The sequence below is a fragment of the Fusobacterium sp. IOR10 genome (assembly GCF_010367435.1).
Classification (GTDB): Bacteria; Fusobacteriota; Fusobacteriia; order Fusobacteriales; family Fusobacteriaceae; genus Fusobacterium_B.
The window spans coordinates 1-57,671 of sequence record NZ_WJWY01000009.1 but is presented as its reverse complement, the minus strand read 5'-3'; the positions used below and the strand labels follow the sequence as shown (position 1 = coordinate 57,671).

Sequence of the window (57,671 nt, the reverse complement as noted above, 5' to 3'; positions counted from 1 at the left end):
TGAATTGCTATCATCATTTCTGCTCTAGCAGTTCCCCAATATACAGGTGAACCTATAATTAATCCTTCAGCTTTTTTTATTTTTTCTATGATTTCATCAAAACCATCATCATATCCACCTGCTGAGTTCATTGAATCTTTTATATTCATTCCTGCAATTGATATAACCTCTGCTTCAACTCCATTAGCCTTTATAACATTTGCACATTCTTGTAAAACTTGCATAGTATTCCCAGTTTTATTTGGGCTTCCACTTAATAATATTACCTTTGACATAACTTCCTCCTTTAAAATTCATAGTATTTATTATTTAATCAATTTTTGGATTTAAACTAGCTACATATGGTTTTATATCTAAAATTGGTGTTTTATCCAACATATCTAAACCTTTAAATTCAAGGATATTGTCCCTTATACTTTCTATTTTCACAATTGACATTCCTATTCCATTTGGTCTAAATGGAGATCTTATTGAAAATACTCCCTTTTCTTCATTTGTATAACATGGGCTTTGAATTAATTTATAATCTTTAGACTCATGAAAATTAAATAAAACTACAATATACATTCCTTTTTTTAATCCTAAAAGTCCATCTTTAAACTTATCTAATAATTCTATTTTCCCTATCTTTTCACTAGCTAAAACACTTTGAGTTGGTATATCCTTTACATTTTTAAATTCAGAGTGAACATATCCTATTGGTTCAAAAATTATCTTCATATTTTCTCCTTTACTCTAATTCACTTAAAAAGTAAGCTTTTCTATCCAATCAGTGGCTTTTTCCAAAGATTCTTTCATATTTTTACTTGCATTTTTCAAATGTAAACTTCCCTTTATATTTGCATCTTTTAAAGCTTCTTTGAAGTTTATTTCTGTATGACCTTCTCCACCTAAATCTGTATAAAAATATGCAACATTTAAATCTGAAAAATCATAATCTTTAAACAATGTTCTTATTGCAGGGGTGTAAGTTCCTGCCCAAACAGGTGTTCCTATAACTATTAAATCATATGCATGTAAATTAGTTTCTAGTGTTGGTATTTTAGGAGTTGTTTTAGTAAGTACTTTCATTCCCCCCCAAGCATATTTAAAGAGTTTATTCTTATGAACTTTCTCATCTTGAACAACTAGTCTAATTAACTTGCTATCTAATCCTTTTCCCATTTCCCTAGCTATTTTATCTGTAGTTCCTTCGTAGGAATAATATATAAATAATACTTTCATAATCCCCTCCCCTTATATCTTTATTTTTCTTTTATATTACCAATAGGTCCAAAATGCCCAGCTAGGTAATGGGCAAGTAAACTTGTCTTTCTTTTTACCCCTTTAAAGTCTCCTAAAGAATATAAAGTTGTAACCCCACATTCATCTTTATCTGTAAAATATATTTGGTCCCTTCTAAATAATTTTTCTTCTAAAAGATAAAAGTCATAGGTATTAAATACCAATTGAGCATTTTTTTTATTTATTGATAAGTCATGAAATAAACCAATTAAATACTTTACTATTAAATTATGTAATTTATAGTCTAGTTCGTCTATGAACAAAACTTCCCCATTATTTAAAGCATCTAGTATTTGATCCATTATATAATACAACTTTTTAGATCCTACTATTTCATTTTCTTCAAAATCAGAAATTATATTTTCTAATTTCTCTCCCTCTTTCTTTGCTTCAGGGCCATAAACTTTTAAATCTACAGTTTTTAAAGTTTTTAGAATTTGATTTTTGCCTAATTTTTTTTCAACTACCATATCAATTGAAAATACTTTAATTTTATTTGAAATATAATCAAAAATATCCTTTATTTCCCCTGAAACATTGTTTTTTTCCATTGAAGATAAAAATAATTCACTTTCCTTGGTAAATTCCACATATTTTTCATAACACTTGTACTTTGAATTTAATGTTATAGTATTATTTAAAGATCCTTCCCTTTGAAAAATTTTAGTTTCTAAATCATCTTTTTTATAAAGCCATTCTTTTACTACTAAATTTTCAAAAACTTCAAAGCCATAAGTATAAACTATCCCATTTAATATGAAACTAATTTCAAACATTGTAGGTTTATTTTCACTAATACCATCTAATTTATAGTCATCCACTTGAATTAGATAATCAGAATTAATACAATATCTTATTATTGATATCATTTTATGCAGACCTTTAAATAAGTTGGATTTTCCAAAGGAATTATGACCATATATTACTGCAGATTTTAAAATCTTGTTTTCCCCTAAGTTGGCTATATTAAAAGGATCTAAATTTTCTTCCTTTTTATCAACAGGTTTTAAAGAAAGAATCTCTTCATTTTTAAATGATTTAAAATTTCTTATTTTAAATTCTTTTAGCATTTTTATCCCCCTTTAATTTTTATTACTCTATTCTACCACTCTTATTTAATTTTTAAAAATATTTTTATATTTTAAATACAAAATTTCTTCATTTTCTTTTTCTAACTTTTGTTTAGAAACTAAAGGTTCAAAAGCTTTATAACCTAAAGTATTAATTAAAATTTTAGTGTTATCTATAAAATCCAACATTTCATCTTCTTCAGCATAAGAGATAGAAGATCTTGATGGCTCGTTTTTATTTATAACTTTATATTGATTCGATTTTATCGCTAAATTATAAAAAGAATTTTCTAAATATTTTGTATGAGCTTTATTTAAATTTTTAAAAAGTTACTATAATTTTACCACATTTTATTTGAAATTTATTTTTATTTCCTTGTATTCTGATAATTTCTATGACTATTTTTTCAACTCTAATAAATAACGAGTGTTTTGTTATCAATACTTTTTATTTTACCTTGAATTATTTTTTCAAAAGGAATATAATGGTATATAAGTATCAAATTTTATTTGTAGGAGGAAATTGTGATAGATGAAGTAGAGCAACAACTTATAGATAATATTGTCGTTGGAATAGGAATTTTTATCTATGAAAACCAAAAATTAAAACTCCTTGGAGTTAACAAAAAATCAGAAGATTTATTTGGAATAAATAGACTCAAACTAGAAAACACTACTACCATTACTACTACTCCTTTTCTTCATCCTGATGACAAAAAAATAATTGAAAATTCCCTAAAAAGTATAGAAAAAAATAATGAAAATATAAATTTTTCAGCTAGATATTATAACTATATAAAAAATCAATATAGTTATTTTCATATTGAAACTAATATAACTTCTTTAGAAAATAAAACTTTAAAAATATATATGACCTTTCATAATAAGCTATTAAGGAATAGTATCATCTATGAAAAAAATATAATTGATAGTATTTTAAATTTTGTAGTTAAAAATGAATTTGACTATTTAGCTAGAGCTGACTACAAAAAAAATGAATATATTGTTTATTTTAGTAATTCTAAGGCATTTAAATCCTTTGAAAAAAAGCTACCCTAACCCTTGAAGAATTTAGAAAATTAGTTTCATCTGATATAGTTGCTAGTAATAGTTCTTTTAACCCTGAAAAAATAACCTTAAAAACAATCTTTAAAAGTTTAAAGAAAACAGGGAATTTTAGGAAATATTATCAAATAATTGATGAAAATAAAAATAAAAAAACTAAAGAAATAAAAATATCAAACATTGATTTAAAAAAGGGTATATTTTATATTGTAAGAAGAGATGTTACTGATTTATATAAAAAAAATGAAAAGAAAAATACAGCTCTTAGGGAAGCTTTAAAGTTAGCTGAAAATGCCAACAAAAGTAAAACTATGTTTCTATCAACTATGAGTCACGATATTAAAACTCCAATGAATGCAATAATAGGAATGACTGAATTGTCCTATGGATTAATTGATAAAAATAATACACAACTTAAAAAAAATTTGGATATTATAAGGGACTCTTCTAAAACTCTCATGACTATAATAAATGAAGTTTTAGATATGAATAGAATAAGTAGTGGACACATTAAATTTATAGCAGAAAAATTTAAAATGAGTGATTTACAAAAATCTATTTTAGAATCCTTTGAATTTATGATCCAATTAAAAAAACAAAAAGTTTATGTGCATTTAAATATAATCCATGATTTTCTCATTGGAGATGTGAAAAATATAAAAAAAATTTCATGTAGCTTACTGGAAAATGCAATTAAGTATACTCCAACTGAGGGACAAATAGATATTTATATTGATGAAATTACCCATAACAAAAATAAAGATAAATTTGCTTCTTTCTTAGTAAAAGTAAAGGACAATGGAATTGGAATAGGAAAGGAAGATCAGAAGAAAATATTTGAACCATTTCATAGGGGAAGCAATGTTGGAAATGAACAAGGAACAGGGCTAGGCCTTCCTATTGTTAAAGGTATTTTAGATTTAAGAGGGAGCAATTTAAAAGTTGAAAGTGAACTTGGAAAGGGGACTACCTTTACAATTGAAATTTCATTTGAAATAGACACTGATCATATGAATAATTTAAAAAAAATTCATTTATATAACTTAAAAAAGGACTTAAATTTTAAAAATAAAAAAGTTCTTCTAGTGGAAGACAATGAAATAAATAGACTAATTGCTAGAAAAAATCTTGAAAAATATAATTTAATTGTGGAAGAAGCTGTAAATGGAGAAGATGGATACAATAAATTTATAAATAGACCTAAAAATTATTATTCTCTTATTTTCATGGATCTTAGAATGCCATTTTTAGATGGATTCTGTTGTACTAAAAAAATTAGAAATAGTAATCATCCTGATTCTAAAAAAATAAAAATAATAGCCCTAACTGCAAATACTTTTACAAAGGATAGAAGTTTATGTTTTGAGGCAGGAATGGATGACTATATAGCAAAACCTATTAATGTTTTACATTTAAAAGAGATATTAGAAAAACATATAGATATATGAAAACAGAGTAGAAATTTTAAGTTCTACTCTGTTTTTATTATTTCCAATGCATATTCAACTATTTCAGTATCTTCTTTAGCAGTGCCCCCACTAATTCCTATACCACCTAGTAATTCTTTATTTATTTTTATTGGATATCCACCACCAAAAGCAATAATTCTTCCATTATTACTGTTTTCAAGTGTATATAATTCTCCATTTGGTTCCACTAATTTTTTCAATAAATGTGTGGGAATATTAAAGCTTAAAGCTGTATAGGCCTTATTTATAGAAACATCTATACTTCCTAAAAATGAATTATCCATTCTGTTTAGCAAAATTAAATTTCCCCCACTGTCTAGTATAGAAACTACAATTTTTACATTTATTGACTCTGCTTTTTTAATGGCTCTTCTAGCTAGTTTGTTAGCTAGGGATAAATTTAAATTTTGATTATTTTCACAACTTATTTCTAAAATTGATTTTAAAAGTGCTTCTGAAGTTAATTTTTTATTTTCCATACTTATCCCCTATTAATCTATTCTAAAAAATCATTTACCTCTACAGAATCAACTATCCCTATAATGGATAAATCAACTGGAGGAATTTCTTCCTTTTTCACAGCAAGTCTTGCAGAACTTCCACTTGCTACAATTACAATTTCTCCAGTTCCTGCTCCCACAGTATCCAAAGCAATCTCACTTAGTCCAATTGGATTTTTATTTTCATCTAATCTTTTAATAATAAGTAATGTTGAACCTATTAATTTTTCATTTTTACTTGTGGAAACTACATTTCCTATAACTTTAGCTATATACATTATTTCACATCCTTTTTTCTTATCTTATATGAAGGGAATCAGAAATTACACATCTTCTTTTTCTACAAAATGATTTTGCTGAAGTTAAGCCTTCACCTGTGGGACCAGCTATAGTAAAGGTTGCATACCCCATTCCACCTTTTCCTCCTATTCCTGCATATGAAGGAGCATTTTTTACAAATATAGTAGCTTGTATTAGTTTTGCCATCTTACTAAGTTTCACCACATTTGTTGAATGCATAATAGCTGTATGTCTATTTCCGTTTTCTGCTATAACTGCACAATCTATTCCTGCATCCACATCTGGAACTCTTACTATTGGTAAAATTGGCATTAGCATTTCATTTTTTACAAATGAATGACGTTTTGATGTTTCCATTATAATAACTTTTATTGAATCATCAACCTCTATTCCAATTTTAGACAGTATATGTTTTGCACTTTTCCCAACAAATTCTACCTTTGTCCCATTTTTTTCATTGGAAACTAATTTCCATAATTTCTCTATAATAATTGGATTATTTATTTCATAAGCTCCATTTTCTTTCATAGTATTTATTAGTAAATCAGCTACCTTTTCTACTACAAATACCTCTTTTTCAGCTGTACAAGGAACATTATTATCAAAACTACATCCTGCTATTATATCCTTTGCTGCCTTTATTACATCAGCAGTTTCATCCACTACCACTGGTGGATTACCTGCCCCTGCCCCTATTGCTTTTTTCCCTGTGGACATTACAGTTTTTACTATTCCAGGTCCCCCTGTTGCCACTAACATTCTTACCTTTGGATGATTCATCATTTTATTGGTATTTTCTATGGAAGGCTCTTTCACTGTTGTTATTAAATTAGATGGAGCTCCTGCTTCCTTCAAGGCTTCATTTAATAATTTTATAATATAATGGGATGTTTTTGTAGATCTTGGATGGGGACTAAAAATAACAGTATTTCCTCCAGATAACATTCCAATAGCATTACATATAATTGTTTCTGTTGGATTTGTTGTAGGGCAAATTGCTCCTATAACTCCAAAAGGACAATATTCTGTAATCATCATTCCTTGATCTCCTGTTATAGCCTCTGTTGTTAGATCTTCTATTCCAGGACTTTTCGCTGCTGCTAATCTATTTTTTATTACTTTATCTTCATAGTTACCTATTCCAGTTTCTTCAACTGTCATTTTTGACATTAATGACAAGTTTTCTTTTTTTAAAACTACTTCCCTTATAGCATCCACATATTTTTTTCTCTCTTCCATAGAGCACATATGATAAATATTCCAGGCTTTATCTGAAGCTTCAGCAGCTTCATCCATAGTTTCAAATATTCCATAATTATTTTCTTCCACTATATTGGAATTTATATTTATTCCCATTTCTTTTATAACTTGTTTAATTGTTTCTTGTATAAAATCTTCATCATACATATTAGTACCCCTTTTCTTACTTAATTGCAGTTCATTGCTATTCCAAGCGGCGTTACAAATAATGACTCATTTGTTTTTATAGTTTTAATTCCTATAAATTTTTCAAATACTTCTTCAAATCCTTCAAAAGATGCAGCTCCACCTACAACATATATCTCATGTACTTCATAGTCTTTTAAAAAACCTTTTACAATACTTGCCATCTTTTCCACAACTGGTCTGACTATTTCAAAAACTTCACTTTCTCTATTTTTATCTTTTTTTATAGTTTCAGCTTCCTCAATAGAACATCCATAGTACCCAGCAATTACAAGAGACATATGTATTCCCCCTGTAGGTTCATCCCCTGTATAAATAACTTCTCCATTTTTTAATATACTTATTCCTGTTGTTCCACCTCCAACATCTACCACTGCTCCATTTTTTATATTTAAAACAGTGGAAGCTGCAGTTGGTTCGTCAACAATATTTATAACTTCAAATCCAGCTCCTTCAACAACATTTGAAATACATTTTATATTACCCTTAATGATTCCTGGAGGAATTGCTGTAGCTGCATTTATAAGTTTTACTGAAAGAGTATCTTCTAGTTTAGCTTTCATAATTTTTAAAACATTTATAGCTCCAATAAAGTCCACAACTATTCCATCTTTAACAACTTTTGATTCTTTAGTCATTCCTGCTATTGGATTATTATTCTCATCTAAAACTGATATAACTATATTAGAAGTTCCTAAATCAACTCCTACTTTTAAGTTTGATTGAAAATTTTGATTTCTATTTTCCCTTACTAATTTTGAAAAATCTGATAATATCTTTCTTTCTATAAGCATTAAATCACCTGCTTTTTCTTAATAATAGCAATATCATTGTTTTTTAGCTCAAAGGCATTGGCCTCGTCCACATCAATATGCATCTCAGTGGAAGATTTTTCTGAAACTCTCACTAAAACATTTCCCATTATTCCTTTTCTTTCTCCTAGAGTTTGTACTCCAATTGCATCATTGTCCTTTAATTTTAAATTTCTAGCCATAGTAGGAGTCAAATGTATATGTCTTAATGCTACAATTGTACCTTGAGGAATATCCACCTCACCCTTTGGACCAATTATTTTTATTCCTGGAGTATTATTTAAATGTCCTGATTGTTTAACCATTGATTTTACTCCTAATTTAAAACTGTCTGTAATTGAAATTTCCACCTGAGTTTTAGTTCTCACTGGTCCTAAAATTCTAACTTTTTCAAATTGACCTTTTTTTCCTCTAATTGTCACCACTTCATTTGCAGCAAATTGTCCAGGTTGTTTTAATTGAGATTTCTTTGTTAACTTATAGCCATCTCCAAATAGGATATTTAAATCCTTTTCACAAAGATGAACATGCCTGTTTGAAACTCCTATTGGAACTTGATATTTTTCAGATTCTTTTAATTTTTCAATCACATTTTTTGTAATTATTTCTAAAATATTTTCCAATGGTCCACCTCTTTTCTATCCTATTCTATTTTTTATTTTCTAATACTGATGGTAATATCTTTTCTGTATCCAAGTGAGGACGTGCAATTACATGTTTAGAAACAACTTCCCCAACATTTCCAGCTGCTACTGCCCCTGCATCTACAGAAGCCTTTACTGCTCCCACATCTCCTCTTACCATAACAGTTACAAGCCCTGATCCTATTTTTTCATATCCTATAAGAGTTACATTTGCTGCCTTTACCATGGCATCTGCTGCTTCTATTGCTCCTACTAATCCTTTAGTTTCTATCATTCCTAAGGCTTCATTTCCCATAATATTTCTCCTTTTAAATTAATTTATTTTTTTTAAAATCCTTCACAAAGGACAAAAAGGCTATTTTTTTTAATTCTTCTGCTTTATCTGTTTCTTCCCATTTAAATCCTTGGTCTTCCCTTCCAAAATGTCCATATGCTGCTGTTTTTAAAAATTGTGGTTTTCTTAATTGTAAATTTTTCAATATATCTTCCACTGAAAATGAAAAAATTTCATTTACAGCTGCTTTTATATATTCTTTAGGAATTTTTTCTGTTGAAAAAGTATTTACCTCTACCATTTCAGGATCTGTTTTCCCTATGGCATAGGCTATGGAAACTTCACACTTCCTTGCTAAACCAGCTGCAACTATATTTTTAGCAACATATCTTGCCATATAGGCTCCTGATCTATCAACCTTTGTTGAATCTTTCCCAGAAAATGCTCCTCCTCCATGTCTTGCTATTCCCCCATAAGTATCAACCATTATTTTCCTTCCAGTAACACCTACATCTCCTTCAGGTCCACCTATAACAAATCTTCCAGTTGGATTTATATATATTTCTGTATCCCTTGATAAATATTTTGATGGTATTACATCATATATAACCTCATTTAAAATTGTAAAATGTATAGTCTCATAACTTACTCCAGATACATGTTGAGTTGAAACTATAATACTGGATATTTTTTTAGGATTCCCATCTTTATCGTATAGCATAGTTATTTGGGCTTTCCCATCTGGTAGAAGCCAATTATTTTTTTTATTTTTTTTAATTTGATCAAGTTTCTCACATAATTTACTTGATAAATCTGCTGTAATTGGAATAAATCCCTTTGTCTCATCACAAGCAAAGCCATACATGATTCCTTGATCTCCAGCTCCCACTTTATTATTGTGACTTACCCCTAAATCTATGTCAGTGGATTGCTTGTTTATATTTTTAAAAATTAAGCATTTATTACAATTAAATCCCACATTTTCTCTGTCATATCCTGATTCTTTTAAAACTTCTTTTGCTACTTTATCTATATCAACTTTACCTTTAGAGGTAACTTCACCAGCTATAAATAACACATTATTAGATATCATTGTTTCTATTGCAACTCTTGAATACTCATCACATTCTAAATATTTATCTAATATTGCATCAGACACTCTGTCACAAAGTTTATCTGGATGTGCTTTACTCACTGATTCTGATGTTACTAAAAAATCAGTTTCAATCATATGCTCCACCTCATTTACACTATTCTTTATTTTGAATTTTATATCTAGTTCTAAATTGAAAAGGTGTTATTTTTTCATATTTTTTAAAAACTTTTCCAAAATAATTGCTTTCATTATATTCTAGTTCAAAAGCAATTTCTCCTATACTTTTATTTGAAAAAATAAGCTCTCTTTTTGCTATCATTATTTTTCTTAAATGTACATATTCCATTACACTTATGCTAAATGTAGATTTAAATATTCTACTTAAATATCCTTGGCTTATGATACATTTATCTGTAATGTCATTTAAACTTAGATTTTTATAAATATTGTTATCTATAAAATTTAATACATCTTCTAAAATTATATATTTTTTTATACTTATATTTTTTAAAATTTTATCTAGTAAATTAAATAACCAAAATGCAATATCTATTTCACTTGATATTTGTATATTTTTAATCTCTTCCTTAACAATATTTTGTTCTATAGTTAATTCTCTATAGATTTTATCCTTTAGTTTAAATAGAGATTTTTTTAATTCCTCTTCATCATTTGGTAATGTTTTTTTCAAATCCTTTGATAATTGAAAAATATTTGTATATATATTCCTATAATTTCCTTCTTTTAATAGATTAACTAAGTTTTCTATTTTAATATCATTACTTTTACATGTAATTTTATATGTCTCTAAAATTTCCTTTATCTTAGATAAAGATATTGGTTTAAATAGATATTTATTTATCTTAAAAAATATATCTTCTTTTTTTAATTCAAAATCTATATAAGACGTTAAAACACAAACATAAATATCTGGATTCACCTTTAAGATTTGTCTAACTATATCTAGCCCACACATTCTTGGAAATACTAAATCTATAAATATTATATTTACAAAATTTTCGTGGCAATATTTAATAGCTGATTCTCCATTGTCAAAGGAATTTACAACTTGAAAACCATCTATACTAGATATAGCCTTTTTCATTGCTTTTCTCATTAGAAACTCGTTATCAACTATCAATACTTTATACATTTAAAAACACTTCCTCTTTATATGTTTTTGGATATTTTATAGTTATAGTTGTTTCCTTATTAGATCCCTTCTCCCTTTTAATATCATAGTCTTTACCAAAGGCTTCTAAAAATCTTTTTTCAACATTTTCAATTTCAAATTTATAGTCCTTATTTTCCTTATAATAATTATTTAAAACTATTTTATCCTCTTCTGAAATTATAATTCCATTATTTTTTATAACTATAATAATATCTTCTTTTACACCACTAACATTTATTTCTATTGTCCCCTTATCTACTTTAGGTATAATCCCATACACAACTGCATCTTCAACAAAGGGCATAATAGTATAGTAGGGTATCTTCTGATTTTTTAAATTATCATCTAATATAATTTTGTAATCTAATTTATCTCCAAATCTAATTTTTTGTATTTTCAAATAATCGTCCACTGTTTGTAATTCCTCAGACATTTTTATGCTAGTTTTTTTATTTTCAAAAGCTAACCTCAAGTATTCTGAAAACTTAACTACTATTTCATTTGTTTTTTCTGCTTCCTCTATAATAGCCATATTTGAAATAGAATTTAGACAATTATATAAAAAATGACTTTGTAATTGGGATCTTATTATTTTTAATTGAACTTCTTTCAAATTATATTTTATTTCTGTCAATTTTCTTTTTTCTTTCAATGTTTCTAAATTTTCTTTTATTTCTTTATTTTCTTTTATTTTTAACATTTTATTTTTTGCCATTTGAGTTATTATTAAACTAACAAGCTCTGAAATACTTATAAGTTCCTTATAGGAAATCTTGTTCGTTTTAGATATTAATTTTGAAGATTCTCTTAATATTTTCTCATCTTGTTTCATTACATTTTTTAAACTAGGTATAGATATATCATTAGGAACATCTGGACAATTTATCTGTCCTCCTATAAATCCACCTAAATAATGTCCATTTATAACAATTGGTATTGCAATTTCAACAAGTCCACAAGGGCATATATATATGTGAGTCTTTTTTGTTACTGCTGCTTGTATTGATCCATAGGCATCTGATGACATACATATTTTCCTAGCATTTGGATCCTCTCTTACAAATTTACAAAATTCTGAAAAGTCAGTTTTTTCTGTTACTGGTTCACCTTTATAATCCACAGTTACAAAGGCAAGACCTGTAACATTAGCAATTTTTTTTGAATTTCTTCAACTTCATCTTTTGCAAATAACTTTAAAATATCATATTCAACTTCTTTAAATTCGTCTAAAACGCTATTATTCATTTCCCAGTCCTCCATTATTTTTAATAATAAAATATTGTCGATTTATATGGCTTATAATAGCATTCTAACATATAATGTTCTATTTTAAAATGTTTCTAATGATGATTTCAATTCCTAAATCACTTATTTCAACAGGGGTTGTTTTCATACAATTATCTATCATGGCATTTTTTTTCATAATTTCTAAATCATTTGTATTTATTTTTATTTCCTTGTTGAACTCACTTATTTTTTTTGGCATTTCCATAATTGTCATTATTTGATCAATATACTCTTGTAAAATTTTAATAGCTGAATCTTCATCTAAATAATTATCTACCATCTTTGACTTATATACTAAATCAGCATACTTTTTCTTTACATTACTATTTCTACTATTAAACTTTATAATTTCTTTTAATACCATAGCATTTGCTAATCCGTGGGGAATATGGTAGATTGCTCCCAGTTGATGAGCTATACTATGATTTACTCCAAGTCCAGCTATATTAAATGCAATTCCAGCCATATTTGAAGCTTCCATCATCATACTCCTAGCTTCAATATTGTTAGGTTCTATGTAACATTTTAATAAAGATTTAATAACCAATTCAAAAGCTTTTTCAGAAAAAGCATCAGAATAAAATGTTGATCCCTTTGAAACATATGCTTCAATAGCATGGGTTAAAACATCAATTCCTGTATTTGCTGTTATCTTTTTAGGAACTGTTACTGTGAAAATAGGATCTAAAATAGCTATATCAGGCGTTAGTTTGTTATCAAATATTGCATGTTTTATATTTTCTTCTTTATCTGTTATAACTGTAGCTGAAGTTACTTCAGAACCAGTACCACTTGTTGTTGGTATTGCTATTAAGGTCACATTTTTACATAATTTTTTTAATCTAGCAAAATAAATGATTCCTTTACCTGTATCTATTGAAGAGCCACCTCCAAAACAAATTACAATTGTAGGATTTTCTTTGACAAATTTTACCAGTCCATTTCCAACAACTTCCAAATTTGGATCAGGGACCACGTCTGAAAATATGCTTATTTTATTTGTAGTGTTTAACATATTTAAAATCTTTTTGATTATATTACTTTTAACTAAATACTGGTCACATACAATAAAAACCCTTTCATTTTTTAAATTTGATAACACTTCTAAGGAATTTTCTCCACTATAGATTTTTGTTTTTATATTTGTTATCTTCATATTTCACTTCCTATTTTTCTTTTAAATTTACAAAAATTTATCGAATAGAGAAGCCTTCACAAAGGACACATCTTCTAGTTCTAGCAAAATGACGAGCAGTAACAGTTCCTTCCCCTGTTACACTTGCCACTGTCATACTTAATTCCCTGTCATTTCTAAAGCCAATTCCAGAAAAAGCAGGACCATTTTTTACAAATATAGAAGTTTGCATTTCTTTTGCTCCCCTACTTAATCGTTCAATTAATTGAGAATGAATAACAGCAGTATGTCTAAGACCTTGTTCTATTTCCAAAGCTACTTCTAAAGCTTTATCAAAGTTCTCAACTTCCACAATGGGAAGTATTGGCATTAACATTTCATTTACAACTATAGGATGTTCCTTTATACAATCAACTAAAATTATCTTAATTTTTCTTGAACAATTTATTCCTGCTAGTTTCAATATCTTGTTAGCATCCATACCATTTAGTCTTTTGTTTGGTTGCATATTTTGATCTATACATGCTTTTGTTAGTTTTATTAATTCAATAGGTGAAGTAATATGATATGCTCCATTTTTCTTCAAATTTTCTTTTAAATTTTCAGATATTGATTTTACAACTACAATATTTTTTTCAGTAACACACATTAAATTATTATCAAAAGAACTGCTTTCCACTATATCTATTGCTGCTTTTTCTATATTAGCAGTTTCATCAACTATACATACTGGGTTTGCAGAACCTCCTCCAATTACTTTTTTCCCACACACTAAAGCTTCCTTTAAAAGACCATGTCCTCCTGTTGCAATTATTAAGTTTATATCTGGATGTCTCATTGCTTGTCTAACTTTTTTAATGGAAGGATTTTTTACCATAACCACTAAATTATCAATTCCACAAACCTCTCTTATTATGGAAGAAATTTTCTCTATTAAAAGCTCAGAAACTTTTTTAGCCCTAGGATGGGGACAATGTATTATTGCATTTCCTGCTGCTAGGGCACTAAATACATTATTTACCAAGGTTGAACATGGATTTGTAACTGGAGCAACTGAACATACAACTCCATAGGGAGATAATTCATATAATGTCATACCCCCATCATCTGTTCTTGCTAAAGTCACTAAGTCTTCAACTCCTGGAGTTTTTGTAGTTGCCCAAATAAATTTTTCTGCTTTATCTTCTGCATTTCCCATTCCTGTTTCACTAACTGTCATTTCAGCTAAACCATCAGCTTCTAATAAAATTCTATCTTTAATAACTTGAATTATTTCACTTCTTTCCTTTAGGGTTATTTTTAAATATCTTTTAAAAGCTTGTTTTGCTGCTGAAATAGCTTCGTCAACATCTAAAAATATTCCTGATTTTGAAATATCTTCATTTTCTTTTTGTATATCTAATATACTTTGTTTTATTATTTCTTTTATTCTTTCATCATTCATAATTAAATCTCCTATGCTTTAATTATTTTGAAAATATTACTTTTTTACATCTTCCTTATTTTTTATAACTTTATTTTTATTATTAGTTTCTTTATTATTAGTTTCTTTATTATTAGTTTCTTTATTATTAGTTTCTTTGTTTTTTATAACTTTTTTTTCAATTTCCTTACTTGTCTCTTTTTTAGCTTCAGTCACTTCTTTCTTTTCTTGTTTTTCACAATTACAATCATCTTTATAAAAAACCTTTTCAATTAAATCAGATGGTCTAGGAATTACCTTTGATGTTACATATTCATTTTTTTCCATACTAATTTGTTTCCCTGAATTTATCGCTGCATTCACAGCTCCAACATTTCCTAAAATTTTAATTACAATCCATCCAACTCCTCTAGTTCTCTCTAAAGAAAGTAATTTAACATTGGCTGTTTTAACCATTACATCAGCTATATATACTGCTGCAGATAATCCCTTCACCTCTATCAAGCCCAAGGATTCCTTCATCTTTTCACCTCACTTTTTTAAAAATAAGATATAATTTTATATTTATCTTTAAAAATTATTTACAATTTCTAAATTTAATTTTAATGCTAAATCCTTTGCAGATTCAGTTATTATATCCCCTTTATTAATAATTATTTTATTATTAACTTCACTGGTAATTACATCCTTATATGTAATTATTTTTCTATTATTATTTGCACCAGTATTTTTATTTTTAATGTCTTTAAAAACATCTTTCTTGTTGTTAGCTATATTTTCACTTTTAATTTTTATATTATAAGTTAAAACTGTTTTATAATATTCTTTAATTTTTTCAATATATTTTTTAGGTTCCTTTCCTGTAAATATTTCAAAACCAGAAGTTAACATTTCTATTTCTTGACCTTTACGAAAACAATTTTTTATCCACTTTGTTTCAAAAATATCATCTATACACAGTGCAATTTTTGTTATAAGTTCTTGTGAAACAACTGGAAATATAGTCTTATAATTTTTTAAAGCCTTTAGTTCCACTGTATCATCATATAAGATGGTTCCAATTTCCTCTAAATTTTTTAAAGTTTCAAATTTACTAGATCCATTTCTCTGAAAAACTGTAAAAACATTATATTTTTCATTTAATTTATTTCCTTTAAAAAAAATATTGTATTTTTCACTCCATTGTCTTCCTAAAATAATATAAACATCTTTCTTTTTAATTTTAGGTAATTCTTTTTTTTCTAATAAATATTCCTGAAGGATTCTTTGTATTATATTTTTTAAAGTTTTTTCATCTATTTCCATAATTAACCTCAATTACTATCCTAATTACTAAATGGTTTATATAAACATAACAAGAGAACAATTTCCCTTGCTATGCAATTTACTTATTTAGTTACTATTGTTGGTAAAATTTTCTCAGTGTCTGAATGAGGACGAGGAATAACATGTGTTGAAACAACCTCTCCTACATTTCTAGCTGCTGCTACTCCTGCATCAGTTGCTGCTTTCACAGCTCCTACATCTCCTCTTACCATAACAGTTACAAGACCTGAACCTATTTTTTCATATCCTACTAAAGTTACATTTGCTGCTTTAACCATGGCATCTGCTGCTTCTATTGCACCTACCAATCCTTTAGTTTCAATCATTCCCAATGCATCTGAAATCATAATTTTCCTCCTTAATATTTTTTTGTTTTATTAATTTAAATTTTAAATATATGGAACTGTAGTTGATTTAGGTTCATCTCCCAATGTTCCAAGTAATTTTTTACCTAACTCTATGGATGTTTTTATAGATTGTCTAACAGCACCAGAATCACCTGTAATTAATAAAATAACCTCGTTTGAATAACTTGTTCCACCATTTTTAGGAGAACAATATCCTATTACTTCAACATTTGCTGCTTTTACTGCAACATCTGCAAGAACTACAGCTATAGCAGCTGGTCCAGCACATACCATTCCAAAGGCTTTTCCCAAGGGAGCTCCCAAGGCCTTTTCCAAACAATAGCTTGCTCTAGCTGTATATTGGAATTCAAGATGTCCTGCTTCATTTCCATATACATCTCCAAAATATTTTGGTAAAGTTTCAAGGGCTATTTCAACTGCTCTTCTTGCATCAGACACATCATCAGCACCAATTATTATAAGAGATCCATGACCAGCTCCTCCCTTTGTATCTCTAGGTAATTCCACTGATATAACTTCTGTATTTGTAGCTTTTACAGCTTCATCAACTGCCATTATTTGTGGTCCTGCACCTGTTCTTCCCCCTATAATTCCAATTGATCTATATTTTCCTAATTTCATAGTATCCACTAACATTGGATCTACTCCAGCAATAACTAAACCTATAGTATCTCCAATAGCTGTACCAACATATTCAGTTATACCTAAATCTGAAAATTTTTCTTGTGTTGTTGTCTTTTTTTCTTCTTCTTTTTTTGTTTCTTCTTTATTTAATCCCAATTCTGATGAAACTTGTTTCATCATTTTCTCCAATATTTTTTCATCCATTAACGATTCCTCCTTGATTTAGCCGCCTATAATACACCTAAAACCATTTTTTTTAATTATGTCTTCAAAATTATTTATTTCTTCCTGAGTTAAAGTTTCAATTTCTCCCATAGGATACTCTCTTCCTAATAATTTATATTTATTAGCTCCATAAGTATGATATGGTAAAATATGTATTGTCTTTATATTGTTTAAAGTTTTTACAAAATCACATATTTTCTGCATTCCTTCCACTGAAGCATTAACTCCTTTTATTGTTGGTATACGCACTACCATTTTTTTTGCTAATTTGGAAACAGTTAAAGCATTTTTTAATATTAATTCATTTGAGACTCCTGTATATTTTTTATGTATATCATTATCTATAGATTTTATATCAAAAAGAACCAAGTCTAAATATGGTAATATCTCTTCTAAAACATGAAGATCTTCAGTATAGCCTGTTGTTTCTATTGCTGTACTCCACCCTTGAGACTTACAAGCTTTTAATATTTCAATTGAAAATTTATGTTGTAAAAGAGGTTCTCCCCCTGAAAGAGTGATTCCTCCTCCAGATCTTCTATATGTTATAGCATCCTTTTTTAGTTCTTTTATTATTTCTTGAACTGTAAGTTCTTCTCCTTTCATAGTTAAAGCCCCTGTTAAGCAAACATTTGCACATTCACCACAACCATTACATAAATTTCTATCTATAAAATTTAAATTATCTAAACTTATAGCACCTTTTGGGCAAGCTTTGATGCATTCACCGCAATGTATACAATTGTCTTCTTTAAACATTACAACTGGTTGTAATGTTTGAGATTCTGGATTACAACACCATTTGCATTTTAGTGGGCATCCCTTTAAGAATACTATTGTTCTAATACCAGGTCCATCATGAATAGAATATCTTTGTATATCAAAAACATTTCCTGTAGTTTCATATCCTATATCCATATCAACAACTCCCTATTTTATTCTAAAAGCTATGTTCTGTACGAGCTATAATATCATCTTGAACTTCCTTTGCAAGGGTTACAAAATGTGCACTATATCCTGCAACTCTAACAACTAAATCCTTATGTTTTTCAGGTTCTTTTTGTGCTGCAACTAATGTCTTCTTGTCTACAACATTAAATTGAACATGCATTCCTTTATGGTCAAAGAAACTTCTTACATGAGATACAAAATTCTTAAGACCTTGTTCTCCTGCCACAGTTGCTGGTAAGAATTTTTGATTATAAAGAGTTCCATTTGAAGCTATAAAATGATCTAATTTTGATACAGAATTTGCTGCTGCTGTTGGACCATTTACGTCCTTACCTGCTCTTGGAGATACTCCATCAGCTAAAGGAGTCTTTGCAAGTCTACCATCTGGTAATGCTAAAACATCTTTTCCAAATAATACATTTGCTGAAACTGGATATATTCCAGCTTGGAATTGTCCTCCACGTGGATTTTTATATTTTTCAACTTCAAGACAATAAATTCTTGCACATTTACGAGCTATCATATCCACTTCATCAATATCATTCCCAAAACAAGGGGCATCTTCCATTATTAATTTGATTCTGTTATATTTATTAGCTGTTTCAGGTGATGAAATCTCATTATTTTCATTTTCAGATAATTTTTTTTGTATTTCAGATATATCTATTGAACCGCTAGCTGATAATATCTTTTTAACTTGTTCATAAATTTCCATTTCTGTCATATTATTACTTGAATTAGAAGCTTTAGAACTACAATTTGATTCACCTTTATAACCTGACATTCCTGTTCCTACTGGATATCCATAATTATTATCCATAGCTTTTCTCAATTCTTCAAGGGAAACTCTTCCTTCATCAAAAACATTCTTCTTCATTGAATAAACTGAATCTCCTGAATCAGCAATCCCAAATGCTTGTGGTCCTGTGAAATTATATATTGCTCCTCCCTCTTGTGCTGACATTCCTCTGCCTATACAGTCATCCACAAGGGCTGAATGGAAAGGAAGTGGACATCTATCTGCATGAGCCATATCTACACAATTATCAGCCTCAGCAAGGTGATAGATAAAATATTTCATTTGTTTTTTAAATGCCTCAAAGAAGTCATCCATATTTTTAAAGTTTGTCATGTTACCAGTAATAGGTCCTAATTGTTTATCTCCAACTTTCCCATTATTCAAAGTTATTTCTAAAACTTTTGCAACATTAAAGAAAGCTGCGTCATGCCATCCTTCAGTTTTATGTGGACATTGTGGTTCAACACAACCAATAATACAATATTCCCTTGCATCTGCTAAGGACAATCCTCTATTTGTTAAAGCTGGTATAATAACTTCATCATTATACATAGCTGGAACTCCTAACCCTAAACGAGCAAGTTCACAAGCTCTATATAAAAATTCTTCTGGGGAACCTTGCCATACTCTAATTGAAAAAGATGGTGCTGGTAACTTAACACGAGCACATGCTTCCATACACATATATGATATTTCATTAGTAGCATCTAATCCGTCACTAGTTTGACCACCAACTCCTAGATTTTGAAATACTGCATATCCTGCAAAGGCTTGAGCTGAAACTTCATCACGGGTTTTATTTATGTCATTTAATTTAACCCAAATGCAATCAATTAATTCTTGAGCTTCTTCTTTACTTATATTTTCATCATCTCTATAATAAGGATACATATACTGATCAAAACGACCTGGAGATATAGAATGACCACTTGATTCAATTTGCATCATAATTTGTACAAACCAAAAAGATTGGCAAGCTTCATAGAAATTTCTAGCTCCATTCTCTGGAACTCTAGCACAATTTTCAGCTATTTTTAATAATTCCATCTTTCTTGTTTGATTAGTTTCAATTTTTGCTAAATCCAAAGCTTTTTCAGCATATCTATGGGCAAAATTTATAGCAGCTGTATATGTAATAACAACTGCATCATAGAATTGATTTTTTTTAATGTAGTTTGGATCACTTAAGTCCATATTATTTTTAGCTTTTATACTTTGAGCAATTATTCCTTTAAATCCAATTTTTAAAACTTTTCCATAGTCAACAGAAACATGACCAACACCACCATAAAAATAGTTGCCAACAGTGAAAACACCATTTGCAATACAGTCTTTAGTTTCTTGAGTCATAAGGGAATCTGCATATTCACTAGTTGTTTTTCCTGGCCAATATTTAAATATTTCACTAAGTTCTTTTTTTGTTTCATCTTGAATTTCAAAGGGGTCAGCTAATCTTTTCCCCATAGTATCAAATTCTTTTTCTACCCAGTCAAAAGAAAATTCTGGACAAATCTCAGTTGATCTTGGATGTTTTGTTATAGAGCCAACTACAAGTTCATTGTCACGAATTGTAATAGGTAGATTGTTAAATATTTTTTCAGCAACCTTTGCACGTCTTAAAATTGGAACTAACTTTTCTGACTCCTTGTAAGCTTCTGTTGCTAAAACTGCTCTTTCTGATTCCACGTATGGAACCGCATTTACAATTTCTAATTTTAACTTTTCAACTCTTTCATTTGCCTTTGTGAAACCTTTTTCTAACATACATTCTCCTCCTTAATATATTTTATCCTTACATTATTTGTATTTTTTATAATCATATTGAACTTTTATAATCTAATTATACATAATCATTACACAGTATTGTTAATATTATACAGACTAAAACATGTAAATTTTAAACCTATTTTTTTATAGGAATATATATTTAACCTATAATTTCATTAAAATTTATTAAATAAAATTTAAATAGTCTTAAATTAACCTAAAACAGTAAAATATAATACTAGGTTTGTAAATTTTCAAAAAATAAAAAAAGACAAGAATTAATTCTTGTCTTTTTTCTGAGATTTTTTTAGCTAAATATATATTTTTATATAGGAAGTTTATGGATTATAATTGAGAATATTACCATAAACAGTGTTGCTAAAGGTTGAGTTGCTCCGTAAGCTATTGCTGGCTCATCACAACCAACTGCATCTATTGCTGCTCCAAGTCCTGGAGCTGATGTCATTCCACCAGTGATTGCACCTGATAATAACATCCAGTTTATATGGAATATATAGTGTCCTACTAAGAAAGCTATTAGTATTGAAATAATTGCTACTAATATTGAAACTACAACTATTGAGATTCCATCTCCTGATATTGCTTGAACAACACGATAACCGTAGTTAACTCCAGTTCCTGCTAAGAATATTGCTAGGAAATAAGTTCTCATTTTTCCTAAAATATCTGAGTTCATACGGAAATTAATTGGTCCTATTTTCCCAATAGATCCTAATATTAAAGAAACTATAATTGATCCACCAATACTTCCTAATCCTAAAGTTCCTAAAGGTCCAATATGGAATTTAATACTTCCTAAGAAATATCCTAAGAATCCTGCAAGTGAGAATGCAACAAAGTCCATTTTAACCTCTGGCACTTGATTTTCTTCCACTCCAGCTTCTTCTAAATCTTTTTTCTTTTGAGCAAAATATTTTTTCTTTTCTTCTTCTGGACTAAATCCAAAAAGTTTTGGTATAAAGTTAACACCTAAGATTAAGAATAATACTCCAAATGGATATCCTATTGAATGTCCTACTCCTACTCCTGCTTTTGCTTCTAATATAAATGTTTCTGCATCTTTTTGATCTATTGCTTTTGTATTATCTATTGTTAAAGTTTCAGGAATTTCCTTATGTTGTAGTTCAGCATCTCTAATATTAGCTTTATTTATAATTGCTAATATTTTTGTTCTTGACTCTTCTTTTAAATTAGGATACTCAACTGTTAATCTTTTTGATTCTAATTCTGATGATTCAATTGCTGCTGCAAGTCCTGCTGAACTTGTTAGAGCTCCAGTATAAGTTCCTGTAATTTGATATGGACTAACTCCTGCAAATAATTTAGATAATCCATAAGATGAAACTGCTCCTATAAATGGTACTAATATAGCTAACATAACAAATTGTCTTCCAAACTTTCTAATAGCATATCTCATGTCCTTTGCTGCTAAAAGTCCTGTTGCTATGATGAATATTAGTAATGAGAAGAATAATATAGGTCTTCCTATAACTTTTCCTCTAATTACACTTTGTGCTCTTGCATAATAGCTACTTGTTTCTGCAAAAGTTACACCATATTTAGTTAATAAATATCCTACAAAAAGTCCCACAAATAAAGTTCCTGTAATTCCAAAGTTGAACTTACCAAACTTTATTCTCCCAAATAAATTTCCAAGTGTCATAACTAAAAATATTAGTACAAATGGATTAAATATAAACGCCGTCAAATTAAATTCCATAATTTGCCTCCTCAAATTTTATTTAAAATAATACTTTATATAAGTACATATTATTTACTTTAATATCCAAGGAGTGACTTTTATATTACTTCATCAGTCCTTGTTCTTTATAGTATTTTATTGCTCCTGGGTGAAATTTTATTTTCACACCCTTTTGTGAATTTTCCAAAGAAATATTTTGTTGAGATGCTATGTGGGAAGATTTAATACTTTTAATATTTTCAAATATCCCCTTTGTAATTTTATATACAACATCCTCTGGTAAATCTTTTCTAACTAACATAATATTTCTAACTGATGCTGTTTTTATATCTTTATCTGTTCCATAAATTTCAGCTGGAATAATATCTTCAACAAAGAAGGGATATTTTTCCATTAGATTCTTCATCCCTTTTCCTGTAATTGGGACTAAAACCATATCTGCATCTTTTTTTAACTCCATTATAGTTTCATTTGGGATACCACTTGTTACAAATATAGCGTCTACCAAACCATCTCTCATTTTTTCCACAGCATCACCATAATTTAGATACTGCACTACACTATCTTTATAACTCATCCCATGAGCTTCATACATCATTCTAGCATTTAGTTCAACACCTGAGTTAAATGCTCCTATCCCTACTCTCTTACCCTTTAAATCTTCAAATTTATTTATTTTGTTTTTCTTTATTGTAACTAGTTGAACATAGTTTGGGTATAGACCTGTTAAAGCTCTTAATTCATTTGAATTTTTAGACTGATCCACTGAATCTGACATGGCTATGGCTAAATCAGCTGATTTATTAAGTATTAAGTTTATATTTTCAACTGAACCACCTGTTGATTGCACAGAAGTTCTGTACCCTAATTTTTTTAAAACCTTTGCAAAGGATGATCCAATTGGATAATACAACCCACTTGTTGGCCCTGTTGCAATTGTAAGAAAATTACTCACTTCCCTATCCTTACCTTGTAAATTTTCACTTTCTCTTCCACAACCTATAATAAAAATAAGACTAATAGTAACTATGATTAACCTACCTATAGAACTTTTTTCCTTCATTATGTCCCCCTGTTGTCCATATATTTAATTAGCAATTTACATGCCAATTATAAAAAAAAATTAATTCTTGTACTCATGGTACTTTCCACTCACATACAAATTATAAAATAAAAGCTTGGAATAAAAAACGGTAAAAATTACAAATATTTTTTTGTAAAAATTACCGATTTTCTTTCATATTTATAAATCATACTCTGCAATTTTATTTCTAAGACCTTTATCACTTATTCCTAAACTTTCTGCTGTTATTTTTTTCTTTCCATTATTTTCCTCTAATCTTTTTTTTATTATAATTTTTTCTATATCCTTTAGAGTTAAGTTTGATAAACTTTTAATTTCTTTATTTAATTCATCTTCAACTAATTCATTACATTTTAATCTCTTTGGTAATGAATCTACATCTATTATGTCTCCTTGAGAAAATAATATGCTGTGTTCCATTATATTTAATAATTCCCTAACATTTCCTGGATAATCATAACTTAATAAAATTTTCTCAGCTTCCTTGGATATTCCCTTTATCTCTCTATTCATTTCTCCATTACATTTATTTATAAAATAATCAAATAACAAGGGTAGATCTGTTCTTTTTTCCCTTAGAGGAGGTAGATCAATTTCCACAACATTTAATCTAAAATATAAATCCTCTCTAAACTTTCCCTCTTGTATTAATTGTTTTAAATTCTTATTTGTTGCTGCTATTACTCTTACATTTGTTTCAATAGTTTCATTGGAACCAATGGGATTAAACTTTTTTTCCTGTAAAACTCTAAGAAGTTTCCCTTGTAATTTCAAAGTCATATCTCCAATTTCATCTAAAAATATTGTTCCCTTATCTGCAAATTCAAATTTCCCTACTTTATCTGCAATTGCATTTGTAAATGTCCCTTTTTTATGTCCAAAAAATTCCTCTTCTAACAAGCTTTCAGGAATAGCAGCACAATTTATTTCCACAAAATTATTATCTTTTCTTTTTCCTGAATAATGTATTGCTTTGGCTATTAATTCCTTCCCTGTTCCACTTTCCCCAGTTATCATAACACCTAAATCAACATCCTTTAATTTTTCAACTAGAGAAAAAACATTCTTCATGCTTTCACTTTTTCCTATAATCCCTTGATAATTATTTTTATTTTCAAGTTCCTTACTTAAATATTCAACTTTTTTACTTAAATCTCTTATTTCTAAAGTTTGCTCAATACTCACATATAGTTCTTCTAAATTTAAAGGTTTTGTTAAATATGTAAATGCTCCTTTTTTTATTGCATCCACAGAGGACACTATTGATCCATAGGCTGTCATCATTATTACAGAAATACTTTTATCATATTCTTTTATTTTCTCTAAAATATCAACTCCATTAACAGAACCTATTTTTAAATCTAACAGCACAACATCTATATTATTTTCCTTTATTTTTTCTAATCCCTCATATGGATTTGTAGTAAACATAACTTCATATTTATCCTCTAGTGCAAATTCCAATGAATCACAAATTGAAATTTCATCGTCTATAATCATAACTTTTTTATTCATGAACCTCACCACCAAATATCATTTTTATTTTTGTATATTGATTTTTCTTACTTTCAACTAATAATTTCCCACCATTTACTTCAACTAGTTGTCTAGAAGTTGGTAATCCTAAACCAGTTCCCTTAATTTTAGTAGTATAGAAAATTTCAAAAATATTTTCAATTTCTTCCTCTGTCATTCCTATTCCATTGTCTTCAATCTCTAAGGTTATCTTGGAATCTGATTTATAAAGACTTACTTTAATATAAAATTTTTCATCTAATTTAAATTTTTCCATTTTTTCTTCAATAGCTTGAATTGAATTTAATAATATATTTATTAATACTTGCCTAATTTGAGAAGAATCAATATTTAAAATTATACTTTTATCTATAAATTCAAGTAATTCAATGCCTTTTTTCTTAACCATTGGTTCTAACAATCCAATTGAAGAATCTATTAAAATATGCACTTCTGTTTTTGCCTTATGATTTCCCTTTGGTTTAGAATAATCTATTAAAGATTCTATTAATTTACTAACCCTTTCAACCTCTGCTGGCACTATTGTTACTAGCCTATTTTGAAATTTTGCATTATCTTTTTTTAAAGGTAACAATTCTATATAGGTTTTTATTGAAGTTAATGGATTTCTAATTTCATGAGCTATTCCTGCAATCATATTACTTATTGCTGCGTTTTTCTCCCTTTCAATGGATCTTTCCTTTAAAAATTTTTCCTCTGTAACATCTTCTATTGTTAAAAAAGCTCCTCTATTTTTCTTTAAATAATCAAGTAACGGATACATAGTATATCTATAATATTTTATTTTTTCATCCTTATTTACTTGTATTTCATGGGTTATATGAGCTTTATTTTCATATATTGTTTGTTCAAACAATCCATTTCCTATCATATCTTTAATAATTGGTAATCTCAATCCATTCTTCCCTAAAAAACCATCCTTTATCTTTACAAGGGACATTGCATTTTTATTCATAAATTTAACTTTCCCTTCCCTATTAAAAATTACAATGCTTCTTGGGCTGCTTTCACACATAAGGGAATTTAATTTATTATTATTTTTTATTTCAACTATTTTATCTTCCAATCTAATATTAGATTCCTTTAGTTCCAAAGTTTTCACAGATACGTTTTTCTTTAATTGTAAATTCCAGATAAATGATAACAATAATATTCCAAGTAATACAACTGCTGCAATAGTTAATATTTTAAAATTTCTAGCTAATTTTATCTGCTTTTCTAAATCTGTATTAGCAAACCATTTATCATATAATTTTTTATAAGTCCCATTAAATTTTAATTCCTTTAATTCTTTATCTATTGAGTCCATAAGAACTCCATTTCCGTATAAAGTTCCTAAATAATAACCAACTGGAATTTCATAATTATCTAAAAAAACATAATCTTCTGACAGTTTATCAACAGATAGTAAATAGTCCATAACCTCTTTGATTCCCACTAAAAAATCTGCTCTTTGTGATATTAAAGTATCATAAACTGTCTCTTGATCAAAGGAAGTATTGAAATTTATTCTTTTAATACTATTTAAATAGTTGTATTCAATTGAATCTTTTTCAACAGCAACTAAAAAATGCTTGTAAGATAAGTTTCTTTTTATACTTTCAACTTTGTTCTTTGGAGCTACAATACAGGCCTTTGTTTGAATTAAACTTTCTGAGAAATTTATCATTCTTTCATCTGCCTTATGAAACCTTATCCCCATTAAAATATCCACTTCTTTATTCTTTAATTTTTCTATACCTTCTCCATTATTTATAGGTACATACTTAAATTTTAAATTATTAGATTTCCCAATTTTATTTAAAAGTTCCACATTAAACCCTTTTACTACACCATTTTCAACATACTGAAATGGGGGAGCATAGGGATCAAATCCAACTATATAAGTATCTTTCCCATAAATATTCATAATATTTATAAGCATATAGAAAAAAATTAAAAGTTTTCTCATATTTGTTCCTTTCATTCTTTGATAAAATAAATTAAGGTGCTGATATTTTACATCAACACCTACTTTCTAGATATTATTTGTTTTCTTCCATTTTTTCTATAATTTTCTTCAAATTTCTATTTATTTCTTTTTCCTCATCCAATGATTTTTCAAGTTTATTAATAATTTTACTTATTCCTAAAAACCATCTTGTGAACAACATATTAATGATAAAAAATATAATTGCAATTGTAATTCCCAACACAAAATATGACATTCCATCCATAATAATCTCTCCTTTATACTATTTTATTTGTTTTACTAATCCACTTTTCATTAATTTTAACATTGGTTCAATGTCTAGATTAAAACATCCTATATCTGCTTTTAATATCTCTTTCTTTTCAAAATCAGAATAATCTAAATCATAGCCTGCCCTTGTACATAAAATTCTAAAAAATTCTCTATTTGCTCTTCCATTCCCTTCTCTAAATGGATGTAAAGATATTAAATCCCCCATGAAATATGCTAATTTTTCACAAAATTCATCATATTTATAGCCTTTTAAATAATTTTCTTTTTTTAACCTTTCAAATATTTCTTCCCCTTGAATTTGAATATATCTTGTTATACAAAATTTACTAGATCCCTTTTGAATATCTACCTTTCTTATTTCTCCAGCAAAATCATAACAATCTTGAAATATATATTTGTGAATTTTTTTTAAGTAGTTGAAATCTAACTTTCCCTTTAGAGGTTTTAAAGTTAATTCTATTAGCCTTAAGGATGTGAAAAAAACTTCCTGTTCTGCAAGAAGTTCATGATTTCTAATATTAAATTTATTTCTAAGTACAGTTGACTTAGGATATGTGTATTTATCATCAGCTATTGTATAATCCTTTACATCACTAATATCCATATTACCCTATCCTTTCAAAAGTCTTTTCTTCCTTTGAATTATTAATAAACTTGAGTTAAGCTTACCAGAAGCTACATTTTTTAAAAGAGATATATGCTCCTGTGACATTTTAAAATCTTCAATTTCAAAACTTTTTATAATATTTTGTAATCTCTTTTCTAGGACATCATTTTTCATAAACTCTCCTTAGAAGTATCTTTATTTTCAAATATTTATACTACTATTTTACCATATTTTAGTCATTTTTTCCATTTTTACTTAAATCATTGAAAAGATTAAAATAATATAAAAATTCTTCTTTTACTTTAAAAATATCTTTATATTCTAAGCTTATATTTCCCTTTAGATCAGCTTGCCCTAAATCTATATTTAATAAATTTAACATTTCAAATTTTAAAATTTCGTCATCTATTAGTTTTATTTTACTAAAAACTTCTTTTTTTCTATATTAATATTATATTTTTTATAAATTTCCCCTTGAAGTTTTTTTTCAATGGCTAGATATTCTGATAACTCTTTTTTTACAGGTCTTGTTATATCTGATAAATAAGCTTCTGAAGCATCATGAAGTAAACACCCTAGTTGAATTTCTCTAGAATAACTTCTAGATTTTGCTTCTAAATAACAATTTATAGAATGTTGAGCAACACTAAAAAAATATTTAACATGACCATTACCTCTACAAACTAAAGATAGGGCATGGGCTATATCTTCTATTTTTATTTCATCTTCCCTTGGATTAAGTGGATAAAATTCTACTCCACTATAAGTATTTATACATGTTCCTTTTCTCATTTACATACCTCTTTCAAAATTATTAAATTAATTATAGCATTTATATATGAAAAATAATATTTTTTATTCTTCTAAAAATGTTATAATATTATTCACAAATACTATATAAAGGAAGATAATAATGAGAATTTTAATAGACGCTGATGCTTGTCCTGTTGTTGATCTAACAATAAAGATAGCTTTACAATACAAAATAGAAATAATTTTATACTGTGACAAAAACCATATTTTAGAAAAGAAAAATGCTAAAACTATTTATGTTAACCCTGGAAATGATGCTGTTGATTTTGTGCTTCTTAGAGATACTGAAGAAAATGATATTGTTGTTACCCAAGATTTTGGATTAGCTTCTATGATATTAGGTAAAAAAGCTCACTGTATAAATCAAAATGGACTTATTTACAATAAATTTAATATTGATTCCCTACTTTTTTCAAGACAGATGTCAAAAAAAATGAGAGACAAGGGAAAACGTACTAAAGGTCCTAAAAAAAGAGAAGCTAAAAATGATTTAAGTTACAAAACATCTTTAACTTCTCTAATTGAAAATTATAAATAATTTTAGACTAATTTTTTGTTAATAAAATCTTCTAATTTATTAATTGCATTTCTAAAAGTTTCCTTGTCTATCTTCATACATGCTTGTTCTATATCTGCAGTGGAACAAGCTTTTTCTATAACTTTTTCAAGTTCCTCTTCTTTTACTCCAAACTCCTTATAAGAAATTGGTAGATTTACACTTTTATAAAATTTTATTAATTTTTCTAATTCTTCAATATTGTTGTCCATCATAGTTTGAACAAGTACACCGTATGAAACTAATTCTCCATGCAAATGATTTTCTTCAACTTCTGGAAAAATTGTAAATCCATAACATATAGCGTGAGCTGCACCACTGTTATATTTCATTTCCAAAGCATTGGAAACTGTTCCTGTAGCTGCTATTATTGATAAAACAACTTCCTTCACTTCCTCAGATGATTTTTTTTCTTTACAATCTTCAATAGCCTTTGTCCCATTATTAAATATTGGTTCTTTACATAAACTAGATAAAGTTACTCCCATAGTATTTGAAAAATCTAATTTTTCCCCTCTAGAAGAAAATTCAGGTTCATAAGCCTTTGCTACAGTATCACCTATTCCAGCCCAAATATATTTAGTTGGAGCCTCTGCTATAATTTTTGTATTTATAAATGAATGTTCTGCAGGTGCATGTCTAAAATAAACATCTCTAAATACACCATCTGGATAGTATACTGCACAAACAGATGTCATTGCTGCACATGTTCCTGCAATAGTTGGAAATGTAAAAATAGGTTTCTCTATTTTCCCTGTTAAGATTTTACAAGTATCTAAAGCTTTCCCGCCTCCAACTGAAAATATCATATCTGCCCCTTGTACTGCTTCATTAGCTGCTAACATTTCTGCATTTTCAAAGGAAGCTTGCCCACCGTACCATAAAGTATCTATAATACTTATTCCACTTTCTTTTGCTGCTGCTTTTATTTCTTCACTTGCCTTTGATAAAGCTGTTTTACCACCAATCATTACTGCTTTTTTCCCGTAAATATTACAGATATTTCCTATTTCATCATAAGCTGAATCTCCTATGGTATAATTTGATGTAAATGTATTCTTTCTCATAATTTCCTCCTATCACTACCTAATAATTATTATTTAACAAAAATTACTGAACTTTTTTTATTTTCAACGCTTTTTTCTTGAGTGAATTTTCTATTTTTATATACTCCAACAGTTAAAAATGGAATAATTATAATTGCTATTCCTAAATATCCACAATAACCATAACCGTATTTTACAATTTTACTCAATCCTAACATTGAAATACTTATTGAAACTACCATGCATAAACATGATGAAACTATTCTACGAACTATAGGTTTTTCTATTTTTTCCATAACTTTAATAGTTGAAAATTTGGCCACAAAACCATATAAAATAGATACACCTGTTGAAATTAAACATAAGAATAATGCTGCATTATAGAACCAGTATAAGAAAGTCATATTTAAATTTTTACACACATATAATACTGGTAATGTTGTTGCTCCAGCAGCTATAAATTCTGGCGCCCAAGCAAGTAACATTAACACTGCCATAACCAAAGCTATACAATTCATTACAAAGGCAATTGTCATAGCCTTTGTTGCTTGTTCTTCAGTTTTTAATACTGATCCACAAGAAATCATTGTTGGTATTGCAACTGCTTGAAACCCTGCATAAACAAAAGCTTTTAAAATTAATTTTCCCATATTAGAATTGCCTGTTAAAGAAAAATTGCTTATAGTTTCCATTAATACTGGTGTTCTAGCTTTTATCCCTATAAAGAAGATTATAAACATTGAAACTAATATAACTATAGACATAACACCTGATACCTTTATAATTAATTTAGCTCCAAATATAGTTAAAATTAAAAATATTGAACTTATTAAGAAAACTGCAGGAATATAATTTATTAAATTTGTAGCTGCAATTAAAGAAGCTGCACCTGCTATTACTGCTCCCACAGCACAGATAACCATTGTATGAAAATATATTTCAAATATCCATTCCACTTTATCAAAGGGATGATATAAATTTTCAAATAATTCTTTATAATTTTTTAATTTTCTTGAATTTTTCATAACTATTGCTTCTCTTATTGTCATTGTATATAAAATCATTGCTAAAACAGCTGAAATTATTCCTGAAAAACCACTTGTAACAAAATATTGTGTTTCTTGATTTCCAGTGGCAAAACCACCTCCTGCATGAGTACTAAATAAAACTGCTGCTACAGAAAATATAGTTATCATTCCTATTTTTGAATTTCCTGAATTTTTGATTTCCATAATAAATCCCCCTAATAAAATTTAAATTTTTATATAAAAAAGCCAGTCTATATGTTAGACTGGCTTATCTCAATTTATTTATATTACTTAATTTAATCAAAATCTAAATTTCTACTAGAGAGAAATATTTTTAGATGAAGTTTTATTATAGTAACTGTAATTGAAATTATTTATAAGCTTTTCTAACATATTATTGCCACACAAAAAGTCTCTACTTATTATCATTATTATTGATATAAGCAGTAAGAGATCTATTAGGTTTAGCAGATATGTTCTTAACATATAAATAATTCCTCCTTTTCTTTTAATTTTCAATATAGTACAACAATTTTTATTTTTTTGCAAGCTTTTTTATTTCTTTTTAGTAAACAGATATATTTCTCCAATTGGATAAATTATATAAATATAGTTATTATCCTTTCTTATTACAGCATTATCTTTGTTTTTTGTTAACTTTGTTTCTGCTGAAATAAATTTTATATTTAAAGGCTCTACTTCTTCTTTTAATTTTTCTAAACTAATTTTTTCAGTTCTGTCTAAAATATTTTTTATTTCTTTTTCAGGAATAGTAAATTTAATATTAACTGCATTTTCATCTTTATTATAGACTAAAAGTATATCCTTTGCATTTTTTGAAATGTTTTTTGGGACCCATCCCTTTTGAATATATTCTGAAGCTACGTTATAATCTTTTAATTTAATAGTACTATTTCTATCTGTAACTTTTAAAAATATTATTGTTAAAAATAAAGCTGATATTATAATTCCTATTGATACCTTTGCTCTAGTCTTTTTATTCAAATTAATCACTTCCTTCAAATTTAATTAAATTTTTAACTTTTCCAATAACTCCAAACTACTTTCCTATGGAAAAATTCTAACATTATTTATACTTTATTCTTGTTAACTTCATATATTCTTTCTATTTTTTTATTTCTAATAAAATTATACTCCTATTTTTATTTATATGTTTGCCATTTTCCCTGATACTTCTTCAGCTTTCTTTTTCACTATTTCTTTTAATACTTTTACTTTTTCATCATTCAATTCTTTATTTTTTAAAAAGTTAATTCCTAAAGAAGCAATTACTTCTCTTTTATTATTATATATTGGAGCACCTATTCCTATTGTTCCTTTTATATACTCACCATAGGAAACTGCTGCTCCTTCATTTCTAATTTTATTTAAATCTTCTTTTAGTTTTACAGATGATATTTTCAAATTTTTATTCTTTTTTATTACATTTTCTATATAATCATCTATAAAAGATATTTCTTTATGAGCTAAAATAGCCTTTCTCATAGCCCCACAATGAAGATAAAATTCATTTCCATAGTTTTCAATTATTTTAATACTTTGTAATCCATCTACTCTCTCTATTATCGTTCCTTTATAACCAACTGGAATCATTAAAAATGAATCTACTCCTGATTCCAAAGATAAATTTTTCAACGCTAAATAAGCAATATTTTTAATATTTATCACTGATAGAGCTCCCTTGCCTAATGAAACTAACGCTGGCCCTAATTTATAAAAATGAGTCCTTTCATCTTTTAAAACATACATTTTCATAGTTAATGTTTTTAAAATTCCATGTGCCGTACTCTTAGGAATATCCAATGTTGTATATATTTGAGAAAGACTACATCCTTTTGGTGATTTTTTTAAAACTTCTAAAATTTCAATAGCTTTGCTTAAACTTTTAATCATAATTAGTTAAATAACAAAATAAATTTGTTATTTCCTCCTTTTTACTGCTTTATTCATTTTTTATCTATCTTTTACTATTACATGAAACGGTAAAAGATAGATAATCTCAACTTTTATTTAATATTTCTAAATTGCTTCTTGATTTGTGAAACTATTTCCATACTGGTTTTTAGATTTTGAATTATCTCCATATTTAACTAATTGTTGATTTGGAATCCACCATTTTAACTTCCAAGCTAATAACCACATAATTCCTACAATTCCAAAAATAGACCAGGTCACTATATGTCCTCCAATTTTTGGCATTAAATTCATTATTATTGGTGGAATAACTTGTAAAGCTATTATAATGGGACGATTAAAAATATCAGCTATTCCAGCATCCTCTATTCCCCTAGACTTTAATTCTGGATCAACTACACGCAATAATAGTATCCCTGTAGCTGTAACTCCTGTGGCATGTCCCCAAGACATCATATTTCTTTCAAACCAATCCTTTCTTGAAGTTTTTCCACCTATTATTACAAACCACAATAATGTAACTAAGAACCCAACACCACATATTATTAATAGAGGACCTGCATATTGCATTGCTACTCCTAAATTTAATGATCCTATTCCTGAAACCATTAAGAAATCTGTAGCTGTTCCTTGAATTCTGCTAATTGTATGTCTATCCACATATTTATGCCCATTAGTTTTATTTAATATTTTATTTAATACGAATGCAGCTAATAAAGACGTACAAAATGCTGGTATTGATATTGCAAATCCTAAATGACTTCCACTAAAACTTTTAAACCAGCCACTAAAATATTTTCCTGTTATAGATGCTAGTAAAACAAGCCCCAAATGAAAAGTCAAAGGATCGACACATATAGAAGAAATTGTTATTTTCCCTGCTGGTTTTTGTTTTTCTGGTGGAATTAATCCTGTTCTTAATTCTATTGGTAAATCTTGAGGATTTTTAACATAATGAGTATAACCTTTTCTTGTTCCCCAATTAATTAAACAAATCCCCATAATAATACCTCCAACAATACCTAAAGTAGCACATGTTAAAGATAGATCAGTCATGTTAGCTATTCCCATTTCTTCTAATGCATTTCCTACTGCAACTGCTGTCCCATGTCCTCCGTAAAATCCTGTAGCCATAGTTAAACCAAATTGTTCTGGTAAATTTGGATAAATATGTTTTAATAAATATACTGTTAAAAACATCCCAGCAGCATATTGTAATACAGCTATTCCCGTTACATTGAAGAACATCCCACCTATTACAGGACCCGAAGTCTCCTCTTTAGTTGGTTTATCACCTATTGGCGTTGCTGCAAAAATAATAACTATTAAAATACTAGCATAAGTTCCAAAAGAATTAGACAATGGAATCAATCCATAACCTCTCGGTCCTAAAGCAAGTGCTATAAATCCACCTATTAATGCCGAAGGTATTAATAATTTTTGAAAAATTTTCACCTTAGCCCGAAGCATCTGCCCCACTAGTAAAAGTATACCCATCCAAGCTGCATCTTGTAATACCATCCATATTGCCTTACTTGTTAACACTTCCATGTTTCCTCCTTATAATTTTCACTTAATAAAATTAAAATTTATCCTTCGTAGTAAGGCAATTGCTCATTAAAATTTTCTTTATCATTTTTATACCATTCACATATATGATTTACAGCCTCTCTTGCTTTAGCTATTGCCGCTAAATCTGAATTAAATCCTTGATGAGGTTGCACATAAAAATTTTCTGTATGGTCTAAAGCTTTTTCAACTATTTCTTTGCTAGCTTTATGATTTCCATTTTCTGATAATAAACCATCTTTAATTAATTTCGAAAATTTTGCTTCATCTGTAAATACATCTAAACCTATTCCTCCTATAATTTTTTTATTATATAATTTAAGTAAAACTGATTCTGGAGCTATATCTCCTCTAGTTACGTTAGCAAACATAACTCCTTTTTTAGCTCGGCATAAATATTTTTCAGAAAAATAGTTAACATTATAAAATTTACTTTGAGGATCTTTAGTTAAATTCATAACATTAACAATAATATCGCTTGTTTGAATTGCTTCTTCTTTATTTACAAATTTTACTGTTCCTTTATATAATTTTTTTAATTCTTCTTCTCTTATATCAACAGCTTGAACATTTAATCCATTTCCTTCTAATAACTCATACACTCTTTTCCCTATTTTTCCAACTCCAAATACTGTTGCTGTCCTATTTGGTCCCAGTTCCATAAAAGAATTAGTTTGATTTCTTTCAAACGTTTCTGTATTTTTAGTATATTCATTTAATCTCCCCGCCATAGCATATACAAATTTTATAGCTGTTTGAGCCACTGCATTAACACAATATTCTCTTAATGAAGTTAAATTAATAACTTCTTGTAAATTTTCAAAATGATCATATCCCGCGCTTCTTGTTATAATGCTTTTTTTAGCTCCCTCTAAATATTCTTGCGGTAACTTTGAATGTGTTTTTGTTGTAATAATATTCGGTAATTTAATATCTTTATGTTTTTTTATATAAGTTTGTAAATTTTCTGGAGTTACTATATATCTAAAATCTTGTGGTAATAAACCTAATTTTTGTTTTGCTTCTGTTTCTTCTTTTATATGTATAGCCTCTTCTCCTAATGCTTCAAAATGTATTACATCTTCTCTCATTTGTCCTCCTAAATTTTATTTGTTTTCAGGATAAGATATGATATAATATACTTGTCTAGGGTATGATTTATATCATGCTTATCCCATTTTGCATTCTTGCGATTTGGGATTTTTTTTTGTTATTTAATTCTTTTAAGTTTCCTCTTATTTTTTTTATTTCTAAATTTAACCGTCAAACATTCTATCAATTCTTAATAAATCAATAAATTTATTTCTCATTTTAGACCTCCTTTTTTCAAATAAAAAAATATTTTTTCGTTCGTTCTACATTATAGAACGCGTTTTTAAAATATCTGTAATATATATATATATACCTTTTTTTTTCTGTTTTGTCAATTTTTTTTATTAGTTTTAAAAATATATTGAACTATTAGAAATCATTATCCTTATATATCAGTTCTTCTTTCTGTTTTAGAACATAAAAAAAATATTTATTTTTTGATATCATTTTCAACAAAAAAAAGGTTCTTCAATATTTAAATATTGAAGAACCTTTTTTTGTGGGTCTATAATATTTGGTGTTGGTATTTGTAAAAATACTAATGCCTTTATTTTTTGCAAAAAAAAATTGAGACAAATAAAAAAATCCGTTACAATTAAGTTGCGACACCAAAAGAAAGGATGTGATTTATTTGTCTCATAATTATTCTATCAAATCTTTACTAAATTTAAAAGATAATAATATTTTTTTTGACAGTAATTTCGTTAAAGATCTTAATATTAAAGGAATTATCTGCAAAGTATTTTTTGCTAAACTTACATATTCTCCTGCGCATTGTGAATGTTGCGGTTCTGTTAATCATGATTCTATCATTAAATATGGATTTAAAAATACTCTAATTAAAATACCTATGATTTCTAATTATAATACTGTAAATAGAATAGTTAATTCTTTTTATAAATATCATTTGCCTAATTTTAATTATTTACCTAAAAAATTATGTTTTGATGAATTTAGATCAGTTAAAGAATGCTCTGGAGCAATATCCTTTGTTTTTTGTGATGCAGAATCTCATAAAATTATTGATATACTTGAAGATAGGCGCTTAAATCAATTAAGAAATTACTTTTCAAAATATTCTCAAAAAGCTAAGATTTCAAGTCACTATATGCTTACTTCAATAAAGACATATATTAAATATTTGGCTTATATTAAAAATAGTTTAAATTATCCATTTTCCAATGGTCCTATTGAAGGTATTAATAATAAAATAAAAGTTATGCGCGGATCGCATTTGGATACAAAAGTTTTTACTATTTAAAAAATAGAATTTTAATTTATAGTAATTTAGCAAAAATAAAAATTCCTTCAGCGTAAAGTTGAAGGAACAAAAACATTATTTATTTTTTTTCTCCACTAATACCAGTTGACAAAGAACCTTTTTTGTTATTAATATTCTTTCTCTAAAAATTATAGATAACCCATACCCTTTGACACTTCTGCAGATTTCTCTCTAACTATTTTTTTTAATTCTTTTACTCTTTCGTCTGTTAAGTCTTTAGTTTCTAATAAATTAATTCCTAAAGACGCTATAACTTTTCCGCTGCTATTATAAATTGGAGCTCCTATTCCTATTGTACCTTTTGCATACTCACCATAAGATACTGCCACTCCTTCATCTTTAATTTTATTTAAATCTTGTTTCAATTTTGATTGTGAAATTTGTGTATTCTCATTTTTTTCAATAATATCTTTCATATAATCCTCTATGAAAGATGCTTCTTTATAAGCCAAAATAGCTTTTCTCATAGCCCCACAATGAAGATAAAATTCATTCCCATAATTTTCAATTATTTTAACGCTCTGCAACCCATCTACTCTCTCTATTATAGTTCCTTTATAACCAATGGGAATCATTAAAAATGAATCTACCCCTAGTTCTAGAGATAATTTTTCTAAAGCTAAATAAGCTATATTTTGAATATTCAACTCTAAAGAGGCTACCTTACCTAAAGAAATTAGTGCTGGACCTAATCTATAAAAATGAGTATTTTCATCTTTTAAAACATACACTTTTTCCATTAAAGTTTTTAAAATTCCATGCGCCGTACTCTTAGGAATACCTAGTGTTGTATATATTTGAAAAAGACTACATCCTTTTGGTGATTTTTTTAAAACTTCTAAAATTTCAATAGCTTTACTTAGGCTTTTAATCATAAATAATTTAAGTAACAAATAATTTTATTACTTTCTCCTTTCTAACTTGGAATATTTAAACTTATTTTTACTACTATAGTCATTTATTTCAATATTTCAACTTCTAATTTAATTAATAACTCTTTACTCTTAAATCTATATTCGTATTTCAAACTTTCTGAAATATCTATTAAAATAAAGATACTAAAAAATAAAAAATATTTTTTCTATTTAAATATGTCTTATTTTTACTACAACAAGTATACCACTTAAAAAAAAAATTATCAAGCGAATGTTTTTAATGCAACATGTTCTAATTATAAACTTCATTGAAAAATAAATTATTCATATATAATTTCCATATTTTTCAATTACTTTATTCTTGATTTAAATCTTTCTATAACTTTCAATTCTAATATTTTTATTAAACTTTAAAAATAAAAACCGGAACTAATTTATAGTTCCAGTTTTATAATTTATAATAATTTTGATGAAATTTCTGCTAAAGTAGATCTTTCACCCTTTACTAAAGTTATATGTCCTACTATTTTTTCATTTTTTAATTTTTCAGCAGTATATGTTAGTCCATTGGAATTGCTGTCTAAATAAGGACTATCTATTTGTTCTGGATCTCCAGTAAATACAATTTTTGTATTTTCTCCAACCCTTGTAATTATTGTTTTTATTTCAAGAGGAGTTAAATTTTGAGCTTCGTCAATTATTATAAAACCATTTGGAATACTTCTACCTCTAATATAAGTTAAAGCTTCAACCTTTAAAAGACCCATAGATTCCAAACCTGCTATAACTTTTTCTCCTGCTTTTTCCCCTTTTATATCACTTAGAAGCTCTATATTGTCAAATATTGGTTGCATCCAAGGTCTTAGTTTCTCCTTTTCACTTCCTGGTAAATATCCTAAATCTTTACCCATTGGAATTATAGGTCTTGCTATATAAAGTTTAGAATATTTTTTTCTTTCCACAACTTGTTCTAAGCCTGCTGCTATGGATAATAAAGTTTTTCCTGTTCCTGCTTTTCCAACTAAGGTTACAGCTTTCACATCTTCATCCATTAATAAATCCATTGCAAATCTTTGTTCTTGATTTCTAGCTCTAGCTCCCCAAGCATTAATATCTCCATTTAAGAATTTTTTAACCTTTCCATCATTGTATTTTCCAAAAGTTTCCTCTTGACCAGATTTTATAACAAAATAAAAATTAGGTGTAGGTTCAAATCCCAAATCTAGTTCTTCAACATTAATTTTTCCAGATTTATCATATTTGTTAAATATTTCCTTACTAACTTGGATTTCTTTATAACCTCTATCTAATTCTTCATATTCAACCTTATCAGTTGAATAATCTTCAACTACTATTCCAACTGCATCAGCTTTTATTCTTAAATTAATATCCTTTGTTACAAAAATAACATTTTCACCTGGATTATTTTTCATAGTTTCAATGACAACTGCTAAAATATGATTATCCACAACATCTTTTCTCAAACCATCAGGTATTAAATCTAAATTTCTATTTATTTCAACTCTAAATAAGATATCGTTTGGAAGTTCTACTCCCTTTGAAATATCCCCTTTACTTCGAATTTCTTCTATGACTCTAGAGACCATTCTTGCATGAGCTGCTGTGGTTTGTTTCTGCTTCAATATGTCTATTTCTTCTAACACTTCAATAGGTAAAATAACATCGTTACCCCTAAAATTATAAATTGCATTTGGATCATGAATCAAAACATTAGTATCTAATATGAATATTTTTCTCATATTTATCACCTCTTTATAATTTAGTTCTCCTATTATATTATTCTACATTTTCATGTTTTTTCCTTTTTTTTAACTAATAATTTGAAATAGTATATCTATTTTTACCATTTTCTTTGCTTTTATAAAGGGCTTTATCTGCCATATTAAATATATATTCTAAAGATAAATTAGAATTTTTAGGAATTATACAACATCCTACACTTAAACTTTGAGTATATTCTTCCCCTGTTGATATTTTTATAGGTTTTTTTGTTAACTCTATTAACTTCATTAATTTTTCTTCTATATATTCAATATCTTTTGCATTTTTTAAGAATATTGAAAATTCATCTCCACCTATTCTAGCAATTACTGAATTTTCGTCAAAAGTTTCCCTTAAAATTTTAGATATATATTTTAATATAAGATCCCCATTGGCATGTCCATAGGTGTCATTTACATTTTTAAAATTATCAACATCAACAATTATATAAGCTTTTAAAGTATTTTTATTTAAAATATGTTTTTCTAAACAACTATCTAAAGCTCTTCTATTAAATAATTTAGTAAGAGGATCAATATTCGAAATATGGATAGCTTCTGTTACTGCTTCTTTATACTCATGAATATCACTTAGCTTTCCAAATATTTTATTTACTTTTCCTTCTATATTTTTTATTCCTGTTATAATAAGTTGACACCAAACATATATATCATCCTTTATTTTGATTCTTATTTCTGAATTTATATTGGTTTTTCCTTCTATTACTCTTTTTTTAAGGGCCTCTAATAATTTAATATCATCATGATGAACAAAATTTTCAGGATTAAAATCTTTAATATTATTGCTCATCTTATCTTTACTTTTATTGGAAAATGTTCCGTAATAATTTAAATTATTATCTTTTAAATTCAATTGAAATACCACATCTTTTGAATAGTATAGAACATTTCTTAACATTTCATCCATCATTTGATTTTCATTTTCAACTTCTTCTATTCTTCTTCTAGCTAGAACATTTTTTATTCTAGCTTTTATTATTTCTTTGTTTTCTAATTTTGAAACAAAATCCCAAGCTCCAGAATTTAGGGCATCCAATTGCTGTTTTTCATCATTACTTATTACAACTATTGGTAAATTAGCAAATTTAGGATTCATTTTAATATACCTGAGTACTTCTATTCCACTTATTTCTGGCATAATTAAGTCCAATAGAATTAAATCTATTTTTTCTTTTTCCTCTGCTAGTATATTAAGGGCCAAAAAGCCTGATTCAACTTCTACTATATTATAAGTATCGTGAAAAATATTACTGAAACTTTTTCTTGCTATTAATGAATCATCAACGATCATAATATTAGGTTTCATATTTTTCACCCCTTACTTTTTAATTTTTCTTAAATTATACTTTGATATTAATTCTATTAATATTCTTGCTTGACTGAATAATTCTTCACTTACTGCTGCACTTTCTTCTGAAGTTGCAGATGATAATTGCACAACTGAAGATATTTGATTCATATTTTCTGAAATATTATTAACTGAATTATATTGTTCCTTAGATGTTTCTGCTATTGTTTTTATTGCTGTGTCTATATCAGTTGATTTTTCTTTTACTTCTTCAATTGTTTTAACTGTTTTATTAGTTATTAAAACTCCCTTTTCAACTGCTGACATTGAACTTTCTATTAAATCAGTTGTTAGTCTAGCTGCTTCTGCTGACTTTTGAGCTAAATTACGAACCTCTGTTGCTACCACTGAGAAACCTCTACCAGCATCCCCAGCACGAGCTGCTTCAACTGCTGCATTTAAAGCAAGTATGTTTGTTCTAAATGAAATGTCATCTATTGTTTTTATTATTTTATGAATTTTCTTTGCTGTATCTGAAATTTCATCCATGGCAAATCTTAAATCAGTCATTTGTTCTGAACCTGTTTTAAGTATTTCATTTGTTTTTTTAGTTAGAGAAACTGTTTTATCAACCATTTTATTATTATTTCCAATTGATATATTTATATTATTCATTTCATCTGTTAACTTCTCTATAGCTGCAGCTTGTTCAATTGAACCCTTTGCCATCTCTTGAGAGCTTTCTGCAACTTGCCCAGAAGCTTCAGACACTTGTTTTGCTGCATTTTTTATTTTTAATATCATATTAGACATTTCAACACTATATTCATAGTATAATGTTTCCATTTCTCTAAAATCTCCTAAATATTCTATTTTGTCCTCATAATCAAAATTTCCAGCTGACATTGTTTTAAGAACTCTTTCTGTATCCTTAATGTATGAATTTATTTTATTTAAACTATTTTTAACTATTTCTATCATTTCTCCAAATTCATTTTTTGATGAATATTCCAATTCTGAATGTAAATTTCCATTGGCAAAATCATTAATAGCTTTTTTAGTTATCTCCAGTGGCTCTCTGATTATCTTATTTAAAACTACACTTATTGTTAATGATAATAGCACAGCTAAAATTATTAGTACTAACATAATAGTTTTAAATTTACTCATATAAGTTGAAGCTCTAAGAATAACATGTTCTCTGCTATCACTTATATTTTTTTCTATCTTGGAAACTGTTTTTAATATTTCATTTATTCCTTTATTTGAACCATCTATATATAATCTACGAGCTTCTTTTATATTCCCTTCCTCATATAATTTAATCATTCTATCTGTTAAATTAAACCAATTTTTTAAATTTGACTCATACTCATCTATAATTCCTGTTTCATTAATAGAAGTTTTTTTGAATTGAGATACTTCATCTAATGTCTTTATTTTAAAGTTTTTATAATTAGAAATTGAAGCATTATCATTTTCTTTATTTTCAACAATAAAAATTTCTTCAACTATTCTAGCACAAGTATTTGTATTTGTTCTAATACTAGATAAAAAGTCTACTGAATCCATTTTTCCACCATTTTTTATTAGGGACTCAAAGGATTTTTCCACATGTCTTGCACTGTGGATACTAAAAGAACCTATTGCACAAGTTACAACAGTTAATATTATCGTTATTGATACTAGAAATTTACTAATTTTCATATTTTTTAACATTTTATTCTCCTTTTTTTTCTTCTATTTTAATGTCTTTTAATGTTTCTATAAATTCGATTAATTTATTTATATCTATAATCTGAATCAAATGATTTTCCTTTAAATTCACAATACCATTTATAAATAAATTTTCACTTGCAGTGTCTATTAAATCTGGAGTCTCTATATCATCTGAGTTTAATTCATGAATTGAAACAATTTCATTTAATCTTAAAGCAATATTTATATTTTTTTCATTATAAGTTAATAAATAAATTTCCTTTTCATAAACAATATCACTTTCAAATATTAATTCCATATCTAAAGCTGTATAAATTTCATCTCGGTATTTAAAAATTCCATTAATAAAATTAAAAGAATTAAGTACCTGTTGTTTTTCAACATCAACAACTATTTCCTTTACTTGATCTATTTTTAAAGCATAGTAACTGTTGTTAATCTTGAATTCTAAAAGCTGTATTTTTTTATTCCTATACATTTTAGAGCTCCTTTCTATAAACAGATTGTTGCACTAATTTAAATTTGTTTTTTATCCCTGGTAAAATTTCGCTTTTACCTATAATAAGATAACCCCCTGGTTGTAAAGCATTATAAAACTTATTTATTAATTTTAGTTTTATATCCAAAGGGAAATAAATCATAACATTTCTACAAAATATTACATTAAAATTATTAAAAAATGGATTAAAGGGCAACATTAAATTTAATTCTGAAAAATATACTTTTTTCATTAAATTATCTATAACTTGAAACTTATCCTCTTTAACTTTTTTAAAATACTTTTCTATCCTATTATTTTCTACTTTTTTTAAATCTTCCTTTGTATAAAGACCTTTGTTTGCAAAATTAAGAACTTTTGTTGATATATCTGTCCCATATATTGAATAATTCATTTTTAAACCTAGGATCTCTTCTAGGGCAATTGCTATTGAGTAAGCTTCATTCCCCTTTGAACATCCAGCAGACCAAATTTTAATTTTTAAATTGTTTGGGTTTCCCATTATCAATTTAGGAATTATAACTTTCTTTAATATTTCAAAATGTTCTCTTTCTCTAAAAAAATATGTATAATTTGTAGTTAGCCTATTTACTAATTCTTTATATAAAAAAGGATTTTTATTTATTTCTTCTATAAATTCATGCAGATTATTATATTTTTCATCAATAGCAAAAGTTGTTAATCTATTTTTTACTAATTCGTATTTTCTAGAAAGATTTATCCCATAAAATGAAATTATCTGTTTTTGAATTTTATCAAAATCTTCTTTTAATAATTCCATAATTCTCTCCTTTTCCTATATTTTATCAAAAAAATTAATATCCAATACTATCACAGTATAGTTTTTGAACTTATACAATTTCTCATTTGATTTTATGATTCCTTGAATATTATTTTTTGCATTGGCTTCTAAAAATTCATCTTCCCTGATTTTTAAGACATCTATGACTTTTTCTACTAAAAGTCCAAAATAATCTTCTTTATTTTTAAGAATTATAACAGTTTCATCATCTTTTAAGTTTGGTTTTTCTATATTAAAAATTTTTCTACCATTAATTATTGGCAAAATTTCTCCCCTTAAACTAATAATTCCTTCACAATAATCCTTTTTTCTAGGTATATCTAATATCTTAACTGAGTTTATTATTTCTTGAATATAATCCACATTAACAGCATAATACCTATCCTTTATTGAAAACAACATATAACTTTTTTTCACCATACTATTCACTCACTTTCTTATTTAATTCAAGAGCTAATCCAGTTACATCAACAATATAACTAATTGTTCCATCTCCCATAGTTGTACAACCACTTAAACCCCTTAGGGACTTTGTACATTTTTTCAAATATTTAGGAAATGTTTTAACTACAACTTGATATTCTCCCCCTATTTCATCAAAGGCAATGGCAAATTTTTCTTCTTCACTAGCTTCTATTAACATTATAATTTTATTCCTATTATCTATATAATTAGAGTCAGCATAGTAACTATTTAAATTTATCAAAGGATAGTTTATATTGTCTATCACTATAAACATATTTCCATTTGTATCTTTCACTATATCTTCTCTTTTTTCTTTAAATATTAATTTCATTGAATTAATAGGCACTATATAGCTTATATTATTTGATATTATTTTTATTCCACTAACAATTGATAAGGTCAAAGGTATAATTAAATCAATAGTTGTTCCAGTATTTTCTTTACTATCTATTTTAACTACACCACCTAATTTCTTCACATCCTCATAAACAATATCCATTCCAACTCCTCGTCCTGAATATTCATTAATTGTTTCAGTGGTTGAGAAACCAGGTTTCATTATTAAAGAATATATTTCTTTATCTGTTATTTCTCTATTGCTTTTTTTAATATAACCCTTATCAATTGCTTTGTTTAATATTGCTTTTCTGTCCAAGCCTTTCCCATCATCACAAATTGATATTATTATATTTCCACCTTCAGTTTTTGCTTTTAATATAATAGTTCCAACAGAAGATTTCCCTAAATTTTCCCTAGTCTCTCTAGATTCTATCCCATGATCAACAGCATTTCTTATTATATGCATAATTGGATTATATAAATCTTCTATGATATTTTTGTCAACTTCAGTTTCTTCCCCAACAAATTTTAACTCTATTTTTTTGTTTTCATTTCTTGACATATCCCTTACTAATCTTTTCATGCTAGAAAAAACTCTGTTTATAGGTAACATTCTAATTTCCATAACATTTTCTTGAAGTTCCTTTATTCTTTCATTTAAGTTATAAAATAAATTTTCTATTTCCTCTGATTTATTAAATTCCTTTAACACCCTGTCCTCAAGAACTGCTCTAGAAGTAACCAGTTCAATAACTGTATTTAAAAGGTTATCTAGTTTATTTACATCAACACTTATATAATGCTTACGATCTTTAATATCTTCAATTTCCTCTTCTTCTTCTTCTTCCTCTTCAACTTTTTTTAAATCTTTAAATTCATATGGAGTAACTGAAGATTTTTCAACAAATAATATTTTTTTTAACATATTATTTATTTCTGATTCCTTAGAATCACTATTAACTAAAAAAGAAACTCCCTTTTCACTAATTTCCTTACAAGACTCTGGACCTTTTAAAATAGTAGGGAAAGTTTCTAGTACTTTTGAAATTTTTTCTAATTTATTTTTAGCATCTAAAGCTCTTATATCTTCCATCATACAATCTTTTTTAAATTTTATTTTAACCTTATAGTTGGATTTTTTCCCTTTAAAATTTTTCGAATTTTCAAAAATTAATTTTATTCTATTTTTTAAGGGGGTTATATCTTTTCCTAGGTCACCATTTTCCTCAAGAGTTTCTATTTCATTTTTTATAAAGGAAACAACTTCTAAAGAAATATCTATAATCTCAGAAGTTAATTCTATATTATTATCCCTTATAAAGGAGTATACATCTTCTAACCCATGGGAAAGTTCTGACAATTTTTTAAAATTAAGCATGGCAGAAGATCCTTTTATTGTGTGCATAATTCTAAAAACATTGTCTATCCATTCTTTATTTGTTCTTTTATTTGATTCTGCTTCTAATAATTTAGTTTCCATTTCATCTAGGAGGTGAGTTGTTTCATATAAAAATATATCAAACAAACTTTCTTCTTTTTTCATTGATTACCTCCTTAGAATAATTGGTCAACTGCACTCATTAATAGTTCCTCTGTAAATGGTTTAACTATAAATCCTTTAGCTCCGCAAGCAAGAGCTTCTCCTACTAATTCTTCTTGCCCTATAGCTGAAACCATTAATACATTTGCAGTTTCATCTATTTTTAATATTTCCTTAAGAGAAAGTAATCCATCCATTACTGGCATTGCAATATCCATTGTTATTACATCAGGTTTTTTAGTCATGTATTTATCCAAAGCTTCCTTACCATTTTCAGCTTCTGCTACAACTTCATAGCCTGCTCTTTCAAACATTTTCTTTATTGTTTTTCTCATAAATAATGCATCGTCAACTATCATTACCGTCTTCATTTATCTATCCCCCGTATTTTAAATAAATTTTTCCCCTTGTCTCAATGTTTTTATTTTTAATTTACCATTTTTAGTATAAAAAGTAGCACTTCTACCTGAATTTCCACCAACATCACTGGAAATTAAAGGTATGTTCAATTCATCTAATATTTTTATTGCCATATCTACATTTCTTTTTCCCACATCACTTTTTAATATTTTAGAATTTATTGAAAATAGCTCTGCTCCCCCTACTATTTTACAGCGTAATAAACTCTTCTTTGCACCTTTATCTATAAGCTTTTTTAAAAGAATTTTTATTCCTGTATCTGCATATCTTGTTGGAACCATATCAGAAGCTTCTTTTTGTAAAGCACTTGGTAAAAGAACATGAATCATTCCTGCTATGTTATTAAATGAATCATAAATTATAACTGCAACACAAGAACCTAAACCTATTGCACATAATTCATCCTCATTTGTTCCTATTTTAATTTGACCAATGGATACCATATATTTTCCCATACTAGATGCCTACACCTTCCATAATTTTATCCTTCTCTTCAAAATTAGGTATGATGACAATTTCCCCTATAAAATTTTTATTTTTATATTTTTCATCTGTTAAATATAATTCAGACTTAATATATATCAATTCTGAGCAAGATGTTGCCCCAGCCTTTAAAAAAGCTCTATCTAAAACTGCAGCTTTCATATCTATTGCCATATCTGTTAATCCTGATTCTATTTTTAATTTTGTTATTTCCACCAATGTAGTTATATAGGAATTTCCTATAATGTTTATACACTCTAATAAAACACTAAATTTTAATTCTTGTTGCTCCTCTAGGGTCATTTTTTCAAGATCTTCATCTAACATTTTTTTTGTCATATACTTTGCAACTAATGTTGCTCCAGCTTCATCCATAAGCATTAAAATAACACCTTTTACATCCCCTGTAATTTCCAAAGCTGCCATATATGTTTCATCTTCTGGATTTTGTATTACATCAAATATTTGTTCAAGTTGAATTACAGAAACATAGGGTATATTATGTTTTATTTTTTTATCCATGAGTTCAGCTAAAGATTTTGCAGCGTGTCCTGTACTTATATTGGCTATTTCCTGGAGAGTATCCTCTTGAAGTTTAGTTAATATCATCTTTGTTTTCCTCCTTAAATAATTCTTTGTATCTAAGTTTATAGTTAATATATGTAAATAAAGGTACTAAATATAAATAAAAGGCAAAGGGTAATGATCTAAAATATGTAATATCTAGTATTAAAGCTGGTACAAACCACGATGAATTCCATGGTATAAATGTACTTACTAAAACTGCTGTATTTTCTAAGTCCTCTGCAAATTTTATTCTTGGTATTTCTTTTTCATCGTATATTTTTTCCATAACTTGTTCAGTCATAATTATAGCTGCTGTTTGGTTAAAGCCTATCATTGATGAAAAAACACTTAAACCTAAAGTTTTTCTAAATAAAGTTGCCCTTGTTTTTGCTAATCCTATTTTATTTTTTAAATATTTTAGCGCCTCTATTTGATCTAAAATACCAATAAGTAAACATGAAATTATTATTACTACACAGGCATTTAACATGGAAATGAGGCCTCCACCTTTAATTATTGTTTCTAAATCGGTTCCTTTAAATCTATCAAATCCAAAGATCATATATTTCAAAACTTTAATTATACTTTCATTTTGTAAAAATAAAGCTACAAAAAAAGAAAATACTATACTTACACCCATGGATATTTTAACATCTATCTTTAAAAAACTAAAAAGTATAATTATAATAACTGGTATAAAAACAAACCTCACATCTAAAGTATAATTTTCTAATATTAAATTAGGTAATATACTTTTTGCCACATCTAACACATATATTCTAGATATCCCTAAATATAGTAAAGAAGTTGCAATAAATGGGAGCACCATGGAATTTATCATATTTTTTAGATTTTCATAAATACTTACCCCTGTAAGGGAAGAAATAAGATTTGCACTTCCTGATATAGGTGACCACCTATCTCCAAAATACATTCCTGAAATAATTGCAGCTCCTACAACATTAACATCCACATTACCTGTTTTAGCTATACTCATAAGAGCGGCTCCTACAATTCCAGCTGTTGCAAAACCACTTCCTATTATACAAGCTACAAAACAACTTAAAAAAAATGAAAACAGTATAAAAATCTTAGGATTGATATACTTAATTCCAAAATATACCAATGCTGGTATTGTTCCAGCAGCCATCCAGCAAGCTGAAATGCAACCAATAAAAGCAAACAATATTATTACTATCTTCATTTTTTTGCTGTATTCTACAAAAATTGCAGCAATATCACTAAAGTTTATTCCTTTTCTTAAACCTGCTAAACATAAAATCATATAAAAAACTAAACTTGTCAATCCTATTAAAAACTTAGCTTTAATAGTATAAACAAATAAAATTATTATAAAACCTATAAACAAATTTTTTTTCATTTTACTCTCCAGTTTTAGTATTAAATTTTTCTTAAAGTTCCCTTGATAGCCTCTTGTATATTTTTATAATTTTTTATTTCTTCCTTATCTATTAACTTTTCTATATCCTTTTTATTATAGCCTAATCCTTCTAGAGCCATAATTAACTCTTCTTCTATATTAGAATAATTTTCTGTTGATACACAGTTATCTAAAACTATTTCTAATTTATTAATTTTATCCTTTAAATCTAATATTATTTGTTGAGATTTTTTTTGCCCTAATTTAGGTACTTTTTTTAAAGTTAAATAATCTTCTCTTAATATAAGACTTTTAATCTTATCCATATCAAAGGTAGACATAATTGCCAAAGCTAGAGAAACTCCAATTCCTTTTACACTTAAGAGCATTTCAAATAAATTTCTCTCTTTTTTATTTAAAAATCCCACTAGTTTAAACTCTTCCTCTTTAATATGGCTATATATGTATATTTTTATATTTTCATCCTCTGTTATTGTATCATAGGTTCTCAAAGAAATGAAAACTTTATATCCAACTCCATTAACATCAAGAGCCACATAATTTGTTGTTTTATAATCAACTTTCCCATTTAAATAATCAAACATTAATCTCTCCCATCTTTAATTTTAACTTCTCTCACTAATCTATCTAAGAAATTCTCAACAGATTTTTCAGGAGAAATATCATCTCCTATTATGCTTTTTATTCCCCAACATTCCATTAATTTTTCTTGAACAAAATTTGAATTAGGTAAAAATATATATGAGTCTGGTTTTTTATTTATATCATATTTAGACCATATTTTATTTAATTTATAAATCAAATATCTCATATTAATATCTGACAAGCTGTACCCTATGAATAAAAAAGATTTTCCTAACATATCTGATCTTAATTTTATATCCATTGATGATTCAAAATCCATTCTTTCAAAATAACTACTTTCTGTTAAAATTATACTTTTATCATCTGAAAAATCTCCGTGAAATTTAACAATTTGAGTTTTGTTATGATTAATATTACAAATATCTTGAACTCCAACTATTTTCGTATAGGGATATTCAAATAATTCAAAGGATTCTTCCAAACAATTGTCATAATTTGTAGTATATATTATTTGAAAGTTTAATTTACAGATATCCTTATGTATTTTTGATTTTTCTATTCTTCTATCTTCTACAATCCATTTGTCTTTCATTTCCTCAACCAGTCTTCCTATCCCACCAGTTTCTAAACAATAATATTCTGCTAAATCTAGACTATTTCCATAAAGACTAAAGATTTCCTTATCTATACCTAAATGATCTGCCATTTCATCTATCATTTCTTGCCAAGTTGGTAGCCCTAGATTAGCGGATATTCCAGCTCCAACAAAAAGAATAACTTCGTTGTTTTTTATTTTTTTCGCAAGTTTTTTTAATAGTTTATTCATTTACTTCACCTTCTAAGTATTTGAAAAATTTTTTAAAGGCAATTATTCTTGTGGAAATATTATTTTTTTCTTCTCCTAAATCAGCGAAAGTATTACTATAGCCCTTTGGAATAAATATTCTATCTAGTCTATCTTCTCTTATTCCAGTTGGTTCCTTAGCTATACTTCCATAACACTCACCTAAAAATACCTTTACATTTTTTCCGTCACAATATCCAACTATTGACTTCATTAGCACTGTATTTTTTTCTCTACTAAAAAATCTGCAAAAATTTTCAGCACCTAGGTTATCCCAAACTATTGAGGTTAATCCTCCAGGTAAATTTCCAAATTCTTTAATATATATACCTGTTTGCTCCACACAAACTGGCCTTCTTATAACTCTAAATGCTTTTATTACTTTATCTTTTATTAATTTTTTGTCGTCCTTAGATTGAATTTCTTCAACGTCATAGTCCACATGTAAAACTTCCATTTCCAATTTTAATAAATTTGATGCTTTCTGAGCATCTTGAATCTTTCTTTTATTTTTTGACATAAAATATACCTTCATACACCTACTCCTAAAGATTTTTTATATGTTCTTATTATACCATTTAAAGTATTTTTATCAAAAATTTATCTATGCAAAATCCCTTAATCTCCCATATTATAGCTTTTTCTAACCTTTTTAGCTAATAATAATGTTTTTCCTAATTTTACACCAGATAAATAACTTCTATCTAGTTCATTTTTGTATTGGGATACTTCTCCCTTTAAAAACATATGTAAAACTTTCAAACTATCTACAACTCTATAACCAACAGCCTCTAAAGATCTGTTCATAGCAATTGAAGTATATCCCATATCATCTTCATTATTTTGCTCACATATTGCAACTGTTACACTGTACTTTGTTTTCACAACTTCATTTACACTTACCCACACTGACCTATCTGAAGGGTCAAAGGTATCGTAACAATATAATCTATCTAAAAATTTTTTTATATCTCCTGTTACATTATAAAAATATGTTGGAGAACCCAGTACAATTCCATCAGATTCCTCTAATAACTTATATATTTTACTCATATCATCTTTTCTTACACATTTATTGGTTTTTGCACATCCTTCGCAACCTATACAATCTTTAAAGTCAAAGTCAGATAAATGTATACATTCAACTTCTATTCCACAAGATTTAACACCTTCTAATACCTTATTTACTAATATATCTGTGTTTCCTTTTTTTCTAAAACTTCCAACAACTCCAAGTACTTTCACAATCCACCTCCATTATTTATTTTTTAATATTTTTTTTAAATATTTTCCTGTATAACTCTTTTTAGATTTTGCAACTTCCTCTGGAGTACCAATTTTAACAATTTTCCCTCCATTTTTCCCACCTTCAGGACCTATATCAATTATATGATCTGCTATTTTAATAACATCTAAATTATGTTCAATAATTATAACTGAATTTCCCTTTTCCACAAGCCTATCAAGTACTTCTATTAATTTTTTAACATCTTCAAAGTGCAATCCTGTTGTTGGTTCGTCTAATATGTATATGGTTTTACCCCTTGAATTTTTTGAAAGCTCTGTGGCTAATTTTATTCTTTGAGCTTCCCCCCCTGATAAAGTTGTAGCTGGTTGTCCTAGTTTAATATATCCTAATCCAACATCCATTAAAACTTTTAATTTCTTTTCTAATATAGGTATTGCTTTAAAAAATTCATAGGCTTCATAAACACTCATTTCCAAAACTTCTGAAATATTTTTTCCCTTATAGTGAACATCTAGGGTTTCTTTATTGTATCTCTTCCCATTGCATACGTCACACTGTACATAAACATCTGGTAAAAAATTCATTTCTATTTTTATTATACCTGCTCCTTGGCATGCTTCACATCTTCCACCTTTAACGTTAAATGAAAATCGTCCCTTTTTAAATCCTTTCATTTTAGAATCCTTTGTCATGGAAAAGATATTTCTTATTTCATCAAATATCTTTGTATATGTTGCTGGATTGGATCTAGGAGTACGACCTATTGGAGCTTGATCTATATCTATCACCTTATCTAGATTTTCAATACCTATTATTTTTTTATATGGTAGTGGATATAATTTCCCTTTATTTAATTCATTAAACAATATTGGATATAAAGTTTGGTTTATCAATGTTGATTTTCCACTTCCACTGACTCCTGTGACCACAGTCATTATTCCAAGGGGGATTTTCACATTGATATTTTTTAAATTATTTCCACTTGCTCCTATAATCTCAATAAATTTATCTGAAGTTCTTCTTTTTTCTGGAATATTTATTTTCTTATCTCCCCTTAAATATTCACCTGTTAAAGAGTCCTTGTTATTTTTTATATCTTCTGGAGTTCCAAAGGCTACTAAATTTCCTCCATACTCCCCTGCCCCTCTTCCTAAATCTAAAATATAATCAGCTTGATTCATTGTATCCTCATCATGTTCCACTACAATTAAAGTGTTTCCCAAATCCTTTAATCTTGATAAAGTTTCTAAGAGCCTGTCATTATCCCTTTGATGAAGACCAATGCTAGGTTCATCTAAAACATATAAAACCCCTGTTAAACCTGAACCTATTTGTGTAGCAAGTCTAATTCTTTGACTTTCTCCCCCTGAAAGGGTTTTAGTCCCCCTAAGAAGAGATAAATATTCTAATCCTACATTTATCATAAAGCTCAATCTTTCTTTTATTTCTTTTAATATTTCCTTTACAATGGATTCTTGTTTTTTTGTTAAAACTAAGTTACTAAAAAAGTCATAGGCCTCTGTTATACTAAGCAAACATATTTCTATAATGTTTTTGTCATTTACTGTTACCCCTAAAACCTCATCTTTTAATCTTTTCCCGTGACACAATTTACATTCCTTTTCAATCATGTACTTATTTTCTATTTCTTCCTTTTGAGATTCAGAAAAAGATTCATAATATCTTTTTTCTAAATTTTTAACAATACCATTAAATTCCTTTAGTCCATGAAAAGAAAAATCTTTCCCCTCATAATCAAAATTATATTTTTTGCTGCTTCCGTGAAAAATAAGATCCATTTTTTTATCTGGTATATTTTCAATTGGCATATTTATATCTATATTAAAGTCTGAACAAAAAGACAAAAACATTTCCCAAGTCCATCCCTTTCTTGAAGCTGCCCCTGGAATATAAATACCTCCATCTTTAATTGATAATTTTTTATTTAATATTAATCTATTTTCATCCACTTCTAATTTTTTCCCAATTCCCTTGCATTCTGGGCAAGCTCCAAAGGGAGCATTAAAAGAAAATAATCTAGGATTAAGTTCTGGAATGCTAATATCTTCATGTTTTGCACAAGCATAATTTTCACTGTAACTATGATCCTTCCCATTTATATTAAAAATTATTTTACCATTTGAAAGTTCCATTCCTGACTCAACAGATTGAGTTAATCTGGATTTAAAATCCTTGTCTTTTTTCTTTAGAACTAATCTATCCACAACAACTTCAATATTATGTCTTAAATTTTTATCTAAATTTATTTCGTCGTCTAAATACAGTATTTCATCATTTACTCTAACTCTAACAAATCCTTTTTTTGTTAAATTTAGAAAAAGATTCTTATGAGTCCCTTTTTTATCCCTTATAATTGGAGAAAGAACTATCATCTTTTCCTTCTCTTGAAATTTTTCTAAAATATTTTCAACTATTTCTTCAATACTTTTTTTCTCCACAACTGCTCCACATATTGGGCAGTGAGGTTGACCTATATGGGCAAATAATAATCTCATATAATCATATATTTCTGTTACTGTCCCAACTGTTGAACGGGGATTTTTATTAGTACTTTTTTGCTCTATTGATATAGCTGGAGAAAGTCCTTCAATGGAATCTACATCTGGTTTTTTCATTTGACCTATAAACTGTCTTGCATAGGCTGATAAACTTTCAACATATCTCCTTTGACCTTCAGAATAAATTGTATCAAAGGCTAGGGAAGATTTTCCGCTTCCACTTACCCCTGTTATAACTACAAATTTATTTTTAGGAATCTCCACATCTATATTTTTTAAATTATGTTCCCTTGCCCCTTTTATAATTAATTTATCTAACATATCTTCCTCCTTAACTCTATAAAAATATTATAACATAAATTTTTGTTATTTATTCTACTTGTATTTAAATATTTCTAATGATAAAATATGTTCAGGAGGGCCTATGTTAGACTATAGAATTATTACTTTTTTGAAGCTTTGTGAAACAATGAATTATCACCTTACTGGGGAAGCACTTCATATGAGTCAACCTTCTGTAACAAATCATATTCAATCTTTAGAAGATGAATATAATTGTAAACTATTTATATATAACAACAAGAAGTTATATATTACCAAGGAAGCTCTAATTTTAAAAAATTATGCTACAGCTGCCTATTATAACGATTTAGAATTAAGAAGCACCTTAAATAAAGAAAATAAGTTGTCAATTAGAATGGGAGCCACTAAAACAATTGGAGATTTTGTAGTTAAAAATAATATTATTAATTTTTTAAAAAATGAAAACTATGAATTTTCTTTAATTGTTGATAACACTGAGCATCTTCTAAGGGAATTAGATAATAATAAATTAGATTTTGCTTTAATTGAGGGATTTTTTGATAAAGATAAATATAATTATCAATTATATAGTAGTGAAAAATTTGTTGGAATCTGTTCTAAATCTCATCCTTTTGCTAATAAATCCATAAAAATAGAAAATATTTTCAATGAATCTATAATAGTAAGGGAAGAAGGATCTGGAACAAGAGCAATTTTCGAAAGGGAGTTGGAAAAACAAAATTATTCTCTAAAAAACTTTAAAAAAGTTACGTCAATTAGTAGTTTTGAATTGATAAAATCTTTAGTTATTGAAAATCACGCTATTTCCTTTGTATATGATATTATTTCAAAAAGTGATGAAAATCTTCGTACTTTTGAAATTCAAGGTGTTCACATTAAACAAAATTTTAACTATGTGTTTTTAAAAAATACAAATGCTAAAAAATTAATAAATATTTTTGAGAGGAAATAAATATGAGAATTTTAGGAATCGATCCTGGAACTGCTATTGTAGGATTTTCAATAGTGGATTATGAAGACAGAAAAATAAAATTAATAAAATATGGATGTATTTTCACAGAGAAAACTCTTCCTATGGAAGAAAGACTTTTACAAATTTTCAACGAATTAGAAGAAATTATAAAAACATACTCACCTGAACATATGGCCATTGAAGAATTATTTTATTTTAAAAATAATAAAACAGTTATTTCAGTTGGAGAAGCTAGGGGAGTTATTCTTCTAGCTGGACAAAAAAATAATTTGAAAATTAAAAACTATACCCCTCTCCAAGTTAAAATAGGTATTACAGGTTATGGTAGAGCTGAAAAAAAACAAGTTCAACTAATGGTAAAAAGTATTTTGAAAATGAAAGAAATTCCTAAGCCAGATGATGCTGCTGATGCTATTGCAATTGCCATAACACATATAAATTCTTTGAACAATTCCCAGTATGGAATTAGTTCTTCTTCAACTATTTCAACTAAGAATATAACTAAAACCAAAATGTCTGTTCAAGAATTTAGAGAACTTTGTTTAAAAAAATAAAATCAATAATTAAAAGATTGATTTTTATAATTTTTATACTATAATCATACTAGAGACTACATATATTTTTCACTAATTAAGGAGGTACTTATGAACACACATTATCCTTTTCAACTGCAACCTTTAAAATTTGAATACAATGATCTAGAGCCATGCATTTCTAAGAAAACTTTAGAATTTCATCACGATAAACATTTACTTGGATATACTAATAATTTAAATAAGGCTTTGGAAACATCACCTGAATTACAAACTCATTCTCTTAAACATATTTTGAGCAATTTAGAAGAAATTCCTGAAAATATTAAAACTGCTGTTATTAACAATGGTGGAGGAGTATTTAATCATATATTTTATTTTGAAGCTTTAACTAAAGGTGGAAAAATCATACCTGAAAAATTAAAATTAAAATTAGAAGAAAACTTTACATCAGTTGATGAATTTTTGAAAAAATTTAAAGAAGCTGCCCTTACTCATTTTGGTTCTGGATGGGCTTGGCTTGTTTTAGACAAAGATAATACTCTTAAAATTATAAGCACTTCTAACCAAGAAACTCCTCTAAAGTATGACCTTAAACCTTTACTAACTATTGATGTTTGGGAACATGCTTATTATCTAGATTATCAGAATCTAAGAGGTACCTACATTGATAACTTTATGAAAATTATCAATTGGGAAGTAGTTGAAAATCGTTTATATAAATAAATTATAACTAAAAAAGGGAAGCATTAAGCATCCCTTTTTTTTATGGGTCTATAATATTTGGTGTTGGTATTTGTAAAAATACTAATGCCTTTATTTTTTGCAAAAAAAAATTGAGACAAATAAAAAAATCCGTTACAATTAAGTTGCGACACCAAAAGAAAG

At 27.4% G+C, this 57,671-nt stretch carries 62 protein-coding genes (1 of these 62 running past the window's edge); 7 read left to right on the top strand and 55 right to left on the bottom strand.

All coding sequences use genetic code 11. From position 1 onward, the window contains the following. The 5 genes in view from GIL12_RS03920 to GIL12_RS03900 are tightly spaced (at most 45 nt apart) and all read right to left on the bottom strand, a layout consistent with a single transcriptional unit that may run on beyond the window. Positions 1–275, bottom strand: the 5' portion of a protein-coding gene (locus tag GIL12_RS03920) for a flavodoxin family protein (RefSeq protein ID WP_163469056.1). The gene continues 271 nt to the left of window position 1, outside the view; the window shows 275 of its 546 coding nt (coding positions 1–275); it begins with the start codon at positions 273–275; the stop codon falls past the left edge of the window. 34 nt (positions 276–309) lie between these two features. Beyond that, positions 310–720, bottom strand: a complete 411-nt coding sequence (gene tsaA, locus GIL12_RS03915) for a tRNA (N6-threonylcarbamoyladenosine(37)-N6)-methyltransferase TrmO (RefSeq protein ID WP_163469055.1) — start codon at positions 718–720, stop codon at positions 310–312. A 24-nt stretch (positions 721–744) separates the two neighbouring features. Next, positions 745–1,224 (bottom strand): NAD(P)H-dependent oxidoreductase, encoded by a 480-nt coding sequence (locus tag GIL12_RS03910; protein WP_163469054.1) that lies wholly within the window; start codon positions 1,222–1,224, stop codon positions 745–747. Between the two features lie 20 nt (positions 1,225–1,244). Then, positions 1,245–2,354 (bottom strand): ATP/GTP-binding protein, encoded by a 1,110-nt coding sequence (locus GIL12_RS03905; protein ID WP_163469053.1) that lies wholly within the window; start codon positions 2,352–2,354, stop codon positions 1,245–1,247. A gap of 45 nt (positions 2,355–2,399) precedes the next feature. Further along, positions 2,400–2,543 (bottom strand): hypothetical protein, encoded by a 144-nt coding sequence (locus tag GIL12_RS03900; RefSeq protein ID WP_163469052.1) that lies wholly within the window; start codon positions 2,541–2,543, stop codon positions 2,400–2,402. A gap of 336 nt (positions 2,544–2,879) precedes the next feature. Here GIL12_RS03900 and GIL12_RS03895 point away from each other — a divergent pair, with 336 nt between their 5' ends. Together GIL12_RS03895 and GIL12_RS03890 are read left to right on the top strand one after the other, a co-directional pair. Next, positions 2,880–3,413 (top strand): hypothetical protein, encoded by a 534-nt coding sequence (locus tag GIL12_RS03895; protein ID WP_163469051.1) that lies wholly within the window; start codon positions 2,880–2,882, stop codon positions 3,411–3,413. 317 nt (positions 3,414–3,730) lie between these two features. Then, on the top strand, positions 3,731–4,867 hold the full coding sequence (locus tag GIL12_RS03890) for an ATP-binding protein (protein ID WP_163469050.1): 1,137 nt from the start codon (positions 3,731–3,733) through the stop codon (positions 4,865–4,867). 23 nt (positions 4,868–4,890) lie between these two features. Here GIL12_RS03890 and GIL12_RS03885 read toward each other — a convergent pair whose 3' ends face one another. The 27 genes from GIL12_RS03885 to GIL12_RS03760 form a co-directional block, all read right to left on the bottom strand. Next, positions 4,891–5,367, bottom strand: coding sequence for a heme-binding protein (locus GIL12_RS03885; protein ID WP_163469049.1), 477 nt, complete (start codon positions 5,365–5,367; stop codon positions 4,891–4,893). 17 nt (positions 5,368–5,384) lie between these two features. Then, positions 5,385–5,666 carry a EutN/CcmL family microcompartment protein gene (locus tag GIL12_RS03880; protein ID WP_163469048.1) on the bottom strand — a complete coding sequence of 94 codons (282 nt, stop codon included), beginning with the start codon at positions 5,664–5,666 and terminating at the stop codon, positions 5,385–5,387. 19 nt (positions 5,667–5,685) lie between these two features. Further along, entirely contained in the window at positions 5,686–7,095 is a 1,410-nt protein-coding gene (locus GIL12_RS03875) for an aldehyde dehydrogenase family protein (RefSeq protein ID WP_163469047.1), read from the bottom strand. A gap of 20 nt (positions 7,096–7,115) precedes the next feature. Further along, entirely contained in the window at positions 7,116–7,928 is an 813-nt protein-coding gene (gene eutJ, locus GIL12_RS03870; RefSeq protein WP_163469046.1) for an ethanolamine utilization protein EutJ, read from the bottom strand. Continuing rightward, a complete protein-coding gene (gene pduL, locus GIL12_RS03865; protein WP_163469045.1) occupies positions 7,928–8,569 on the bottom strand; it encodes a phosphate propanoyltransferase in 642 nt (213 codons plus the stop codon). The genes eutJ and pduL overlap by 1 nt, the downstream gene beginning before the upstream one ends. Before the next feature lie 25 nt (positions 8,570–8,594). Beyond that, complete coding sequence (locus GIL12_RS03860) at positions 8,595–8,885, bottom strand: BMC domain-containing protein (protein ID WP_163469044.1); 291 nt, start codon at positions 8,883–8,885, stop codon at positions 8,595–8,597. 13 nt (positions 8,886–8,898) lie between these two features. Beyond that, the gene (metK, locus tag GIL12_RS03855) at positions 8,899–10,095 is read right to left on the bottom strand and encodes a methionine adenosyltransferase (protein WP_163469043.1); all 1,197 of its coding nucleotides are present in this window, start codon (positions 10,093–10,095) and stop codon (positions 8,899–8,901) included. A 19-nt stretch (positions 10,096–10,114) separates the two neighbouring features. Next, positions 10,115–11,113, bottom strand: coding sequence for a response regulator (locus tag GIL12_RS03850; protein ID WP_163469042.1), 999 nt, complete (start codon positions 11,111–11,113; stop codon positions 10,115–10,117). After that, a complete protein-coding gene (locus tag GIL12_RS03845) occupies positions 11,106–12,254 on the bottom strand; it encodes a PocR ligand-binding domain-containing protein (protein ID WP_163469041.1) in 1,149 nt (382 codons plus the stop codon). Before GIL12_RS03845 ends, GIL12_RS03850 begins: the two co-directional genes overlap by 8 nt. A 2-nt stretch (positions 12,255–12,256) precedes the next feature. Next, a complete protein-coding gene (locus GIL12_RS10165; protein ID WP_255461022.1) occupies positions 12,257–12,379 on the bottom strand; it encodes a hypothetical protein in 123 nt (40 codons plus the stop codon). Positions 12,380–12,458: 79 nt separating this feature from the next. Then, the gene (locus GIL12_RS03840; RefSeq protein ID WP_163469040.1) at positions 12,459–13,577 is read right to left on the bottom strand and encodes a 1-propanol dehydrogenase PduQ; all 1,119 of its coding nucleotides are present in this window, start codon (positions 13,575–13,577) and stop codon (positions 12,459–12,461) included. A 37-nt stretch (positions 13,578–13,614) separates the two neighbouring features. After that, positions 13,615–15,000, bottom strand: coding sequence for an aldehyde dehydrogenase family protein (locus GIL12_RS03835; RefSeq protein ID WP_163469039.1), 1,386 nt, complete (start codon positions 14,998–15,000; stop codon positions 13,615–13,617). 36 nt (positions 15,001–15,036) lie between these two features. After that, positions 15,037–15,501: a BMC domain-containing protein gene (locus tag GIL12_RS03830; protein WP_163469038.1), complete on the bottom strand. Its 465-nt coding sequence runs from the start codon at positions 15,499–15,501 to the stop codon at positions 15,037–15,039. A gap of 48 nt (positions 15,502–15,549) precedes the next feature. Then, positions 15,550–16,284, bottom strand: a complete 735-nt coding sequence (locus GIL12_RS03825) for a hypothetical protein (protein ID WP_163469037.1) — start codon at positions 16,282–16,284, stop codon at positions 15,550–15,552. 83 nt (positions 16,285–16,367) lie between these two features. Further along, positions 16,368–16,652 carry a propanediol utilization microcompartment protein PduA gene (pduA, locus tag GIL12_RS03820; protein ID WP_163469036.1) on the bottom strand — a complete coding sequence of 95 codons (285 nt, stop codon included), beginning with the start codon at positions 16,650–16,652 and terminating at the stop codon, positions 16,368–16,370. A gap of 42 nt (positions 16,653–16,694) precedes the next feature. After that, positions 16,695–17,501 carry a propanediol utilization microcompartment protein PduB gene (gene pduB / locus GIL12_RS03815; RefSeq protein WP_163469035.1) on the bottom strand — a complete coding sequence of 269 codons (807 nt, stop codon included), beginning with the start codon at positions 17,499–17,501 and terminating at the stop codon, positions 16,695–16,697. A gap of 18 nt (positions 17,502–17,519) precedes the next feature. Then, positions 17,520–18,440 carry a glycyl-radical enzyme activating protein gene (locus GIL12_RS03810; RefSeq protein ID WP_163469034.1) on the bottom strand — a complete coding sequence of 307 codons (921 nt, stop codon included), beginning with the start codon at positions 18,438–18,440 and terminating at the stop codon, positions 17,520–17,522. A gap of 22 nt (positions 18,441–18,462) precedes the next feature. Next, the gene (locus tag GIL12_RS03805) at positions 18,463–21,036 is read right to left on the bottom strand and encodes a glycyl radical protein (protein WP_163469033.1); all 2,574 of its coding nucleotides are present in this window, start codon (positions 21,034–21,036) and stop codon (positions 18,463–18,465) included. Positions 21,037–21,364: 328 nt separating this feature from the next. Continuing rightward, entirely contained in the window at positions 21,365–22,780 is a 1,416-nt protein-coding gene (locus GIL12_RS03800) for a hypothetical protein (protein ID WP_163469032.1), read from the bottom strand. An 85-nt stretch (positions 22,781–22,865) separates the two neighbouring features. Further along, positions 22,866–23,825, bottom strand: a complete 960-nt coding sequence (locus GIL12_RS03795; protein ID WP_163469031.1) for a TAXI family TRAP transporter solute-binding subunit — start codon at positions 23,823–23,825, stop codon at positions 22,866–22,868. Positions 23,826–24,005: 180 nt separating this feature from the next. After that, positions 24,006–25,361, bottom strand: coding sequence for a sigma-54 dependent transcriptional regulator (locus GIL12_RS03790; RefSeq protein ID WP_163469030.1), 1,356 nt, complete (start codon positions 25,359–25,361; stop codon positions 24,006–24,008). After that, a complete protein-coding gene (locus GIL12_RS03785; protein ID WP_163469029.1) occupies positions 25,354–27,333 on the bottom strand; it encodes a transporter substrate-binding domain-containing protein in 1,980 nt (659 codons plus the stop codon). Before GIL12_RS03785 ends, GIL12_RS03790 begins: the two co-directional genes overlap by 8 nt. 73 nt (positions 27,334–27,406) lie before the next feature. After that, the gene (locus GIL12_RS03780) at positions 27,407–27,598 is read right to left on the bottom strand and encodes a hypothetical protein (RefSeq protein WP_163469028.1); all 192 of its coding nucleotides are present in this window, start codon (positions 27,596–27,598) and stop codon (positions 27,407–27,409) included. 18 nt (positions 27,599–27,616) lie between these two features. Beyond that, positions 27,617–28,231 (bottom strand): Fic family protein, encoded by a 615-nt coding sequence (locus tag GIL12_RS03775; RefSeq protein WP_163469027.1) that lies wholly within the window; start codon positions 28,229–28,231, stop codon positions 27,617–27,619. A 6-nt stretch (positions 28,232–28,237) separates the two neighbouring features. Continuing rightward, entirely contained in the window at positions 28,238–28,408 is a 171-nt protein-coding gene (locus GIL12_RS03770; protein ID WP_163469026.1) for a hypothetical protein, read from the bottom strand. Between the two features lie 58 nt (positions 28,409–28,466). After that, positions 28,467–28,616 carry a hypothetical protein gene (locus GIL12_RS03765; RefSeq protein ID WP_163469025.1) on the bottom strand — a complete coding sequence of 50 codons (150 nt, stop codon included), beginning with the start codon at positions 28,614–28,616 and terminating at the stop codon, positions 28,467–28,469. A gap of 32 nt (positions 28,617–28,648) precedes the next feature. Beyond that, a complete protein-coding gene (locus GIL12_RS03760; RefSeq protein WP_163469024.1) occupies positions 28,649–29,026 on the bottom strand; it encodes a hypothetical protein in 378 nt (125 codons plus the stop codon). Between the two features lie 121 nt (positions 29,027–29,147). Here GIL12_RS03760 and GIL12_RS03755 point away from each other — a divergent pair, with 121 nt between their 5' ends. Next, positions 29,148–29,585: a YaiI/YqxD family protein gene (locus tag GIL12_RS03755; RefSeq protein WP_163469023.1), complete on the top strand. Its 438-nt coding sequence runs from the start codon at positions 29,148–29,150 to the stop codon at positions 29,583–29,585. A 2-nt stretch (positions 29,586–29,587) separates the two neighbouring features. On the opposite strand, the gene GIL12_RS03750 is transcribed toward GIL12_RS03755, so the two are convergent. From GIL12_RS03750 to GIL12_RS03725, 6 genes are all read right to left on the bottom strand, one after another. Continuing rightward, complete coding sequence (locus GIL12_RS03750; protein ID WP_239056051.1) at positions 29,588–30,670, bottom strand: iron-containing alcohol dehydrogenase family protein; 1,083 nt, start codon at positions 30,668–30,670, stop codon at positions 29,588–29,590. A gap of 29 nt (positions 30,671–30,699) precedes the next feature. Next, positions 30,700–31,881 (bottom strand): hypothetical protein, encoded by a 1,182-nt coding sequence (locus GIL12_RS03745; RefSeq protein WP_163469022.1) that lies wholly within the window; start codon positions 31,879–31,881, stop codon positions 30,700–30,702. Positions 31,882–32,232: 351 nt separating this feature from the next. Beyond that, a complete protein-coding gene (locus GIL12_RS03740) occupies positions 32,233–32,682 on the bottom strand; it encodes a hypothetical protein (protein ID WP_163469021.1) in 450 nt (149 codons plus the stop codon). A 162-nt stretch (positions 32,683–32,844) separates the two neighbouring features. Next, positions 32,845–33,591 (bottom strand): IclR family transcriptional regulator, encoded by a 747-nt coding sequence (locus GIL12_RS03735; protein ID WP_163469020.1) that lies wholly within the window; start codon positions 33,589–33,591, stop codon positions 32,845–32,847. Positions 33,592–33,717: 126 nt separating this feature from the next. Next, complete coding sequence (locus GIL12_RS03730; protein WP_163469019.1) at positions 33,718–35,163, bottom strand: sodium/glutamate symporter; 1,446 nt, start codon at positions 35,161–35,163, stop codon at positions 33,718–33,720. A gap of 38 nt (positions 35,164–35,201) precedes the next feature. Further along, the gene (locus tag GIL12_RS03725) at positions 35,202–36,272 is read right to left on the bottom strand and encodes an NAD(P)-dependent oxidoreductase (RefSeq protein WP_163469018.1); all 1,071 of its coding nucleotides are present in this window, start codon (positions 36,270–36,272) and stop codon (positions 35,202–35,204) included. Between the two features lie 632 nt (positions 36,273–36,904). Here GIL12_RS03725 and GIL12_RS03720 point away from each other — a divergent pair. Continuing rightward, complete coding sequence (locus tag GIL12_RS03720) at positions 36,905–37,534, top strand: transposase (RefSeq protein ID WP_203522507.1); 630 nt, start codon at positions 36,905–36,907, stop codon at positions 37,532–37,534. Positions 37,535–37,683: 149 nt separating this feature from the next. Here the strand turns inward: GIL12_RS03720 and GIL12_RS03715 are convergent, their stop codons facing one another. The 17 genes from GIL12_RS03715 to uvrA all read right to left on the bottom strand — a co-directional run bounded on the left by GIL12_RS03715 (position 37,684) and on the right by uvrA (position 55,274). Then, positions 37,684–38,448, bottom strand: a complete 765-nt coding sequence (locus GIL12_RS03715; protein ID WP_239056050.1) for an IclR family transcriptional regulator — start codon at positions 38,446–38,448, stop codon at positions 37,684–37,686. Positions 38,449–38,885: 437 nt separating this feature from the next. Next, on the bottom strand, positions 38,886–40,190 hold the full coding sequence (locus tag GIL12_RS03710) for a PhoH family protein (RefSeq protein WP_163469017.1): 1,305 nt from the start codon (positions 40,188–40,190) through the stop codon (positions 38,886–38,888). 73 nt (positions 40,191–40,263) lie between these two features. Next, complete coding sequence (locus tag GIL12_RS03705; protein WP_163469016.1) at positions 40,264–41,538, bottom strand: diguanylate cyclase domain-containing protein; 1,275 nt, start codon at positions 41,536–41,538, stop codon at positions 40,264–40,266. Between the two features lie 12 nt (positions 41,539–41,550). After that, a complete protein-coding gene (locus tag GIL12_RS03700; RefSeq protein WP_163469015.1) occupies positions 41,551–43,239 on the bottom strand; it encodes a methyl-accepting chemotaxis protein in 1,689 nt (562 codons plus the stop codon). 1 nt (position 43,240) lies between these two features. After that, positions 43,241–43,717: a chemotaxis protein CheW gene (locus GIL12_RS03695; RefSeq protein WP_163469014.1), complete on the bottom strand. Its 477-nt coding sequence runs from the start codon at positions 43,715–43,717 to the stop codon at positions 43,241–43,243. Position 43,718: 1 nt separating this feature from the next. Then, positions 43,719–44,519: a protein-glutamate O-methyltransferase CheR gene (locus tag GIL12_RS03690; protein WP_163469013.1), complete on the bottom strand. Its 801-nt coding sequence runs from the start codon at positions 44,517–44,519 to the stop codon at positions 43,719–43,721. Positions 44,520–44,534: 15 nt separating this feature from the next. Then, positions 44,535–44,960, bottom strand: coding sequence for a chemotaxis protein CheW (locus GIL12_RS03685; RefSeq protein WP_163469012.1), 426 nt, complete (start codon positions 44,958–44,960; stop codon positions 44,535–44,537). A gap of 1 nt (position 44,961) precedes the next feature. Beyond that, the gene (locus tag GIL12_RS03680) at positions 44,962–46,887 is read right to left on the bottom strand and encodes a chemotaxis protein CheA (protein ID WP_163469011.1); all 1,926 of its coding nucleotides are present in this window, start codon (positions 46,885–46,887) and stop codon (positions 44,962–44,964) included. Between the two features lie 11 nt (positions 46,888–46,898). Then, positions 46,899–47,255, bottom strand: a complete 357-nt coding sequence (locus tag GIL12_RS03675; RefSeq protein ID WP_163469010.1) for a response regulator — start codon at positions 47,253–47,255, stop codon at positions 46,899–46,901. An 18-nt stretch (positions 47,256–47,273) separates the two neighbouring features. Further along, complete coding sequence (locus GIL12_RS03670; protein ID WP_163469009.1) at positions 47,274–47,759, bottom strand: chemotaxis protein CheD; 486 nt, start codon at positions 47,757–47,759, stop codon at positions 47,274–47,276. 1 nt (position 47,760) lies between these two features. After that, positions 47,761–48,396, bottom strand: a complete 636-nt coding sequence (locus GIL12_RS03665; RefSeq protein WP_163469008.1) for a chemotaxis protein CheC — start codon at positions 48,394–48,396, stop codon at positions 47,761–47,763. Further along, a complete protein-coding gene (locus GIL12_RS03660; RefSeq protein WP_163469007.1) occupies positions 48,383–49,735 on the bottom strand; it encodes a Na+/H+ antiporter NhaC family protein in 1,353 nt (450 codons plus the stop codon). The genes GIL12_RS03665 and GIL12_RS03660 overlap by 14 nt, the downstream gene beginning before the upstream one ends. Positions 49,736–49,755: 20 nt before the next feature. After that, positions 49,756–50,340, bottom strand: a complete 585-nt coding sequence (ruvA, locus tag GIL12_RS03655; protein WP_163469006.1) for a Holliday junction branch migration protein RuvA — start codon at positions 50,338–50,340, stop codon at positions 49,756–49,758. Next, complete coding sequence (locus GIL12_RS03650; protein WP_163469005.1) at positions 50,340–51,167, bottom strand: SIR2 family protein; 828 nt, start codon at positions 51,165–51,167, stop codon at positions 50,340–50,342. Before GIL12_RS03650 ends, ruvA begins: the two co-directional genes overlap by 1 nt. Next, entirely contained in the window at positions 51,160–51,720 is a 561-nt protein-coding gene (locus GIL12_RS03645) for a non-canonical purine NTP pyrophosphatase (protein ID WP_163469004.1), read from the bottom strand. Before GIL12_RS03645 ends, GIL12_RS03650 begins: the two co-directional genes overlap by 8 nt. Positions 51,721–51,803: 83 nt before the next feature. After that, positions 51,804–52,430, bottom strand: coding sequence for a flavodoxin family protein (locus tag GIL12_RS03640; RefSeq protein WP_163469003.1), 627 nt, complete (start codon positions 52,428–52,430; stop codon positions 51,804–51,806). A 12-nt stretch (positions 52,431–52,442) separates the two neighbouring features. Continuing rightward, positions 52,443–55,274: an excinuclease ABC subunit UvrA gene (gene uvrA / locus GIL12_RS03635; protein ID WP_163469002.1), complete on the bottom strand. Its 2,832-nt coding sequence runs from the start codon at positions 55,272–55,274 to the stop codon at positions 52,443–52,445. A gap of 103 nt (positions 55,275–55,377) precedes the next feature. On the opposite strand from uvrA, the gene GIL12_RS03630 reads away from it, so the two are divergent. The 3 genes from GIL12_RS03630 (at position 55,378) to GIL12_RS03620 (ending at position 57,509) form a co-directional block, all read left to right on the top strand. Then, entirely contained in the window at positions 55,378–56,229 is an 852-nt protein-coding gene (locus tag GIL12_RS03630; protein ID WP_163469001.1) for a LysR family transcriptional regulator, read from the top strand. Positions 56,230–56,231: 2 nt separating this feature from the next. After that, positions 56,232–56,804, top strand: a complete 573-nt coding sequence (gene ruvC / locus GIL12_RS03625; RefSeq protein ID WP_163469000.1) for a crossover junction endodeoxyribonuclease RuvC — start codon at positions 56,232–56,234, stop codon at positions 56,802–56,804. Between the two features lie 90 nt (positions 56,805–56,894). Further along, entirely contained in the window at positions 56,895–57,509 is a 615-nt protein-coding gene (locus GIL12_RS03620; protein ID WP_163468999.1) for a superoxide dismutase, read from the top strand. Positions 57,510–57,671: the final 162 nt, after the last annotated feature.

Excerpts from the sequence above, each read along its gene's own strand:
- ruvA (WP_163469006.1), bottom strand. The coding sequence starts at position 50,340 with ATGTTTGATTATTTAAATGGGAAAGTTGATTATAAAACAACAAATTAT.
- GIL12_RS03780 (WP_163469028.1), bottom strand. The coding sequence starts at position 27,598 with ATGGATGGAATGTCATATTTTGTGTTGGGAATTACAATTGCAATTATA.
- GIL12_RS03825 (WP_163469037.1), bottom strand. The coding sequence starts at position 16,284 with ATGGAAATAGATGAAAAAACTTTAAAAAATATAATACAAAGAATCCTT.
- GIL12_RS03690 (WP_163469013.1), bottom strand. The coding sequence starts at position 44,519 with ATGGAATTATTAAAAGAAGATTTTGATAAAATTCAAAAACAGATAATT.
- pduB (WP_163469035.1), bottom strand. The coding sequence starts at position 17,501 with ATGGATGAAAAAATATTGGAGAAAATGATGAAACAAGTTTCATCAGAA.
- ruvC (WP_163469000.1), top strand. The coding sequence starts at position 56,232 with ATGAGAATTTTAGGAATCGATCCTGGAACTGCTATTGTAGGATTTTCA.
- GIL12_RS03700 (WP_163469015.1), bottom strand. The coding sequence starts at position 43,239 with ATGTTAAAAAATATGAAAATTAGTAAATTTCTAGTATCAATAACGATA.
- GIL12_RS03765 (WP_163469025.1), bottom strand. The coding sequence starts at position 28,616 with ATGTTAAATTTATTAAATATAGATTTAGGGCAAGCTGATCTAAAGGGA.
- GIL12_RS03620 (WP_163468999.1), top strand. The coding sequence starts at position 56,895 with ATGAACACACATTATCCTTTTCAACTGCAACCTTTAAAATTTGAATAC.
- GIL12_RS03730 (WP_163469019.1), bottom strand. The coding sequence starts at position 35,163 with ATGGAAGTGTTAACAAGTAAGGCAATATGGATGGTATTACAAGATGCA.
- GIL12_RS03725 (WP_163469018.1), bottom strand. The coding sequence starts at position 36,272 with ATGAGAGAAGATGTAATACATTTTGAAGCATTAGGAGAAGAGGCTATA.
- GIL12_RS03795 (WP_163469031.1), bottom strand. The coding sequence starts at position 23,825 with ATGAAGGAAAAAAGTTCTATAGGTAGGTTAATCATAGTTACTATTAGT.
- GIL12_RS03800 (WP_163469032.1), bottom strand. The coding sequence starts at position 22,780 with ATGGAATTTAATTTGACGGCGTTTATATTTAATCCATTTGTACTAATA.
- uvrA (WP_163469002.1), bottom strand. The coding sequence starts at position 55,274 with ATGTTAGATAAATTAATTATAAAAGGGGCAAGGGAACATAATTTAAAA.
- GIL12_RS03835 (WP_163469039.1), bottom strand. The coding sequence starts at position 15,000 with ATGAATGATGAAAGAATAAAAGAAATAATAAAACAAAGTATATTAGAT.
- GIL12_RS03770 (WP_163469026.1), bottom strand. The coding sequence starts at position 28,408 with ATGAAAAATGATGTCCTAGAAAAGAGATTACAAAATATTATAAAAAGT.
- GIL12_RS03775 (WP_163469027.1), bottom strand. The coding sequence starts at position 28,231 with ATGGATATTAGTGATGTAAAGGATTATACAATAGCTGATGATAAATAC.
- GIL12_RS03660 (WP_163469007.1), bottom strand. The coding sequence starts at position 49,735 with ATGAAAAAAAATTTGTTTATAGGTTTTATAATAATTTTATTTGTTTAT.
- GIL12_RS03755 (WP_163469023.1), top strand. The coding sequence starts at position 29,148 with ATGAGAATTTTAATAGACGCTGATGCTTGTCCTGTTGTTGATCTAACA.
- GIL12_RS03830 (WP_163469038.1), bottom strand. The coding sequence starts at position 15,501 with ATGAAGGAATCCTTGGGCTTGATAGAGGTGAAGGGATTATCTGCAGCA.
- GIL12_RS03850 (WP_163469042.1), bottom strand. The coding sequence starts at position 11,113 with ATGTATAAAGTATTGATAGTTGATAACGAGTTTCTAATGAGAAAAGCA.
- GIL12_RS03875 (WP_163469047.1), bottom strand. The coding sequence starts at position 7,095 with ATGTATGATGAAGATTTTATACAAGAAACAATTAAACAAGTTATAAAA.
- GIL12_RS03710 (WP_163469017.1), bottom strand. The coding sequence starts at position 40,190 with ATGAGAAAAATATTCATATTAGATACTAATGTTTTGATTCATGATCCA.
- GIL12_RS03860 (WP_163469044.1), bottom strand. The coding sequence starts at position 8,885 with ATGGGAAATGAAGCCTTAGGAATGATAGAAACTAAAGGATTAGTAGGA.
- GIL12_RS03760 (WP_163469024.1), bottom strand. The coding sequence starts at position 29,026 with ATGAGAAAAGGAACATGTATAAATACTTATAGTGGAGTAGAATTTTAT.
- GIL12_RS03695 (WP_163469014.1), bottom strand. The coding sequence starts at position 43,717 with ATGTATAGGAATAAAAAAATACAGCTTTTAGAATTCAAGATTAACAAC.
- GIL12_RS03840 (WP_163469040.1), bottom strand. The coding sequence starts at position 13,577 with ATGAAGATAACAAATATAAAAACAAAAATCTATAGTGGAGAAAATTCC.
- GIL12_RS03680 (WP_163469011.1), bottom strand. The coding sequence starts at position 46,887 with ATGAAAAAAGAAGAAAGTTTGTTTGATATATTTTTATATGAAACAACT.
- GIL12_RS03890 (WP_163469050.1), top strand. The coding sequence starts at position 3,731 with ATGTTTCTATCAACTATGAGTCACGATATTAAAACTCCAATGAATGCA.
- GIL12_RS03685 (WP_163469012.1), bottom strand. The coding sequence starts at position 44,960 with ATGGTGAAAAAAAGTTATATGTTGTTTTCAATAAAGGATAGGTATTAT.
- metK (WP_163469043.1), bottom strand. The coding sequence starts at position 10,095 with ATGATTGAAACTGATTTTTTAGTAACATCAGAATCAGTGAGTAAAGCA.
- GIL12_RS03705 (WP_163469016.1), bottom strand. The coding sequence starts at position 41,538 with ATGAAACCTAATATTATGATCGTTGATGATTCATTAATAGCAAGAAAA.
- GIL12_RS03650 (WP_163469005.1), bottom strand. The coding sequence starts at position 51,167 with ATGAATAAACTATTAAAAAAACTTGCGAAAAAAATAAAAAACAACGAA.
- GIL12_RS03880 (WP_163469048.1), bottom strand. The coding sequence starts at position 5,666 with ATGTATATAGCTAAAGTTATAGGAAATGTAGTTTCCACAAGTAAAAAT.
- GIL12_RS03805 (WP_163469033.1), bottom strand. The coding sequence starts at position 21,036 with ATGTTAGAAAAAGGTTTCACAAAGGCAAATGAAAGAGTTGAAAAGTTA.
- GIL12_RS10165 (WP_255461022.1), bottom strand. The coding sequence starts at position 12,379 with ATGAATAATAGCGTTTTAGACGAATTTAAAGAAGTTGAATATGATATT.
- GIL12_RS03905 (WP_163469053.1), bottom strand. The coding sequence starts at position 2,354 with ATGCTAAAAGAATTTAAAATAAGAAATTTTAAATCATTTAAAAATGAA.
- eutJ (WP_163469046.1), bottom strand. The coding sequence starts at position 7,928 with ATGCTTATAGAAAGAAAGATATTATCAGATTTTTCAAAATTAGTAAGG.
- GIL12_RS03630 (WP_163469001.1), top strand. The coding sequence starts at position 55,378 with ATGTTAGACTATAGAATTATTACTTTTTTGAAGCTTTGTGAAACAATG.
- pduA (WP_163469036.1), bottom strand. The coding sequence starts at position 16,652 with ATGATTTCAGATGCATTGGGAATGATTGAAACTAAAGGATTGGTAGGT.
- GIL12_RS03785 (WP_163469029.1), bottom strand. The coding sequence starts at position 27,333 with ATGAGAAAACTTTTAATTTTTTTCTATATGCTTATAAATATTATGAAT.
- GIL12_RS03790 (WP_163469030.1), bottom strand. The coding sequence starts at position 25,361 with ATGAATAAAAAAGTTATGATTATAGACGATGAAATTTCAATTTGTGAT.
- GIL12_RS03885 (WP_163469049.1), bottom strand. The coding sequence starts at position 5,367 with ATGGAAAATAAAAAATTAACTTCAGAAGCACTTTTAAAATCAATTTTA.
- GIL12_RS03910 (WP_163469054.1), bottom strand. The coding sequence starts at position 1,224 with ATGAAAGTATTATTTATATATTATTCCTACGAAGGAACTACAGATAAA.
- GIL12_RS03645 (WP_163469004.1), bottom strand. The coding sequence starts at position 51,720 with ATGAAGGTATATTTTATGTCAAAAAATAAAAGAAAGATTCAAGATGCT.
- GIL12_RS03735 (WP_163469020.1), bottom strand. The coding sequence starts at position 33,591 with ATGATTAAAAGTTTAAGCAAAGCTATTGAAATTTTAGAAGTTTTAAAA.
- GIL12_RS03900 (WP_163469052.1), bottom strand. The coding sequence starts at position 2,543 with ATGTTGGATTTTATAGATAACACTAAAATTTTAATTAATACTTTAGGT.
- GIL12_RS03810 (WP_163469034.1), bottom strand. The coding sequence starts at position 18,440 with ATGGATATAGGATATGAAACTACAGGAAATGTTTTTGATATACAAAGA.
- GIL12_RS03665 (WP_163469008.1), bottom strand. The coding sequence starts at position 48,396 with ATGATATTAACTAAACTTCAAGAGGATACTCTCCAGGAAATAGCCAAT.
- GIL12_RS03745 (WP_163469022.1), bottom strand. The coding sequence starts at position 31,881 with ATGGAAATCAAAAATTCAGGAAATTCAAAAATAGGAATGATAACTATA.
- tsaA (WP_163469055.1), bottom strand. The coding sequence starts at position 720 with ATGAAGATAATTTTTGAACCAATAGGATATGTTCACTCTGAATTTAAA.
- GIL12_RS03750 (WP_239056051.1), bottom strand. The coding sequence starts at position 30,670 with ATGAGAAAGAATACATTTACATCAAATTATACCATAGGAGATTCAGCT.
- GIL12_RS03675 (WP_163469010.1), bottom strand. The coding sequence starts at position 47,255 with ATGAAGACGGTAATGATAGTTGACGATGCATTATTTATGAGAAAAACA.
- GIL12_RS03670 (WP_163469009.1), bottom strand. The coding sequence starts at position 47,759 with ATGGGAAAATATATGGTATCCATTGGTCAAATTAAAATAGGAACAAAT.